This is a genomic window from Streptomyces sp. MUSC 14 (assembly GCF_001866675.1).
GTDB lineage: Bacteria > Actinomycetota > Actinomycetes > Streptomycetales > Streptomycetaceae > Streptomyces.
In genome coordinates this window covers 1-57,671 of sequence record NZ_MLYN01000053.1, presented here as the reverse complement: position 1 = coordinate 57,671, position 57,671 = coordinate 1, and the positions used below count along the sequence as shown (strand labels likewise).

Annotated in this window: 42 protein-coding genes and 5 pseudogenes (1 of these 47 running past the window's edge); 20 read left to right on the top strand and 27 right to left on the bottom strand. The window is 68.6% G+C overall.

The annotated features are described in order from the left end of the window. The 6 genes from BIV25_RS32165 to BIV25_RS32140 form a co-directional block, all read right to left on the bottom strand. Positions 1-251, bottom strand: the 5' end (the start) of a protein-coding gene (locus tag BIV25_RS32165) for a glycoside hydrolase family 43 protein (RefSeq protein ID WP_071376008.1). Its footprint begins 1,249 nt before the window's first position; only the first 251 of its 1,500 coding nucleotides appear in the window; it begins with the start codon at positions 249-251; its stop codon lies off the left edge, out of view. A 36-nt stretch (positions 252-287) separates the two neighbouring features. Continuing rightward, complete coding sequence (locus BIV25_RS32160; RefSeq protein ID WP_071376007.1) at positions 288-2,435, bottom strand: alpha-galactosidase; 2,148 nt, start codon at positions 2,433-2,435, stop codon at positions 288-290. 15 nt (positions 2,436-2,450) lie between these two features. Continuing rightward, on the bottom strand, positions 2,451-4,436 hold the full coding sequence (locus BIV25_RS32155) for a beta-galactosidase (RefSeq protein ID WP_071376006.1): 1,986 nt from the start codon (positions 4,434-4,436) through the stop codon (positions 2,451-2,453). Between the two features lie 123 nt (positions 4,437-4,559). Continuing rightward, entirely contained in the window at positions 4,560-5,534 is a 975-nt protein-coding gene (locus tag BIV25_RS32150; RefSeq protein WP_071376005.1) for a carbohydrate ABC transporter permease, read from the bottom strand. Beyond that, positions 5,531-6,478, bottom strand: coding sequence for a sugar ABC transporter permease (locus tag BIV25_RS32145; protein WP_071376004.1), 948 nt, complete (start codon positions 6,476-6,478; stop codon positions 5,531-5,533). The genes BIV25_RS32150 and BIV25_RS32145 overlap by 4 nt, the downstream gene beginning before the upstream one ends. Beyond that, the gene (locus tag BIV25_RS32140; RefSeq protein ID WP_079177017.1) at positions 6,475-8,151 is read right to left on the bottom strand and encodes an ABC transporter substrate-binding protein; all 1,677 of its coding nucleotides are present in this window, start codon (positions 8,149-8,151) and stop codon (positions 6,475-6,477) included. The genes BIV25_RS32145 and BIV25_RS32140 overlap by 4 nt, the downstream gene beginning before the upstream one ends. A 213-nt stretch (positions 8,152-8,364) precedes the next feature. On the opposite strand from BIV25_RS32140, the pseudogene BIV25_RS54640 reads away from it, so the two are divergent. Together BIV25_RS54640 and yicI are read left to right on the top strand one after the other, a co-directional pair. Next, a pseudogene (locus tag BIV25_RS54640) lies at positions 8,365-10,232 on the top strand (family 1 glycosylhydrolase). Further along, complete coding sequence (yicI, locus tag BIV25_RS32125) at positions 10,229-12,511, top strand: alpha-xylosidase (RefSeq protein ID WP_071376002.1); 2,283 nt, start codon at positions 10,229-10,231, stop codon at positions 12,509-12,511. The pseudogene BIV25_RS54640 and the gene yicI overlap by 4 nt, the downstream one beginning before the upstream one ends. A gap of 11 nt (positions 12,512-12,522) precedes the next feature. On the opposite strand, the pseudogene BIV25_RS32120 reads toward yicI, so the two are convergent. The 4 genes and pseudogenes from BIV25_RS32120 to BIV25_RS32105 all read right to left on the bottom strand — a co-directional run. Then, positions 12,523-13,605 (bottom strand): annotated as a pseudogene (locus BIV25_RS32120) (arabinofuranosidase catalytic domain-containing protein); the annotation flags it as partial. Positions 13,606-13,659: 54 nt separating this feature from the next. Next, entirely contained in the window at positions 13,660-13,974 is a 315-nt protein-coding gene (locus BIV25_RS54635; protein ID WP_071376001.1) for a hypothetical protein, read from the bottom strand. A gap of 607 nt (positions 13,975-14,581) precedes the next feature. Then, complete coding sequence (locus BIV25_RS32110; protein WP_079177016.1) at positions 14,582-16,345, bottom strand: cellulose binding domain-containing protein; 1,764 nt, start codon at positions 16,343-16,345, stop codon at positions 14,582-14,584. 394 nt (positions 16,346-16,739) lie between these two features. Next, on the bottom strand, positions 16,740-17,531 hold the full coding sequence (locus BIV25_RS32105) for an AraC family transcriptional regulator (RefSeq protein WP_071376000.1): 792 nt from the start codon (positions 17,529-17,531) through the stop codon (positions 16,740-16,742). Between the two features lie 71 nt (positions 17,532-17,602). Here BIV25_RS32105 and BIV25_RS32100 point away from each other — a divergent pair, with 71 nt between their 5' ends. Together BIV25_RS32100 and BIV25_RS32095 are read left to right on the top strand one after the other, a co-directional pair. After that, positions 17,603-18,421, top strand: coding sequence for a phytanoyl-CoA dioxygenase family protein (locus BIV25_RS32100; protein ID WP_177235487.1), 819 nt, complete (start codon positions 17,603-17,605; stop codon positions 18,419-18,421). Further along, positions 18,418-18,735, top strand: a complete 318-nt coding sequence (locus BIV25_RS32095; protein WP_071375999.1) for a hypothetical protein — start codon at positions 18,418-18,420, stop codon at positions 18,733-18,735. The genes BIV25_RS32100 and BIV25_RS32095 overlap by 4 nt, the downstream gene beginning before the upstream one ends. A gap of 122 nt (positions 18,736-18,857) precedes the next feature. Here the strand turns inward: BIV25_RS32095 and BIV25_RS32090 are convergent, their stop codons facing one another. From BIV25_RS32090 to BIV25_RS49700, 4 genes and pseudogenes are all read right to left on the bottom strand, one after another. Beyond that, a complete protein-coding gene (locus tag BIV25_RS32090; protein ID WP_071375998.1) occupies positions 18,858-19,160 on the bottom strand; it encodes a hypothetical protein in 303 nt (100 codons plus the stop codon). Between the two features lie 374 nt (positions 19,161-19,534). Beyond that, positions 19,535-20,260 carry a family 16 glycosylhydrolase gene (locus BIV25_RS32085; RefSeq protein ID WP_071375997.1) on the bottom strand — a complete coding sequence of 242 codons (726 nt, stop codon included), beginning with the start codon at positions 20,258-20,260 and terminating at the stop codon, positions 19,535-19,537. Between the two features lie 159 nt (positions 20,261-20,419). Further along, complete coding sequence (locus BIV25_RS53405; protein WP_256256382.1) at positions 20,420-21,013, bottom strand: hypothetical protein; 594 nt, start codon at positions 21,011-21,013, stop codon at positions 20,420-20,422. Positions 21,014-21,117: 104 nt separating this feature from the next. Next, positions 21,118-21,234, bottom strand: a pseudogene (locus BIV25_RS49700) (ribonuclease domain-containing protein); the annotation flags it as partial. 160 nt (positions 21,235-21,394) lie between these two features. Here BIV25_RS49700 and BIV25_RS47965 point away from each other — a divergent pair. Continuing rightward, complete coding sequence (locus BIV25_RS47965) at positions 21,395-21,760, top strand: hypothetical protein (protein WP_079177014.1); 366 nt, start codon at positions 21,395-21,397, stop codon at positions 21,758-21,760. 74 nt (positions 21,761-21,834) lie between these two features. Here BIV25_RS47965 and BIV25_RS32070 read toward each other — a convergent pair whose 3' ends face one another. Then, positions 21,835-22,497 (bottom strand): NucA/NucB deoxyribonuclease domain-containing protein, encoded by a 663-nt coding sequence (locus BIV25_RS32070; protein WP_071375994.1) that lies wholly within the window; start codon positions 22,495-22,497, stop codon positions 21,835-21,837. Positions 22,498-23,019: 522 nt separating this feature from the next. On the opposite strand from BIV25_RS32070, the gene BIV25_RS32060 reads away from it, so the two are divergent. Continuing rightward, complete coding sequence (locus tag BIV25_RS32060) at positions 23,020-23,784, top strand: hypothetical protein (protein WP_143076732.1); 765 nt, start codon at positions 23,020-23,022, stop codon at positions 23,782-23,784. A 699-nt stretch (positions 23,785-24,483) separates the two neighbouring features. On the opposite strand, the gene BIV25_RS32055 is transcribed toward BIV25_RS32060, so the two are convergent. Then, on the bottom strand, positions 24,484-24,756 hold the full coding sequence (locus BIV25_RS32055; RefSeq protein WP_071375991.1) for a hypothetical protein: 273 nt from the start codon (positions 24,754-24,756) through the stop codon (positions 24,484-24,486). A 676-nt stretch (positions 24,757-25,432) separates the two neighbouring features. Here BIV25_RS32055 and BIV25_RS32050 point away from each other — a divergent pair. Next, positions 25,433-26,362: a hypothetical protein gene (locus tag BIV25_RS32050; protein ID WP_071375990.1), complete on the top strand. Its 930-nt coding sequence runs from the start codon at positions 25,433-25,435 to the stop codon at positions 26,360-26,362. A gap of 419 nt (positions 26,363-26,781) precedes the next feature. Here the strand turns inward: BIV25_RS32050 and BIV25_RS32045 are convergent, their stop codons facing one another. Both BIV25_RS32045 and BIV25_RS32040 read right to left on the bottom strand, forming a co-directional pair. After that, positions 26,782-27,321, bottom strand: a complete 540-nt coding sequence (locus BIV25_RS32045) for an ester cyclase (protein WP_071375989.1) — start codon at positions 27,319-27,321, stop codon at positions 26,782-26,784. A 78-nt stretch (positions 27,322-27,399) separates the two neighbouring features. Next, positions 27,400-30,264: a BTAD domain-containing putative transcriptional regulator gene (locus BIV25_RS32040; RefSeq protein ID WP_071375988.1), complete on the bottom strand. Its 2,865-nt coding sequence runs from the start codon at positions 30,262-30,264 to the stop codon at positions 27,400-27,402. A gap of 229 nt (positions 30,265-30,493) precedes the next feature. Between BIV25_RS32040 and BIV25_RS32035 the strand changes: the two genes are divergently transcribed. After that, complete coding sequence (locus tag BIV25_RS32035; protein ID WP_071375987.1) at positions 30,494-30,994, top strand: hypothetical protein; 501 nt, start codon at positions 30,494-30,496, stop codon at positions 30,992-30,994. Between the two features lie 876 nt (positions 30,995-31,870). Here the strand turns inward: BIV25_RS32035 and BIV25_RS32025 are convergent. Continuing rightward, positions 31,871-32,209, bottom strand: coding sequence for a hypothetical protein (locus tag BIV25_RS32025; protein ID WP_071375985.1), 339 nt, complete (start codon positions 32,207-32,209; stop codon positions 31,871-31,873). A gap of 125 nt (positions 32,210-32,334) precedes the next feature. Then, a complete protein-coding gene (locus tag BIV25_RS32020) occupies positions 32,335-32,931 on the bottom strand; it encodes a TetR/AcrR family transcriptional regulator (RefSeq protein WP_071375984.1) in 597 nt (198 codons plus the stop codon). 585 nt (positions 32,932-33,516) lie between these two features. On the opposite strand from BIV25_RS32020, the gene panD reads away from it, so the two are divergent. The 9 genes and pseudogenes from panD to BIV25_RS31975 all read left to right on the top strand — a co-directional run bounded on the left by panD (position 33,517) and on the right by BIV25_RS31975 (position 42,855). Beyond that, positions 33,517-33,936 (top strand): aspartate 1-decarboxylase, encoded by a 420-nt coding sequence (gene panD / locus BIV25_RS32015; protein WP_071375983.1) that lies wholly within the window; start codon positions 33,517-33,519, stop codon positions 33,934-33,936. Between the two features lie 129 nt (positions 33,937-34,065). Then, the gene (locus BIV25_RS32010; RefSeq protein ID WP_143076731.1) at positions 34,066-35,451 is read left to right on the top strand and encodes a DUF6002 family protein; all 1,386 of its coding nucleotides are present in this window, start codon (positions 34,066-34,068) and stop codon (positions 35,449-35,451) included. Between the two features lie 48 nt (positions 35,452-35,499). Next, the gene (locus tag BIV25_RS32005) at positions 35,500-36,252 is read left to right on the top strand and encodes a TauD/TfdA family dioxygenase (protein WP_071375981.1); all 753 of its coding nucleotides are present in this window, start codon (positions 35,500-35,502) and stop codon (positions 36,250-36,252) included. Beyond that, positions 36,249-37,337 (top strand): hypothetical protein, encoded by a 1,089-nt coding sequence (locus BIV25_RS32000; RefSeq protein WP_071375980.1) that lies wholly within the window; start codon positions 36,249-36,251, stop codon positions 37,335-37,337. Before BIV25_RS32005 ends, BIV25_RS32000 begins: the two co-directional genes overlap by 4 nt. 194 nt (positions 37,338-37,531) lie before the next feature. Then, positions 37,532-38,401: a DMT family transporter gene (locus BIV25_RS31995; RefSeq protein WP_079177011.1), complete on the top strand. Its 870-nt coding sequence runs from the start codon at positions 37,532-37,534 to the stop codon at positions 38,399-38,401. 131 nt (positions 38,402-38,532) lie between these two features. Next, positions 38,533-40,037, top strand: a pseudogene (locus tag BIV25_RS31990) (ISL3 family transposase). Between the two features lie 257 nt (positions 40,038-40,294). Beyond that, entirely contained in the window at positions 40,295-41,443 is a 1,149-nt protein-coding gene (locus BIV25_RS31985) for a serine hydrolase (RefSeq protein WP_071375979.1), read from the top strand. A gap of 657 nt (positions 41,444-42,100) precedes the next feature. After that, complete coding sequence (locus BIV25_RS31980) at positions 42,101-42,661, top strand: transcriptional regulator (protein WP_071375978.1); 561 nt, start codon at positions 42,101-42,103, stop codon at positions 42,659-42,661. A gap of 11 nt (positions 42,662-42,672) precedes the next feature. Further along, positions 42,673-42,855: a hypothetical protein gene (locus BIV25_RS31975; RefSeq protein WP_071375977.1), complete on the top strand. Its 183-nt coding sequence runs from the start codon at positions 42,673-42,675 to the stop codon at positions 42,853-42,855. 352 nt (positions 42,856-43,207) lie between these two features. Here the strand turns inward: BIV25_RS31975 and BIV25_RS51475 are convergent, their stop codons facing one another. Beyond that, positions 43,208-43,927: a hypothetical protein gene (locus tag BIV25_RS51475; protein ID WP_071375976.1), complete on the bottom strand. Its 720-nt coding sequence runs from the start codon at positions 43,925-43,927 to the stop codon at positions 43,208-43,210. A 1,234-nt stretch (positions 43,928-45,161) separates the two neighbouring features. On the opposite strand from BIV25_RS51475, the gene BIV25_RS54630 reads away from it, so the two are divergent. After that, positions 45,162-45,290, top strand: a complete 129-nt coding sequence (locus tag BIV25_RS54630) for a hypothetical protein (RefSeq protein ID WP_371273085.1) — start codon at positions 45,162-45,164, stop codon at positions 45,288-45,290. Positions 45,291-45,474: 184 nt separating this feature from the next. On the opposite strand, the gene BIV25_RS31965 is transcribed toward BIV25_RS54630, so the two are convergent. The 3 genes from BIV25_RS31965 to BIV25_RS31955 all read right to left on the bottom strand — a co-directional run bounded on the left by BIV25_RS31965 (position 45,475) and on the right by BIV25_RS31955 (position 50,275). Then, complete coding sequence (locus BIV25_RS31965) at positions 45,475-46,740, bottom strand: alpha/beta fold hydrolase (RefSeq protein ID WP_071375975.1); 1,266 nt, start codon at positions 46,738-46,740, stop codon at positions 45,475-45,477. Between the two features lie 82 nt (positions 46,741-46,822). Further along, a complete protein-coding gene (locus tag BIV25_RS31960; protein ID WP_256256381.1) occupies positions 46,823-48,790 on the bottom strand; it encodes a M9 family metallopeptidase in 1,968 nt (655 codons plus the stop codon). Between the two features lie 525 nt (positions 48,791-49,315). Then, the gene (locus BIV25_RS31955) at positions 49,316-50,275 is read right to left on the bottom strand and encodes a LysR family transcriptional regulator (protein WP_071375973.1); all 960 of its coding nucleotides are present in this window, start codon (positions 50,273-50,275) and stop codon (positions 49,316-49,318) included. 350 nt (positions 50,276-50,625) lie between these two features. Here BIV25_RS31955 and BIV25_RS53395 point away from each other — a divergent pair, with 350 nt between their 5' ends. Then, complete coding sequence (locus BIV25_RS53395; RefSeq protein ID WP_071375972.1) at positions 50,626-50,916, top strand: transposase; 291 nt, start codon at positions 50,626-50,628, stop codon at positions 50,914-50,916. Between the two features lie 1,300 nt (positions 50,917-52,216). Here the strand turns inward: BIV25_RS53395 and BIV25_RS31940 are convergent. Both BIV25_RS31940 and BIV25_RS31935 read right to left on the bottom strand, forming a co-directional pair. Then, entirely contained in the window at positions 52,217-53,083 is an 867-nt protein-coding gene (locus BIV25_RS31940) for a polysaccharide deacetylase family protein (protein ID WP_071375970.1), read from the bottom strand. A 1,201-nt stretch (positions 53,084-54,284) separates the two neighbouring features. Continuing rightward, on the bottom strand, positions 54,285-55,874 hold the full coding sequence (locus BIV25_RS31935; protein WP_071375969.1) for a class I adenylate-forming enzyme family protein: 1,590 nt from the start codon (positions 55,872-55,874) through the stop codon (positions 54,285-54,287). A gap of 100 nt (positions 55,875-55,974) precedes the next feature. Here BIV25_RS31935 and BIV25_RS47945 point away from each other — a divergent pair. Beyond that, positions 55,975-56,163: pseudogene (locus BIV25_RS47945) on the top strand (short-chain dehydrogenase); the annotation flags it as partial. Positions 56,164-56,384: 221 nt separating this feature from the next. Here the strand turns inward: BIV25_RS47945 and BIV25_RS31930 are convergent. Continuing rightward, positions 56,385-57,662 carry an IS701 family transposase gene (locus BIV25_RS31930; protein ID WP_079177020.1) on the bottom strand — a complete coding sequence of 426 codons (1,278 nt, stop codon included), beginning with the start codon at positions 57,660-57,662 and terminating at the stop codon, positions 56,385-56,387. Between the last annotated feature and the right edge of the window lie 9 nt (positions 57,663-57,671).

Sequence of the window (57,671 nt, the reverse complement as noted above, 5' to 3'; positions counted from 1 at the left end):
TGGTGGCGCAGGGTGGGGGCGTAGATCCCGGCGGATGACGGCACGTCGGCCGCCAGAGACAGCTGGCTCGGCCGGTCCAGGGCGTTGCCGATCTGCGTCCAGTGCACCAGGTCACGGCTGTGGAAGAGGGGTACGCCGGGGAAGTACTCGAAGCTGGAGCAGGCGAGGTAGTAGTCGTCGCCGACCCGGCAGATGCTGGGATCGGGGTGGAAGCCGGGGATGACGGGGTTGGCGGGGCCGGTGTCTGACAAGCCACCAGGTCCTTTCGGTTACGGGATGCACGTGTCTCAGCCGGATGTTCCGTCCGGGGAGGGCACCTTGGGGCGGCTGAGCCGGAGCAGCACGGCGGAGGGCGCGGTCGGCAGGGTCACGGTGAGCTGGCCGGTGTCCGGGTGCCAGGCGGTGGTGGCCCGGCTGGTGGAGGGGTAGAGCAGGTCCGCGCGGACGTGTGAGCCGCGCAGGTGCGGCAGGCGGAGAGTCGCGGAGGTCTCGCTGCCGGGGCGGCGCCAGGCCGTGAGACAGGTGGTGTCGCGGGTGCGCAGGGCCAGCGCGAGCCAGGGGTCGTCCCAGGCGGGAAGGCCGAGCGGCCAGCAGGGCACGGCTTGCGCCAGGTCGGCGCGGATGGCCTTGTACGCCGTCACCGCCTCGTGGACGAGGGCGCGTGCCTCGGGTTGTAGTTCGGCCAGTCGGCCGGAGAGATGGATACGGCCCAGGAGAGCGTTGGCCATCGTGAACGCGACCTCGTCGAGGGAGTCCTCCGGCTGCGGGTAGGCCCAGACGGCGCCCTGCTCGGGGGTGACGGCGGTGGGCGCCGAGGCCGCGATGGGTGCGTAGAGCCGGAGGTTCTGCTGGTCGCTGGTGGACTGCACGTGCAACCGGGACAGCAGGGCGTGGTCCCACCTCATGCCGCCGGAGGAGCAGTTCTCCAGCACCAGGTGGCGGTGCCGGTCGAGGATGCCGTCGAGCCAGTCGAGGTGGGCGCGGTTGTGGCCGAGCAGCCCGGCGCCGGGTGACTCGCCGGGACGGCTACTGGTCCCGGAACCGGGGTCGATGTTGTGGTCGAGCTTGAGATACCCGACGCGCCACTCGCCGACCAGTCGGTCCACCACCCGGTCCAGGTGGGCACGTGCCGCGGGGTGACGGAGGTCCAGGTGGTACCGGCCGCCCTCCACGACGCGGACGCCGTCGCGGCGGAAGAAGGCCTCGTCGGGCAGGGTCCCGGCCACGGGGCTGTGCACGCCGACCACTTCCGGCTCCAGCCACAGTCCAGGGACCATGCCGCGTGCGCGGATCCGGTCCAGCACCTCGTGGATCCCGTTCTCGCCGGGGAAGAGTGAGGCGGCTGGTTCCCATGCGCCGACGGAGGTCCACCAGCCGCCGTCACCGTCGTCGTACCAGCCGGCGTCGATGACGAAGTACTCGGCGCCGGCCTCGGCCGCCGCGTCGACCAACGGCAGGAGTTTGTCGGTGGTGGGGTCTCCCATCAGGCAGTTCATGTAGTCGTTGAAGATGACGGGCAGCCGCCGGTGGTCGGGATGCGGGCGGCGCAGGGCGCGCCGGTAGCGGGTCAGCGCGGCGAACGCGGCGTCCGGGCCGCCGTCGGCGCTGAACGCCACAGCGGCGGCTACGGTGCTGAAGGCGGCCCCGGGTGCCAGGGCGTGCCGCCAGCCGTGGTGCGTGTCGGTCGGCCCGGACAGTGCCGTGTACGCCGTGCCGTGGCGCTCGCCGCACTCCCAGTGCCAGCCGCCGTTGTGCTCGATCTGCCACACCCAGGTGTGGCCGGAGTGACGGTCCGTCAGGCCGCCCATGGGCAGATGCCCGCAGCTGGACCAACTGCCCTGCCCGGTCAGGGCGAACCCTCCCCTGCCGTTGCCGAAGTGCACGCGTCCGCTCAGGACGGGCGAGGTCACGCGCATCGGACGGCGCTGCCACCGGCATTCCGCGAGCCAGTCGTTGTCCGCCCACAGCAGGTCCGCGGCGTCGATGGCCGCCGGACCTGCCGCTGTCAGGCCGCCCACGACGAGAGAGCTGACCGACTCCAGGAACACCGTCTCCCGGCCCTCGTTGCGCAGGGTCACCTCGCCGCGCACGACGGGCACACCGTCGGGCGAACGGTAGGTGACGTCCGCGGCCAACCCGCTCTCCGGATCGTGGAGTTGGACGGTCAGTGTGTGCCAGGTGCCCTCGCGTGCCGTGTGGTGGGCCCGGTGGTGCAGCCGCCCGCCGATCGTGGTGTCGACGAGGCGGTTGCCCGACCAGCCGCGGCCGTGCCCCGCGGCCGTCACCTCCACCAGGGGCAGGGAGGCATGGGGGTTCGCGTCACTGCCGGCGGGCGGCCCGAGGTACGTCAGGAGGGGGCTGCCGTTCTCGTCAAGGGTGATCTGGAGCCGAAGGGCGTCGTGACCCCAGCGGATCGTGTGCTGTTCCTCGGTCATGGTGGCCTCTCGGAGTCAGGTCCTGCGCAGCACCGCGCAACCACCGGGGGGCAGTTCGTGGACCGTGGCGCCGGTGAGCAGGTCGTGAGCGGGATCCGGCAGCGGCACGGTGTCCGCGCGGTGGTTGAGCAGGAACTGCCAGCGACGGCCGTCGGACGCGTGCCGGGTGACGGCTTCGACACCGCCCGGCAGACCCGGCGACTCCGGCTCGGCACCGGCCTCCTGGAGCAGCCCGCGGACCAGGGCGCCGTAGTCGGCGTCGTCGAGGCGGGTGGAGACGTACCAGCCCTGTCCGGTTCCGTAGCGGTGCCGGGTCAGTGCCGGGCTGTCGGCGAGCATGCCGTGGGTGTAGGCGGCGCGAGTCTCGGCGCCCTCGCTGCGCAGGGACTCGCTCCATACCGTGCCGTAGGAGCCGTCCGACAGGGCGATCCGCTCGCCCGTCCGCAGCGGGCGGTGCTCCTCGACACGGATGCCCAGGGCCTCGCGCAGCGGCTCGGCGGGATAGCCGCCGAGCCGGGCGTGCATGCGGTCGTCGACGCATCCGTTCGCGTGCTGGACGAGGAGCGTCCCGCCGCCTGCGACGTAGCGGCGCAGGTTCTCGGCGCTCGCGTCGGACAGGAGGAACAAGGACGGCGCGACGACGAGCGCATAGCGGCTCAACTCGTGCTCGGGATGGGCGAGGTCGACCGTCACGCCGGCGTCCCACAACGCCCGGTGTGCCCGGCTCAGCTCCCCGTGGTAACCGAGGTCGGCGGAGGGCAGGCCGTCGACGCCCAGAGCCCACCAGGCGTCCGCGTCGTGCAGGACGGCCACGGACGTGTCGACCGTCGAACCCGCCAGCTCGCCGAGCCGGGCGACCGCCTCCCCGACCTGTGTGACCTCGCGGAAGATCCGGCTGTTCGGGCCCGCGTGCGGGACCATCGCCGAGTGCCATGTCTCGGCACCGGCCCGGGACTGCCGCCACTGGAAGAACAGGGCCCCGTCCGAACCGCGCGCGATGTGGCCGAGGGTGTGGCGCAGGATCTCCCCGGGTTCCTTGCCGAGCACCCGGTCGCTGTCGTAGACGGTGTTGGTGCCCTGTTCCATCAGCAGCCAGGGGCTACCGCCGCCCAGGGAGCGGACGCGGTCGGCGTGGAATGCGGCGTCGGCGGCGGCGTCCAGACCCGGCGACCCCGGGTAGTGATCGGAGGTGACCACGTCGAGTTCGCGGGCCAGCGCCCACAGGTCCAGGTTCTGGTAGGCGGGCAGCATCAGGTTGGTCGTCACCGGCCGGTCGCTGTGCGCGCGGATCGCGTCGCGCTGTTCGCGGTAGGCGGCGACGGTCTCGTCGGACCAGAAGCGGCGGAAGTCCAAACTCTGGCCCGGGTTCTTGTGCCACTGCGTCGCGCGTGGCGGCAGCACCTGTTCCCAAGTGGTGTAGCGCTGGCTCCAGAAGGACGTTCCCCAGGCCTCGTTGAGGGCGTCCAGTGAGCCGTGGCGGCCGCGCAGCCACACCCGGAAGGCCGCCGCCGCGTGCTCGCAGTGGCAGAGGGTGGCGTACTCGTTGTGCACGTGCCACAGCGCGAGGGCCGGGTGGTCGCCGTACCGTTCGGCGAGGGCCGAGGCGATCCTGCGAGCCGCGTTCCGGTAGGCGGGTGCGGCCAGGCAGTAGGTGTCGCGGCTGCCGTGGGTGAGGCGGGTGCCGTCGGGTGTGACCGGCAGGGCGTCGGGGTGGGCGAGGCTGAACCAGGGCGGCGGGGAGGCCGTCGGTGTGGCGAGGTCGACGGCCACGCCGTTCGCGTGCAGGCGCTCCAGGTGGGCGTCGAGCCAGGCGAAGTCGTAGCGTCCCTCCTCCGGTTCGAGCAGGGCCCAGGAGAAGACGCCCACGGTGACCAGGTTGACCCCGGCCCGGCGCATGAGCGCGTCGTCCTCCTTCCAGACCGGCTCGTCCCACTGCTCGGGGTTGTAGTCCCCGCCGAAGGCGAGCCCGCCCAGACGGCCGGTGATGGTGCGAGTCGTCATGACGGTTCCTCAGGTACGCGGAGTCGTGTCGTGCTCTGGCGGGGGAGCGGTCCCTGTCACGCGGCGGGGAGGAGCGAGCGGGACCGTTCCCGGTCCGGGGTGTGCCTTTGGCGCGGTACCGGTTCAGCCCTTGATGGCGCCGGTGAGCACGCCGGTGCGGAAGTGCTTCTGGACGAACGGGTAGACGATCAGCAGCGGTACCAGAGTCAGCACGACCACCGCCATCTGGAGGGACAGTGGGGCCGTCTGCGCCTGGGTGGTGCCGAAGCCGGCGTTGATCGAGCCGGGCAGTCCGACACCGCGGTTGACGTAGGTCAGCAGGACGTACTGCAGGGGCCACTTCTCGCTCTCGGTCGGCATGTAGAGCATCACGTTGAAGAAGGAGTTCCAGTAGCCGACGCCGTAGAAGAGGGCGATCACCGCGGTCACGGCGCGGGAGGTGGGCAGGACGATGGACCACAGGATCCGCCAGTCCCCGGCACCGTCCACGCGTGCCGCGTCGACCAGTTCGGAGGAGGTTTCGGCGTAGAAGGAGCGCAGCACGAGGATGTTGAAGACCGAGACCGCGCTGGGCAGGATCAGCGCCCACCACTGGCCGTAGCCGCCCAGCCCGGAGACGACCAGGAAGGTGGGGATGAGGCCGCCGCTGACGAACATCGTGATGATCAGCAGGACGAGCAGCCAGCGGTGGCCGAAGGAACGGGGCCGCGACAGTCCGTAGGCGCACAGCACGGACACGGCCATGGACACGGCCGTGCCGACGGCGGTGATGCCGAGGCTCACCAGCAGGGCGGTGCGCACGGTCGGGTCGCCCAGCATCTCCCGGTACGCCTGTGTGGTCAGACCGTCCGGCCAGATCACCAGGCCGCCCGCCCGGTTGATGGCACCCGCGGTGGACAGGCTGGTCAGGACGATGATCCACAGGGGGACGAGGACGATGGCCACGACCACGCCGAGGGTCAGTCCCTTGGCGGCCTGTCCCACCGGGGTCGGGGGTTCCTCCCAGGGCGAGCGCCCCGCACGCGTCGTGCGCCCGGCGGTCGGCTTCGTGGTGCTCGTCTTGCCGTGTGGGCGGCTGAGTGTGGGTGCGTTGGTCATTTCCGGTACAACCCGTCCTCGCCGAAGGCGTGCGCGAGCCTGTTGGCGCCCCAGATGAGCAGCAGCGAGATCACGCTCTTGAAGAGCCCGGCCGCCGCGCCGTAGCTGTAGTTGCCCGTGGCGATGCCGTAGTAGAAGGAGAAGGTGTCCAGGACGTCCGCCGCCTCGTGGCCGACGGCGTCACGCTGGACCAGGAACTGCTCGAAGCCCACCGACAGGGCGTTGCCGAGGCGCAGCACCAGCATCAGCACGATCACGCCGCGCAGGCCCGGCAGCGTCACGTGCCACATCCGCCGCCAGCGTCCCGCGCCGTCCGCGGCTGCCGCCTCGTACAGCTCGGTGTTGATGGCGCTGAGCGCGGCGAGGAAGACGACGATCCCCCAGCCGGCCTCCTTCCACACGGCCTGGGAGGTCACCAGCAGCGCGAAGGTGTGCGGGTTGCTCATGATGTCCCACGTGCCGATGTCGTGCACGCGCAGGAAGTGGTTGAGCGCACCCGCGCCGCCGAGCATCTGCTGGAAGATCGTGATCGTCAGCACCCAGGAGAAGAAGTGCGGCAGGTACACGATCGCCTGGATGGTGTTGCGCACCCGCTCGCTGAGGACGGTGTTGAGCAGCAGTGCCAGCGCGATCGGTACAGGGAAGAACAGGATCAGCTGGACGAAACTGAGGTACAGCGTGTTCTTCAGCGACTGCCAGAACTGCGGGTCGCCGAAGAGCTGGCGGAACTGGTCGAAGCCGGCCCAGTCGCTGTGCCACACACCGGTCAGGGGGTCGTAGTACTGGAACGCGGTCACCAGGCCGAACAGCGGCGCGTAGTTGAAGACCAGCAGCAGGACGACCGCCGGCACGGTCATGATCAGCAAGCTCTTGTCGCGCCGCAGTCTGCGGCGCCAGGTCAGGCGCGCGGGCCGGTCCGCCTCCTGGGCGGCTGCCGTGCTCACTGGCCGGTCCCGTACTTGTCGAGGACGTTCTCGGTCATCCAGCGCTTGAGCCGGTCCCCGCTGGACTTCCAGGCGGCGATGGCCTCCTGGACGTCCTTCACCTTCTTCTTGCCGTGGTAGCAGTCCTTGATGACGTCCTCGACGGACTGCGCGGCGGCGGCCTGGGCGATCGGCTGCGGCATGCTGATGTTCATGTTCCAGAACACCGGCTTGTACAGGCGCTTGACGTTGGCGGCCTGCCAGGCGGCGTAGTCCTTGGTGACGATGTCGGCGCCCTGGTTGCTGAGCACGGCGGACGGTGCGGCGAGGAAGGGATAGACCACCGGCTGCACGAACTTCTTGCCGTCGTCGGTCGCCGTCGGGACCCCGTCCTTCATCGTGTAGTGGACGCCCTCGACACCGAAGTTGACCATCGTGTACTCGCGCGATCCGTACGGCGCGGCCAGGTAGTCGGCGACGGCCAGCAGTTCCCCGATCTGCTGGGGCTTCAGCCGTGCGTTGAGGTAGCTGTAGACGCTGGTGGACGCGCCCATGAAGGTGCGAGGTGTGCTCTTGCCGTCGGCGGCGAAGATGTTGAGGGCGCCGCGCCGGTAGTTCCTGTCGGCGGCCCTGCCGTTCTGGTAGTCGGACACGGACCAGGCGCCCATGCCCCCGCCCGAGAACAGCACCTTGCCGGAGTAGAAGCGGGTGGGGCCGGTGGCCATGATGCCGGCGATGGCGTCGGGATGCACATAGCCGGCGGTGGCCAGCCGGTAGTGCCAGTCGAGTGCGTCAAGGAACTGCGGCATCTCGTACTTGTGGACCAGCTTGCCGCCTTGGAGGTTCCACTGCGAGGGCACGTCCCAGCAGGGGAAGAGGTACGTCCACACGTCGTCGAAGGCCCACACGCCGCGCTTGGCGTCGGTCAGTTCCTTGCCCAGCTTCATCAGGTCGTCCGCGGAGGTGACCTGGTCGGCCGTGATGCCCTTCGGCTCCAGGATGTCCTGCCGGTAGAACACGGTGCCGGCGACGACGAACCTGCTGGCGGAGCAGGGTATGCCGTACAGCTTGTCGCCCCATGTCCCGGCCTGCCAGGCGCCGGTCGGGAGGGCGGCGAGGTTGGGGTACTTCTTGATCCTGTCGCCGGACAGATACGGCGTCAGGTCGGTGAGCTGCGTCCCGGCCAGTTCACCGACGTTGAAATTGGAGCTCCACCAGCTCGGGAGCTGGATCCAGTCGGGCAGGCGCCGCGCCGCCGTCATCGTCGGGACGATGGTGTCGTAGTGGTTGCCGTCCGCGGGCCTGACGGTGAGCTCGACGCCCAGGGCCTTGTTCATCGCCCGGTAGAAGGAGTTGCCGGGTGTCGGCACGGTGCCCCACAACGGGGTGACGGCACTGTAGCTGCCGCCTTTCCCCGGTGTGCCGGAGACCGTGGTGATCTGGTCGGACGGGTAGTGCAGGAAGGCGGGGTCGGTGACCGCGCCGTCGCTGCCCGCCACCGAGGCGATGTCAGGCTTCACGGGCGTACGCGGCACATAGGCCGGCAGCGCCGCCTTCAGGCCCGCCTTCGTGTTCGTGCCCGTGTGTTGCTGTCCGCCACCCCCGCAGGCGGACAGCAACGGAGCCAGTGCGGCCGCTCCCGCGACCGAGGCGGCTGAGCCGACGAAGCTTCTGCGGTTCAACTCGTGTGGCATGGTGGCGGCCCCTTCCCCTGAGAAAGCGTCGAAGCGCTTCACTTGGCAGGCGAAGTTAACGGACATGTTTCGTACGAAACAAGAGTACGAACACAAAGAAACTTTCTTTTCGCAGGTCCATTGACAGTCCGTCATGACGATGGCAGCGTCGATGCGCTTCGACGTTCGCCTTTCAACCCGACGTCCACTTCCGCCTGTTGAGGGGTCTGACTCGTGGGTTCTCCGTCCCTTTCCGTCACCGCCCGGCTGCCGTTCCGCGATCCCGCGCTTCCACTGCAGAAGCGCGTCGACGACCTGCTGGACCGGCTCACACTGGACGAACGGCTCGCCATGCTGCATCAGTTCGTCCCGGCCGTCCCGCGCCTGGGCGTCGACTCGTTCCGCACCGGGACGGAGGCATTGCACGGTGTGGCCTGGTTGGGCGCGGCGACCGTCTTTCCCCAAGCCGTGGGGCTGGGAGCCTCGTGGGACGAGGAGTTGGTGCGCCTCGTCGCCGAGGCGGTCTCGGTCGAACTACGCGCCTTCCGCCGGCACCGCCCACCCGTGACCGGATCCGGCGTCAACAGCCTGCAGGCCTGGGCGCCCGTGGTGAACCTGCTGCGCGATCCGAGATGGGGCCGGGGCGAAGAGGGATACTCCGAGGACCCGTTGCACACCGCGCGCCTCGGCACCGCGTACTGCCGGGGCCTGGCCGGCGACCATCCCGACTGCCTGCGCGCCGCTCCGGTGCTCAAGCACTTCCTCGCCTGCAACAACGAGAACGACCGCTGCGTCACCTCCTCCGGCCTCCGCCCTCGTGTGCTGCACGAGTACGACCTGGCCGCCTTCCGCCCGATCGTCGCCTCCGGCGCGGCCACCGGCGCGATGGCCGCCTGCAACCTGGTCAACGGCCGCCCCTGTCACGTCAGTCCGCTCATCGAGAACGAACTGCGGCGCTGGGCGCGGCGGACCGGCCACGAACTGTTCGTGGTCAGCGACGCGGAAGCGCCCTCCAACCTGGTGGAACAGGAGCACTACTTCGAGGACCACGTCACGTCCCACGCCGCCGCGCTGAAAGGCGGCATCGACAGTTTCACCGACCACGGCGAGGACAGCGCGACCGTGGTCGACCGATTGCGTGAGGCGCTGGAGCGTGGCCTGATCGAGGAAGAGGACGTCAACCGGGCGGTGCGCCGCCAGCTGCAACTCCGCTTCCGGCTGGCGAGTTCGACCCCGATCTCGATCCGTACAGCGGCATCGGCCCGGAGGTGATCGACAGCCGCGAGCACCGCGCTCTCGCCCTGCGCGCCGCGACCGAGTCGGTCGTGCTGCTCAAGAACGACGGCCTGCTGCCCCTGACCCCGGAACGTGCACAGCGGATCGCCGTCATCGGGCCGCACGCCAACGCCCTGATCGCCGCCCGCCGTCGCGCCGAGACCCTGCACAACCACATCTGGACGGAACCGCTCTTCGCCCGGCGCCATCCCGCGCACGAGGCCGAGACCTGGGCCGGAGCCGCCGACGGCCCGTGGCGGTTGCCGGGCGACCTGGACCTGATCGGGACGCCGCTGGACTTCCTCGGGGTCAACTTCTACCGGCCCCTCACCGTGGCCGCCGCACCGCACCGCGTGGCCGACCCCGACCAGCGCACCGCCGTGGACATCGGCGTGGCCGAGCTGGACCCGTACGGCACGCGGCACACCACGATGGGCTGGCCGGTCGTCCCGTCCGCGTTCACCGAGCTGCTCTGCGACCTCCACGTACGCTACCCGCGGTCGCCGCCGATCTGGATCACGGAGAACGGCTCGGCGGAGGCCGACACCGTCGCACCCGACGGCCGGATCCACGACCCCGACCGCATCGGCTACCTCGCCGACCACCTCACCGCCGTGGCCGACGCCATGGCCGCCGGTGTGGACGTACGCGGCTACTACGCCTGGTCGCTGCTGGACAACTTCGAGTGGGCACGTGGCTACGGCCAGCGCTTCGGCCTGGTCCACGTCGACTACGACACTCTGACCCGCACCCCCAAGGACAGCTACCACTGGTACCGGGGCCTGATCACCGCGCACCGTGCGCGTACGGAGGAACCTGCCCGATGAAGTTCACGGACGGCTACTGGCTCATGCGCCCCGGCTGCACGGCCCGCCATGCCACCGAGGTCGCCGACGTCCGCGCCGACGACCACCGGATGACCCTGTACGCGCCCGTGAAGCACGTGAGCCGGCGCGGTGACACCCTCAACAGCCCGCTGCTGACCGTGGAGTGCTGGTCCCCGGCCGAGGGGGTCATCGGCGTGCGCACGACCCACCATGCCGGATCGGCGCGCCGGGGACCGGAGTTCGCGTTGCCCGGCGCCGGTGCGGACGCCGGCAAGGTGCGCCGGGACGGGGCGGTGCTGGAGCTGGTCTCCGGCGACCTGACACTGCGCGTGGACACGGAACAGCCCTGGCAGCTGGAGTTCATGGCCGGCGGTCATGTGCTGACCTCCGCGGGCGAGCGCGGCAACGGGTTCGTCACCGACGCCGAGGGCCGCCATCACATGCTCGCCCAGCTGTCGTTGGGAGTCGGAGAGCTTGTCTACGGCCTGGGGGAGCGATTCACACCGCTGGCGAAGAACGGGCAGACGGTGGACATCTGGCAGGCCGACGGCGGCACCAGCAGCGAACAGGCCTACAAGAACATCCCGTTCCACCTGACCAACCGCGGATACGGCGTCTTCGTGAACCACCCCGGCAGGGTCAGCTACGAGGTCGGCTCGGAAGCCGTCGGCCAGGTCCAGTTCAGCGTCGAGGACCAGTCGCTGGAGTACTTCGTCGTCCACGGCCCGACCCCGAAGCAGGTCCTGGAGCGCTACACCGCGCTCACCGGCCGCCCGGCCCTCCCGCCTGCCTGGGCCCTGGGCCTGTGGCTGACCACGTCCTTCACCACCGACTACGACGAGGCCACGGTCGGCCGTTTCATCGACGGCATGGCCGAACGCGGTATCCCGCTGAGCGTGTTCCACTTCGACTGCTTCTGGATGCGCGCCTACCAGTGGTGCGACTTCGCGTGGGACGCCGAGACCTTCCCCGACCCGGAGGGCGTGCTGGCCCGGCTCAAGCAGCGGGGACTGCGCGTCTGCGTCTGGATCAACCCGTACATCGCCCAGAAGTCACCGCTGTTCGCGGAGGGCATGCGCGAGGGCTACCTTGTTCGCCGTCCGGACGGCAGCGTGTGGCAGTGGGACCTGTGGCAGGCAGGCATGGCCCTGGTGGACTTCACCAACCCGGCCGCGCGCGACTGGTACACCGGCAAACTGAAGACACTGCTCGACCAGGGCGTGGACTGCTTCAAGACCGACTTCGGCGAGCGCATCCCCACCGACGTCGTCTGGCACGACGGTTCCGACCCGGAGCGGATGCACAACTACTACACCCACCTCTACAACCAGGCCGTCTTCGACCTGCTGCGCGAGGAGCGCGGCGAGGGCGAGGCGATGCTGTTCGCCCGCTCGGCCACCGCCGGAGGCCAGCAGTACCCCGTGCACTGGGGCGGCGACTGCGACTCGCACTTCAACGCCATGGCCGAGTCGCTGCGTGGCGGACTCTCCCTCGGCCTGTCCGGGTTCGGTTTCTGGAGCCACGACATCGGCGGCTTCGAGGGCACTCCCACGCCGACCGTGTTCAAGCGCTGGGTGCAGTTCGGTCTGCTCTCCTCGCACAGCCGCCTGCACGGCAGCAGGTCGTACCGCGTCCCGTGGGACTACGGCGAGGAGGCCGTCGAGGTCACCCGTGCGTTCACCCTCCTCAAACATCGCCTCGCCCCGTACCTCCAGCGCGCTGCCCAGCAGGCCCACACCACCGGCGTCCCGGTGATGCGGGCCATGGTCCTGGAGTTCCCCGGCGACCCCACCACCGGTCATCTCGACCGGCAGTACATGCTCGGCGACGACCTGCTCGTCGCTCCCGTCTTCACCGACGACGGTACGGTCGAGTACTACGTGCCCGAGGGCACCTGGACCAACATCCTGACCGGCGTCCGGGTCACCGGCCCGCGCTGGGTGCGCGAACAGCACGGCTTCCACACCCTGCCGTTGCTGGCTCGCCCCGACTCGGTCATCCCCTTCGCCGCCGACGACCAGCGCCCGGTCTCGGCCTGGGCGGACGATGTCGAGCTGAGGGTGCACGCCTTCGCGGACGGCGCTCGCCGCACGGTCGTGATCCCGTCTGCGAACGGCCCCGGCGAGGCGGCCCGCTTCGAGGTCCGCCGCGAGGGCGACCGCCTCAGCGTCACGACCGACAGCCCGCACCCCTGGCGGCTGCGGACGGGCGGCCCCGACGGCACCCTCCACACCGTCGCCGCGGGGCTCGCGACCACCGAGTTCCGATACGAGGAGTGAACCTACTTTCCGTAGCCGGCGGCCGCGATGCCGGCCTGTACGGCGCCCTCGGTGGCGTCCGAGGGGTAGCCGGTGGTCATGACGCCTTCGTAGAAGGTGCCGGCGGAGCCGTGGCTGTTGTCGCCGCCGATGCCGAGGATGATGGCGCCTTCCTTCTTCATCGGGTTGTAGCCCGCGACATTGGGGCGGGTTCCGCTGTAGAAGGTCGACAGGCCGCCGGACTGGGCGTTGCCGCCGCGGATCGCCCAGTGGTTGGGCCCGCCCTTGACGACAGCGGTGAGATAGCGGTGGCTGATGGAGGGGTCGTTCGCGTTGTAGTGCTGGTTCACCCCGGAGAACAGGCCGTTTTCGAGGTCGGCCATGATCCAGGGCCCGTTGCCCGATCCGTAGCCCCAGACCTCGATGTTCCCGAAGTAGACAGCCTCCATGGTGCCGTTGCCGTTGTCCCGGCTGTTGGTCTCGGCGTTGCCGTAGTCGAAGCAGCAGCCGCCGTTGTAGTGGGTGCCGTCGAGGACGGCGTACATGCCCTCGGGCTGGTCGCCCTTGGCGACACCGTTGGTGTTGTTGTTGCGGTACCCGGTCCCCGGGGCGACGTAGACGCCGTAGGCCTTGTGGCCGCCGATGGTGGTCGGTGCGGCGGTGGCGTCGGCGAGGTTGTCGTAGCCGCCGGCGGCCGGGCCGGAGAACCCGCCGGGAGGTGCCTGGGTGAGGCGGTTGCCGCGGCCGGACTGGTCGTAGATGACGGTGATGACGCAGGTCGTGCCGGCACAGAACGAGTCCTGGGCGGCGGCGTTGGCGTATCCGCCACGGCTCAGGACGCCGATGTCGCGGGTGGCGTTGTCGGAGGCGCGGCGGACCTGGTACAGCGGGCCGTTGTAGGAGCCGTACAGCGCACGGGTCGTACTGTGCGCCGCCACGCAGGGGGTGCCGCCGGCGGCGTAGAGGTCGCACGGCAGCGAGGCGGCGGCCGGAGCGGCGGAGGCCGCCGGTGCGGCGGGTGCGGTGCCGGTGAGCACGCCGAGGCTGAGCGCGGCGACCGCTCCGGTGGCGAGCAGTGCACGGTGCAGGTGCCGTATCTGCGGGCGGACGGTCATGAGTGAGCTCCTTCGATGGTGGGGGGTGTCTCACGTGCCGGCGGTGTGCCGGGCTCAGAACGGCGTGAAGAACTTCCAGACCTCGGCCGGCACCCAGGTCCGGGAGCCGCTGTCGCCGCCGGCGCCGTCCTGGGACGCGGGGATGTGGCCCTCGTCGAAGGCGGCCCACTCGACCGGGTGTTTGGTGGAGCATCCCGAGTAGGTGGTGATGCGGTGTGTGAGGGTGCCCTGCGCGGGCTCGGGCGGGTTCTGGGGAGTGCAGCCGTTGTTCCTGACGAACGTGTCGCGCAGGGCACGTCCTCCGGAGATGCCGAGGACGTTGTCCCGGATGCCGTGTTCGCCAGCCGTCGGAGGCCGTAGCAGGCCCATGTTCCGTTCTCGGCGGTGCGGCCCGTGGTCACGTCGTTGGCGGTGCCGCCCAGCCAGTGGAAGCCGAACACCAGCCGACAGGCGTGGCGCTGGTCCTGGGCGACCGCCACCTTCAGGATGCAGCTGCGGCTCCTCCTTGTGATCTGAAGTGGATGGGTGCCGCTCGTCAACGTGGGGCCTTGCCGCAACCGGCGGTCGAGGTTGTGGCCTTGCCTGCTGCGAGGGAGGCGTCCTGTAGGACCATAACGGGGGCTTGGGCATCACACCGCTCCGTCTTCTGTCGGATCCGGCTTGCTGCTTCTCCATGGGGAACAGTCGGTTCGATATATCGAACTCTGATCGGAACTCCGGACTCTTCAGGATGATAGGAACCCAGCCGCAGACGTCAATGCCCGTCACTTGATTCACCGGAAGTCGATGGTCGCCGAAGCGGTGGGCGGTCCTGGCCCGGAACCTCTCGCCCGATGGCGTCAGGCAGGCGACTCATGCCGGAAGGGCATTCCTGGTCGGTTCCATCGGGCGAGATGCTCCTCGGGTCGGTCGGGCCGTCATACCGACCTCGGCGACTCCGCGGCAGGCGGTTTCGCGCCGCCGGCGGCGGCGTGGCTCAACCGATCGAGCAGCTTGCGCCGTTGAGCCAGAACTCCGGTGGATCGGCGTCACTGCTGGACCAAGTGCCCTGGAAGCCCCAATAGACGCTCTCACCCTGCGCGACGGAGGCGTTGGAGGAGGTGTTCCCGGCGTTGACGCTCGGGCCGCTCTGCTTCACCGTGGCGTTCCACTGGGTGGTGATCTGGGTGTCGCCGCCGAAGTTGAAGCCGAGGTCCCAGCCGTTCATCTGGCCAAGGCTGTTGTTGGTGAAGGTGACGGAGCCGATCAGGCCGCCCGGCCACTCGATCTTGTTGTAGACGACCCGGCAGGCGGCGTCGGCCGGGTGCATCTGAACGACCACGACCGAGTAGGCGGGCACGGTCTGCCGGGTCGCGCTGCCGGCGTTGGCCGACGTGACCGAATGAGCGTTCTTGAGATACGAGTAGACCGTCGGGGCGGCGGAGGACGGGGTGAATCCGCTGTAGTCGAGGCTGACGGTCGCGTCGTTGCTCGGATCCTTGTTGATGAGCATGACGTCCACGTCACCGTTGGCGCGGCGGACGGTGTGCGCGGACAGCAGCGAGTCGGAGCTCGTGGCCTTGACCATCGTGTCGCCCGCGGCGCCCAGCTTGGTGATCATCTGTGTGCCGTAGTACGCCGGGAACGGGGCGTTCAGCGGGGGCTCGCACGAGGCGCCGCTGGAGAGCATGCCGTAGTCGTTGTAGTCGGTGGCGCCTTCGACGGTGGTCAGCCCGGTGCAGTCGGTGCCGTTGTGCATGTCCCACCAGTCCACGCTGAACGCGCCGTTCTCCAGCCAGGTCAGGTATTCGTCCGGGGCGAACAGGCCGTTGGGGGAGGTGTCCCGGTAGGAGGTGGCGTTGGCCTCCGTCACCGCGATGCCGACGTTGTCGGCGTTGGTGCCCGCGTACTGTTTGATCAGCGAGCGCACCGTGCCGGTGATCCTGGGGATGTCGGCCTGTGGCTTGGTGAGCAGGTCGGCCTCGCTCGTGCTGCTCGGGTAGTGGTGCACGATGACGAAGTCGATCTTCGACCCGACGATCGACAGGACCGTGTGGTTCCAGTCCGCGGTGTCACCGGGCCCGGTGATGCCGTCCGGCCAGCCTCCTGGGGTGGTGAGCACCGCACCGATCTTGATGGAGGGATCGACCGCCTTCATCGCCGATATGTACTGCAGCACGTTGTTCGCGTAGGTCGTGGCGCTGTGGCTTGAGTGGTGGTCGGTCTCCCATGCGGAGCCGTACTCGCCGTTGCCGTACTGCTCGTTGCCGACCTCCCAGTACTTCACACCGTAGTGCTTGGTGACGTTCGCGTACTGCACCCAGGAGGCCGCCTCCTGTGGCGTCCCGGTGCCGTAGTCCACCGTGATGGTCGGCTGCGCGCCTGCCGCACGCGTCGTTCCCATGAAGGTGTCGAAGTCGGTGTTCGGGGCGACATAACCGCCGTCCTCCTCGGTGTTGGTCTGCCAGTGGTAGAAGTCGGCGACGCTGCCACCGGGGTAGCGGACGCTCCCCACACCTTCCGCGCTGAGCAGACCCGGGATGTCGGAGCGGGTCATGTTGGGGTCGTAGACCGCGACGTTGGTGCCGACCCCGGTGGACGGGATCGTCGCGAGCTGCTGTGCCGCGTCGACCGAAACGGACACGGCGGTCGAGGCGGAGGCGGTCGGCGCGGCCGCGGTCACCGTGCCGGCGGCTGCGAGCAGCAGTGTCGCGGCCAGCGTGACCGTCCGACCATGGAACCTACTGATGGACCATCTCATGTGTCCCTCCAGAGATACGGATCATGGTGCTCGGCAGGACGGAAGTGCCGGGTCCGGGCGAGTGGAGCCTGATGCCTGACGCGACGTCAAAACATCACGCCTCGTGGGACATTCGGGCCACCGTGCGATCGACGGCGGTATGCCACAGGCTGCCCTGCCCCCTGATTGATGAGGGCCTGCGGGCGACAGCCGAAGGATGGGCGCGTGTCGAAGCGCTTCACATTGTCTCAATGTAACGGGGGCGCTTCGCGCGAAACAAGTAGCGTGAATTCAAGAAAACTTCTCGGATGCGGCGTCATGACAGCGGGCTGGGCGAGGGGTTGGGTGCGTCGGGAGGTGGCGTCGATGCGCTTCGACAGATCGGGTCGGTTCACTCTACGGGCCGCCCGGATGATCACCCGTGAGCAAGCCTCGCCGTCTCGCGGACGGCTCGTGGTGAGGCTCCCAGCTCCCGGCGGCAAGCCTTGTTGAAGGCCTGGAGGTCGGGGATTCCCACCGCGGCGGCGATCGCGGAGATGGAGAGGGTGGATTCGCGCAGCAGGTGACGGGCGCGTGCCAGGCGGCGCTGACGGATGTAAGCGACAACGGTCTCGCCGGTGGTGGTGCGGAAGAGCCGGGTGAGGTGGTTGTGGGAGATCCCGGCGGCGCGGGCCACCTCCGGGACGGTGAGGGGGTCGGTCAGCCGGGACTCGATGTAGGAGATCGCGGCGGTGACGGCCTGGTGCGGTCCGTCCAGAGAGCCCTGCGGGGCCGGCGGGGTGAGGTGGCCGACGCGCCACAGGGCGGCCCAGACCTCGGCCGCGGCCCGGACCGGTGCGCTCGGCCAGGCCGCGACGGCCTGGAGCATCAGGGCGGACAGCATGGCCAGCTCCGGGCCCGCATCCTGCATGACGGGCACCGTGCGGGGCGCGCCGCCGGAGGACAGGCGCAGGTGGGCGTACAGGTGCTCGGAGCGGCCCCGGTAGCGGTACCGGACGGTCGTGGCGGGCGGTATGAGGCTGACCCGGCCGGGTCGGATGACATGCGGCGTTCCGTCGACCGTGAGGTCGGCCTCGTACCGGTACAGGTGCAGCTGCCACAGGTCGGGCAGGTGGAAGACGTCGGTGTGCCCAGCCGGGCCGTGGACGCCGACGCCGACGTTTGCCACGACCGGCGGCTCGTCCAGGCACACCACCGCCTCAAGCATGGTGAAAACCTACCAGCGGTGGTGAGCCGGACCCACGCGCCGGACGCGATGCCTTCCCTAGCGTGGTGCACATGACCACAACCAGAGTGCATCTGCTCAGCTCGGTGCGGATGGCGCACTTCGTCGCCCACGGATCGCTGCGCCTGGACGCCGTGGTGCCCGCGGAGACGAACGCCGAGGCCATGGAGGTCTTCGGCGCCGGCGTTCCTCCGGTGCCGTACGGCACGCCGGTCGCCGAGGCCTATCCCGAGGGTTCCTTCATGCGCCGGCTCGTCGACCTGCCCGAGGTCGCGGGCGCGTTGCACAGTCTCGTCGGCCCCGATCCGAACATCGACCACCACTTCGTCCACGTCCGGGAGCCGCACGAGGGCCGGGCGCAGCCGCTGCACGCGGACGCCATCATCGACGCACGGACCGACGCGTTCGACGTGCAGCTCATGTACTACCCGCAGGACGTGACCCTGGAGATGGGCGGCACGCTGAGTGTGCCCGGCAGCCATCTGCGGCGCACGAACGAGAGCGACACCGGCCGGTACCAGAACCTTCGTGGCCAGCACCGACTGGTCTGTCCGGCGGGCACCGTGGTGTTTCTGCACCACGGACTCTGGCACGGCGGCCGACGCAACGACAGTGACATCCTGCGCTACATGTTCAAGATCCGCTTCAACCCGACGGTACGGCAGCGGCGGCTGTGGGACACCTCGGACCTGGCGGACCCGGGCGTGGCGTCGGAACTGAACACCGGCTTCCCCTGGTACGAAGGGGCGACCGGTCGCCTGGAGCTCTACAACCGCGTCCTGCTGTGGCGCGCGCTGACCGGCGACGCGGACTTCGACCTGGACCACTGGGTCACCCGCGTCTCGAACCGACCGCAGGAGATGCCCGCATGACCGCGATCAACCCCGCCCCCGCCCCGACCTCCCCGACCGTCCGCCAACAACTTCTGGTGCTGTACCTGGGCACGTCCGCACTGGACTCCGACGTCATCGGCTGGGCACTCTACGACGGTACCGGCCGCACATGCCCTACCACGGGCGACAGCGACGAGCCTCCCTACGCGACGGGCGTGGCCGCCCTGTGCGACGGCTGGCGCCTGATCCAGGCGTCCCAGCTGATCCCGCCGTATCCGGGGCACGAGTACGACGTGTCGTTTCTGAAACACGAGTTCTTCTTCGAGAAACTCACGGACCTTCGCGACGTCTGACGGCCCCCGCGCCGGACGATGTGCGGCCGGACCGGCGGGTTCCCGGGAGTGCCTCGCCGACTGGTCGCCGTGCCTGCGGCAGGCGACCAGTCGGACTGTTCGGCTAGGTGACGACGGTGCGATCAGTGCCGTGAGAACTGGACCCCGGTCGGTTGCGCGATGTTCGACCGTAGCGCGATCCCGGTGATGGTCAGCCGTTCACCGTGGATGTCCGTGACTCTGATCGCGCCGCCGCACCCGCTGCCGTCGGCGGAGAGGAAGTAGTCGTAGTCGGTACACGGCAGTTGCCGTGAGCCATCCGCGCCGCGGACCTCGGGCGCGGCCAACGGACTGCGGGGGCCGACCGCCGGGATGCCGCACCAGCAGGGGCTGGAGCCGGTCTGGCCCCGGATGGAGAGGGTGCCGGCCGGCGCATGACGGTGCATCGGTTCCCTGGCAGGTATGCGCCGCAGGCTCAATGTCGAGCGTGCGACGCGCTGGGGAAACGCGGTGGTACGACGCCCTCATGTGCCGACGGCGCTTCGGCCAGGACGCACACCGGGAGGGCGGGACACTGACGTCGGGAGCGTCCCATTGGACCGAGTCGCCGTAGTGAAACTCTGCGACTCGGCCACGGCTGCCATCGGCCTGGTGCAGTTGCCCTGTCCGGTGGGGCTGCACGATCTCGGTGAAGGTACGGCCCTTGTCCTGGCCGTGTAGATTGAAGGGGGTTATGACGTTGCCACGACGGCGCCCCGCCAGGCCGGCCGGCACGTTCTCCGCAATCCTCCGAGTTCGGGTCCTGAAGCGGACCCACCCCTTACGGCTGGTACGGGGTGTACGTGATCGAGGAGACCTTCAGGTACCTCGCGCCGTCTGATGTTGCCCATGTCGAGTCGTTGGGATTGCCCGGCCAGTCGCCGCCGACGGCGGTGTTGACGATGAAGTGCATCCCGGCACCCGGTGCCGTGGTGTACCACTTGGTGCCGGTGATGGTGCCGTCCACGGCGAAGTCGATGTGGTCCGGCCACCAGGTGAACGAGTACGTGTGGTACGCGTTGGTCCAGCCCGCGGAATCTGTCTTCGAGAACTGGGTCTGGGCGTTGTTGGAGTCGTGGGAGGTCTGGTAGACGGAGTTCGGGTTCTGGCCGACGATCTCGGCGGCGTCGAACTCGGGCAGCCACGGATTCAGGTAGGCCGCCCATACCGCGGGCAGGAGGCCCTGGCCGTTGGGCATGTTCGCGGTGAAGCTGTAAGTGCCGTAGCCGTAGAGCGCCTTGGACTCCACGCGGCCGGAGTAGTACGTGCTGCCCGACTTGTAGGTCTTGACGACGAGGGTGCTGCCCTCGTACCAGACGCAGTCGGGGGTGTAGGTCTCCAACTCGTTGTTGGCGGTCCACCGTCCGTTGATGGTGTTCCACGAGTTGATGGTCTGTGGGGTTCCCCAGGTCGCCGCGTGGGCTTGCGGCTGTCCCAGGAGAAGCAGTGAGAGCGTCGCCAGGGCGGCAACCATCAGGCGTTCCGGCCTGAGATGTGCAGATGACATCGCGGTTCCATTGCTCGGATGACATGAGGCGGGGGAGCGGTCCCACGCTCCCTTCAACGCCGGACTCTAGGAGTCCGTTCAACGTTTGACAAGATGTGTGGGGTGGATCGTTTTCTGACTTCTGGAGTTGAAGACACAAGGTGTCGCACCCCGGCTTGATCACAACTGGATACAGGGCCTGCCCCTCACCAGCGCGCTTCGCGGTGACGGCCCTTCGGCGTGAGTGGGGTGCGGATGAGTCGGGTTCAGTCCTCGTCCGTTCTCGGGGCCGGTGCGCTGGATGCGCAGCTGGGTGTCGCTGAACTTGGTGGTGTGGTTCTGGTCCGAGATCGAGGTGTCACGGCTTGCGGGATGGCCGGTGATCTTGACCTTGTTGTCGATGCCGCGGTTCATGCCGAGGGCGTTGCCGCTGAGGAGATCCTGGATGTCCTTGCCGTGCTTGTGGTCGAGGACGAGGAAGGCGCGGTCGGGCTGTCCGGAGTCGGCGTCGAAGGTGCAGATGGCCACGGCGATCAGAATGTGCCAGCTCGGGCTCTGCGCCACGCTCGCCGTGCAGAAGTGGGCGCCCTGGTCGCCCTTCTCGAAGACCGCGCCGATCCGGGCGCGCTCTGCGGTCCAGTGCGGGATGTACGCGTTGCCGTGGGGGCATTGCCATCTCAGCTCGTCGATCCCCCGGCAGGCTGTGGCTACTTGAGGTCCCGGCGGCGCCAGGCGCTCGCGGGCTCCCCCCGCTTTGCAAGGCCTGGCCAGCACCGGCAGGGAAGGCTGTCAGGGGCGGCGGGATGTGATGCGGCGGCCGGGGTGCGGGTGCGTCCCGGCCGCCGTGCGGACGGTTCGTCAGCTCGTGCTGGTGGAGATCAGCAGGCGCGGTCGACGAGGTTGAAGGTCTTGTAGTGGTCGGCGGTGTAGTAGTCCTCCTGGGGCTGCTGGCCGGTCACGATGCGTCGTGCGCCACGGGTCGGCGCAGAACCAGGACGGGACCTGCCCCTTGGGCTCGGCACCCTCGCTCCGCAACGATGCTCCGAACCGGCTCGCCGCCTTGTGGGTGACGGGGCCGGCAAGGGGCGCCGGCCACAGCTGGAGCAGATAGGTCTCCACCGGGTCACCCTCGTCGCGCACGTCACCGTCGTCGCGGTGGCGGCCGTGGACCAGGAGGCGGTAGGTGCCGGGGCCGGGCAGGGCCAGCTGATGAGTGTCCTCGGGGTCTTCCTCGCCAGGGCCGATGCAGATGCCAGTGGTGGTCCAGGTGAAGGAGATTTCGGCGGCGTCCTGCCAGTCGTCCAGGTGGAGGGCGGGAGGGGCGTCCCAGAGTTCGGCGGTGACGTCGATGTCACCGCCCTCGGTGGCACAGACGACGGCGGCGTAGTTTTCCCGCGCAGAAACAAGCCCGTTGGCGGCGTAGTAGTCGAGGGGGACGTCTTCGAAGGTGTCGAGGTCGATGAGGTCGAGGGTGGCGTGGGCGACGAACAGACGCGGGTCGTGGACGCGGTCGATGAGTGAGGCCATGACAGGGCTCCTAACAGAGGGAGGGGACAGCGTTTTCGCTGCCCCAGGGTTTTACTACGCGGCCGGCGTTACGGGCACTGCACCAACGGGCGCACCGGAGAAGCGGCGGCCGACGCTGGGGCGTCGGTGACGAAGACCCAGAATTTGTCGTTCTCCAGCAGACGGTTCGCGTTGTACCAGGACTTGCGCGCACCGCCCTCCAGACGGTTCTGCGCCTCCGGCACCATGTGACACGCGAAGTCCGGGTTGACGCTGGCGCCCTGGTGGGTGGACGCGAACGGGTACTCGTCACAGCTCTTGCCGGACGGGCGCGGGATCGAGGACGGGCAGGCGGTACGCCGGTTGGCGCGGATCAGGGACTGGTCCATCGTCCGCGTCAGCTCCGGGCCGTGGCCCTGCCAGCCCCATTGGTGCGCGAGATTGCGCTGCGCCCACAGGATGTGCCACGCGACCTGGTCGTAGGAGCCGGTGACGGAGATGTCGTAGGTAGGGGTGTAGTCGGGGTAGACACAGCCGCAGTCGGCGGCCGGGCTCATACGCGGGGTGTCATCACAGCGCACGTTCAGCTTCAAACCCAGGTCGACGCTGACCGGGGAGTAGGAGGCGGCCTCGTAGTCCAGGTGAGGAGCCTGGGCGTCGGTGGTGGTGAGGGCCCCGGAGGACTCTATGACCAGGGCCCAGTTCCGCGTCGTGCCCCAGGGCGGTGATCTGCGGGCACTTGGCGCGGCCATTCGAAGCGCTTCGATAGTGAACCGCTTCGAAAGCGATGTCCGCAAGTGAAGGAAATGTGTCTTCCTGTGGAGAGCCTTGCCGTTCAGGCATCTCATCATTACTGTCCAGAGACGCAAGCGCTTCGATACTTCGCACCTGCGTCTGGCAAGCCCGGTGCTTGAAGGCAGGGGGACCGAGCACCGTTCCCGCAGTTCCTGAGCGCGTCACCTCGACGACACGAGCCACCCGCCATCGCGAGCAGCACCGCATGCGAACGGAGTGAAGGTGTCAACACGTGAGCTGATCGACCGTCTCGGCCGCCTCGCTTTCGGCGGGGACTCCCACTGCGAGCAGTGGGAGGAACCACTTCGCCCAGGGCCGGCCATCAAGCCGATCAGTCGGCCAACCGCGCGAGCACCTCGGACGGGCTGAGTCGCGCAGTCCCGAGCCCGGACTCGCCGGCGAGCGACACCTCGCGGCGCCAGAGTCCGCCACCAGACCGGGGGGTCCGGAACAACCCATCGCCGTCCTTGGAGGGACACATGAGATGGCAAGCCCTTAAATCCATCAGCAGCAAGTCGGCCGGGTTCGGTCGGCCGGCCCTGATAGCCGCCGTGATCGCCGGGTTCCTGAGCATCGCGTCTCCGGCGCAGGCCCAGGCCTACTCCACCTGCGACCAGTGGGGTCAGTACAGCCAGGGCAACTGGACGGTCTACAACAACATCTGGGGCCAAAACCACGGCCCGCAGTGCCTGACCGTCAACAGCATCAAGTCCTGGTACGTCGACGCCAACCACTCCGGCGGCGGGATCAAGTCCTACCCGAACACGGCGGTCCGACCCCAGACGCCGTTGTCGCAGTTGAACTCGGCGGGGTTCTGGTACAACACGTCGTCGACTCCCGTCTCCGGCAGTGACTACTGGGACTGGACGAGCGACTTCTGGTCGACCGGCAACCAGGACGAGATCATGGTCTTCACCAGCTGGTCCGGGACGGCAGGCGGCTGGGGAAGGCAGATCGCGTCCAACGTGACCATCGGCGGCGTGCTGTACGCGTCGGTCTGGCAGGCCGATCCCGGCTGGAACGTCCTGCAGCTCATCCCCGCCCAGCAGACCAACACCGGCACCATCGACGCCTCGGCGGTCTGGCGATGGGCCGCGTCGCAGAACCTCCTGCGCAACACCACCTTCGACACGATGCAGTACGGCATCGAAATCACCTCGACCAGCGGCGTGCAGAAGCAGTACTCGCTGAACTCCTACAGTGCCTGGTGGAACAACACCTCCGGTGGCGGATCAAACATTTAGCCGTAATACGCGCGACACGACGGTACGCTCCGTCCGCGCATGGAGGCGAACGTCGGAGCGATTCCCACACGCATGCCTTGCCGCCGGGCCTCGAACGACAAATTCCGGCGGCAAGGTGTGCGGAGCCTTCGAATCGGTGCGCTGTCCCTGGTGATGAAGGGCGAACACCTGCCTCCCGGCACCTCGTGGCAAAGCCTGCCGGCGGAGGGGCTCACAGTGGTACGCCAGAACTGACCGTGCGGCGGCCTTGGGCTACGAGGGCTGTCGTGGACGTGAATCCGGCGACAGACCGGGTTTGGCGGCCCCTGAGGCCCACGGCTGCCCCGGCGTGCAGGCATACGTCGAGGCGGCTCTCGGCATGGCGCACGGTGTCGCGATGCCGTCGTCCTGCCCGTCGCTGCGCGGGCGTCGATGACGATTACCCTGTCACGTGCTTGAGCTGAGATGACTTCTTTAATTCGGGTTCAATTCGGGCCTGGTGGAAGGCAGCCAGGATGTCGGTCATGGAGATGTGTGTCATCTGCCGGTACCAGGGAGCCCGGGCGCGGCGGACCGTAGGGTCGGTGGCGGCTCGTCCTGCGTGTGCCTACCACGGGACGGCGATGGTCTGGCAGGCCATGACGAGCGGCACATTGCGCTCCACTGCCCGCTTCAGACGGCTCTGCGTCTGGCCGGCGCTCCGCGGACATCTGCTCGTACTCAGGCGCCGCGGACCCGGACGGACTCTGCGGATGCGGAGGCGAGGCACGGGATGCCTGTGAGGTTCGCGTGCCGAAGCGGGCTGGCCCCTCCCGCGCCGGACCGCAGGTCCCCGCGGCGGGTGCGGGGCATCGGCAACGCTCCGGTGCGGACGTCGGCGGCCAGGTCGGCGAGCGCGCGGGCCAGCTGGAGCCGGGAGGCCTGAATTTGCCGGTCGGCGCAGCGCAGCAGCCGCATGAAGACGATGTCCCCGGGGTCCTCGTCGTCCGGCATCAGCGGGACGTGTGGGGGAGCCTGTCCACTGGAGCGCCTGGTGGTAGGCGCACGTGGGTAGTTCCTGGGCGACGCCCGCCCATAGCCGGGCGCCCGCCGGCGACAGCAGGTCTGCTCGCGGCCCGCGCCGGCGGTCCTGTTCCCACTCGTTCGGCGCCGCCCCCCGGGGGCGCCCTCCACCGGGGTCGGCGGGATGGGCACCTCGGCGGCGGGCTGGTACCGGGCAGACTGGACTCTTGGCCGAAAAGGAAGGAAGCCGTAGTGGTAGGACCAGCCGTCCGCCGAAGTGGTGGGCGAGGGGGACGGTCCTCCGGCGGGACTCAACGCGACGCCGCCGCGGTGGTGTACGACGGGACCGGTCAGGCTTGGGGACCTGCGTGCCACGGCTACCAGTCAAGGCTTGCCGAGAACGCTGTGCACCGTGGTCCGTGACAGTCGACTCAGCGCGCTGTCGCCGCCTCCGAGACCCCCGCGCGTTGAGTCATGTCGTCTGTACCGGCTCGCTGGCGTGGTCAACACACCTCGTTCATGACCTACCTCCGGCCTGGTGGCGACCGACTGCAACAGAACGTGGCAGGTAACTCACTCGCGGGAAAGCAACTTCCGCGCCGAAACCCCCGTCTGCCAGTGGGAACGCGACCAATCCCCACCGACCCATACATGAACGGAGCTTTCGGTGCTCATAGGAGTGCTCACCGCCGTGGCAGCATCGATCTGTTACGGCACGGGCTCCGTCCTGCAGGCCGTCGGATCACGGCAGTCAGCCCGCCGGGAGGCCGCCGCTGGCAGCGTGACCCAGCACGGCGGCCCGAGCCTGTCGTCCACTGCGAAGGCGGCGATGACCTGGGAATTCATTGTCGGGACCGTCCTGGACTTCGTCGGCTTCGGGCTCGGCGCACTGGCGGCGCGCCTCCTGCCACTGTTCCTGTCGCAGACCGTGATCAGTGCCAACCTGGTGATCACGGCGGTGCTGAGCATCAAGCTGCTCGGCGTCCGGCTCAACCGCGCCGAATGGGCCTCGATCGCCGTGGTCTGCTCCGCGCTGGTGCTGCTGGCGACGGCGGCGGGGCCGGAAGGCAGCGGCGACACCCCGATCTCCACGCACTGGTGGCTTCTGGGGATCTCGCTGTTCCTGATCGTAGGCGGGACCGTGGCCGTACGCCTTCTGGGGGCGCGCGCCGCGATCCTGGCCGGCCTGCTGTCCGGACTGTGCTTCGGCGCCCTCGGTGTCGGGGTCCGGGTGCTGAACGGCATTGCCCCGTTCGACCTGGGAGCGCTGCTCTGCGATCCGGCGTTCTACGCGATCCTGGTGGCCGGCATCGGCGGCATGTACCTGCACACGGTCGCCCTGCAGATCGGCTCGGTCAACGGCGCCACCGCCGCGCTGGTCGTCGGCGAGACCGTTTTGCCAGGCATGATCGGCGTGCTGTGGCTCGGCGATGTCTCCCGTCCCGGCTTCGCCTGGGCGGCGATCACCGGGTTCGTGCTCGCTGTGTCGGGCGCGGTGGCGGTGGCCTGGTTCGGGTCCCCGGAGGGGCACGGCAGCGGCCCTGCGGCGGCGCCCGTGGCACCTGCCGAGGACGCCCGGACGTCCGCAGGGGTCTGAATCCCTGGTCGTCGGGCCTATCCGCTCGCACCTCCCCGCCAGCGTCGCGAGCCCGGAGGAGCAAGCCCGGGGCCGGTCAGGACCCGGCGGCCGAGCACTGGCTGCGCGTCGTGCGTATGGTGCGATGGAGGCCCGTGGACCAGTGGCGCGTGGGCGGAGCGGGATGCCGGGGATGGTGTCCGAGGCGTAGGCGGTGCCGTCGAAGTTCGGTAGTCCCTCGGAGCGGAAGGTGATCGTTTTCTGTCCCTGAGCCGACAAACGCACCGCGCCGGGGGACGGCTCCCTGCGCGGACGTCGCCCTTTGACGGCACGGGTGAGCACACCGGTCCTGAAGTGCTTCTGCTCATCCTCATGCCCGGTCGCGCACTCTTGGCAGACCGGGTCGCGCTCTTTGGCGATCGGGAAACCGCTGGTGTGCCTCAGCGGGAGGTGGTGACAAGCCGGTGTTCGCGGCGGGCGAGGCGCAGCGCCCGCTGCATGCGCAGGATGTACAAGGGTGTCGGCGGTACCCAGCCCAGTTGCAGGGACTGGCCGAGGTCGTCGCGGTTGGCCCAGTGCTCGATGAGCTGCCCGTCGTCCATGCGGCACCAGTGTGTGTGGGTGACAGAGAAGGTCTTCCCGGTCGCGGGGAACGCCCCGGACGGGCGGGCGTTCTCGTCGTACGTCACGAATGTGCCGGTGTGCCGCCCCGACATGGTGGTGTGCAGGACGACCAGATCACCCTCGGCCACCGTCTCCTCGATCCTCCACTCCATGTCGGAGTAGGCGGCGCGCAGCCAGAGCGCGCTGGCGTGGTAGGCCCGCGGTCCACGGAGGCGAGCCGCCTGTGGCTCCGCCCGGCTCTCGCGGTTGACCGCGTCGGGGTGGACGAACTTCTCGAAGTCGGCGAGGCTGCCCTCGGCCATCATCTGCACACAGCGGATGGCGATGTCGCGTGTGGTGAGCGGGGAATCGGTCATGCTCTCCTCCTGTTCATGGCGTGCCCGTCCACCACTCTGGCCGGTCGGCATTGCAAGCGGCTTACAGACAACGCCGGGTCAGGGCTTCGTCGACAGCGTGCCGGCCGCACCGGTGAACAGGGCGACCATCTCCGCCCAGGCCATGGGGCCATCGCGCCCCAGGAGCGGGAGTGACGCGAGCAGCCGTTGTACCCGGTCCTCCAAGCTCCGACCGGCGAACCGCATATAGCGGCCCGGATCCGTGCCGCCACGTTCGGCGTGGTCGGCGACTGCTGCGTGCAGCCTTGCTGCGGTCTCGGGGGCGCCGAGCAGGGCGAGGGCGAAGACGCCCGCGTACAGGGCTCCCAGTTCGTCGGAGGCGTTGGGCTGCTGCTCGAATGTGTTCACCGCGCGCACCAGCAGCTCCAGGGCCCGGTGTGCCCCCGCTTCGACTCCCCGCTCATCGCGTTGCCCATCGGCCAGCACATGCCAGGCAAGTTGCAGATCGGTGATGGCTTGCCCCGAGGTGAATCCACACGCTCCGGCGAAATCGTGCGCCCTGGTCAGGGTCTCGGTCACGGCCGCCATGCTCCCGTCCTGGAAGTGGACCATGGCGAGGGCCCACAGTGCCGCCACGCGCAGGAAGCCGGGCGGGTCCCGGCGGTCACAGGCCGCCTGGAATGCGAGGGCCGCGACGCGCATGCGTTCGCCGGCCTCCGTGTCGGCCAGGGCGTTGCAGCGGCGCATGTGCGCGTCGAGCAGCAGCTCGTCGTGCGCCGGGTTCTCGTCGTCGAGCAGCGCTAGCGCGGCATCGGCGGCGCCGAGCGCGGCGTCGGTGTCGCCGGCGTGGTTGGAGGCGACGGAGACCCCGATCCAGGCGGCGGCGCGATCGGTGACGGACGCGTCAGGACACGCGTCGAGGGCTTGTCGCAGCAGTCGTCTTCCCTCGAGCACCGGCCCGACGGCCACCCACAGATACCGCAACTTTGCTGTCGTACGCAGGGCTTGGGCGGGTGCGTGTCCCAGGTCGTGGGCAATACCGGCCCGGATGTTGCTCAGCTCGCCCGCCAGCGCGTGGACGGCCTCCCTGTACCGGGGTCCGGTCAGCAGCGAAGCCTGCTCGGCGGCGAAGGACCGCGCCCACTCGGCATGTGCCCGGAGTGTGGCGGCACGGTCGGGGTCGATGGCACGGCAGTACCGGCGGACGGTCTCCAGCAGGCGGTAGCGGACCTGCCCGGAGGACACGTCTGCCGTGAGCACTGACCGGTCGACCAGCGCCGCGAGCCCCGCGAACACCGCACCGTCCGCACCGGCAGGCCGCACCGCTGCCGCCGCCTGCCAGGAGAAGCCGCCGTCGAACGGCCACAGACGCAGCAGCAACGCGCGCTCCCCGTCCGGCAGTTGGTCGACGCTCCAGGCGATGGCGGTCGCCAGCGAGTCGTGCGGCGACACCGTGCCGCGGGCCGGGTTACCGAGGGCGTCGAACCCTTCGTGCACAAGCGCGGCCATGTCGACCAGGCCGAACGACCGCGCCCGGGCGGCGGCCAGTTCGATCGCAAGGGGAAGTCCGTCGAGCACGGTGCAGATGGTGGCGGCCGCGTCGATGTCGCGTGCGGTGGGTGTCCAGCCCGTACGGTGAGCCCGCACTCGATCGAACAGCAGCTCCACCGCCGTACCGCCCTGGCCGTGGACCGGCAACGGTGCCAGCGTGAGCACGTACTCGCCGTCCAGGCCCAGCGCGCCACGGCTGGTCGCCAGGATCCGCAACTTGGGACACCGCGCCAGCAGTGACAGGACGACACCGGCGAGTGCGTCGGTGAGGTGCTCGCAGTTGTCCAGGACCAGTAACTCCTGCCGATCGGCGAGCACCCGGGCGATCGCAGCGAGGGGATCGCCGGCGGTGTGTGTCATGCCTGCGGCCGCGGCGATCGCGGGGGTGATCACCTCCGGGCTGCGGATATCGGCCAGTCGTACGAGCCGGGCGTCGGCGCGGTCGGCGGCGTGCTCGACGGCGAGGCGGGTCTTGCCGACCCCGGCCGGGCCGGTGATCGTCACCAGGCGGGATGCGGCGAGTTCCATGCCCAGTTGTGCCAGTTCCCGGGTCCGGCCGATCAGCCGGGTCAGGGGACGGGGGATCGCAGGAGGCGGTGATTCCGGATCGGCGGACGGCGGTTCGTCGGACCGTGTGGGTGCCGACGCCGGGGTCGGTAGGATCAGCAGGCTCGGGTCGTGCACGAGCATTCGCTGCTCCAACTGTCGTAAAGCCGGGCCGGGTTCGGTGCCCAGCTCCTCGCACAGCAGACCGCGCACCCGGCGTAACTCTGCCAGGGCGTGCGCTTGTCGGCCGCTGCGGTACAGCCCCAGGGCGAGCAGTTCCCAGCGCCTCTCGCGGTACGGCGCCTCGATCACCGACTGGCTCAGGGCCGCGACCGCGCGGGCGGTGTCACCCCGGGCCAGCCGCGCGGCCTGCAACTCCTCCACCGCGACATCCCGCAGCTCCACGATCCGCGCCCGCCGTCCGGACACATGCAGCGACTCGCCCAACTCCGCCCATGGACGGCCGCGCCACAGGGCCAGGGCCGATTCCAACGTCCGTACGGCACCGGACGGATCGGCGGCGGCCAGTTCCCCCGTGCCGCGCTCCACTCCTTGCTCGAAGAGGCCCCCGTCGGTCGCTTCCGTCGGCAGCGCGAGGCGATAGCCCTGTGGGGTCGATTCCAGGCGCCCCCGTTCCTGTGGGCCCAGCGCGCTGCGCAGCCGGTGGACCGTGACCCGGATCGCGTTCGTGACCCCGGCGGTCAGCTCGGCGTCCCAGACCTCCTCGGCCAGCGTCGACAGCGACACCGGGGCCCCAACGCCGGCCGCGAGCGCCGCCAGCAGCCTGCGGGGAACCGGACCGCCGAGTTCCGCCACAACGCCGTCGATCTCGACCTCGATCGGGCCGAGGACCCGGCAGAAGATCAACGGTTCACCCGCCTCGTGAGCCGCAGCATCAGCGGATCGGTCCGTGAGGCTCGCAGCCCCGACGCTACAAGCTCCGCGTGCCGGTTGAAATCCGGAATAGCTGTAAGCCGGTTGAAATGCACCCCGTCCACAGTGTGGAACGCACTGCACAGCACCACTGAGACGCACATCCCCTCAGCCTGGGCACGGCCTCCGCGCCCTGTCCCACCGTCCAAAGGAGAACGCAGAGATGAGCATGGCACACAGACTCGCGCTGGCCACGGCGGCGCTCGGACTCACCGCGGGTCTGGCGGCGACCGCCGCTCCCGCCCAGGCCAGTACCGCCGCCGCGGCGGCCCAGACCTCCATCAGCTCGGTCTCCTTCAGCGGGCCCCACGGCCCCGGGGTGGCCTCGCCGACGATAACCGTCAACGGCTCCGGCTTCGGGACCGCTCCCCCCGCGGGGACCAACAACGACGTCACGAGCTGCGGGACGTACAGAAACAACGGCAACTCCTACGGCAACCAGCTCTACTTCCTCGACGACAGCAACTTCGAGGCCGGTTACAGCGACGGCAACGGCGCCAACTGCATCGGCATCACCGTCGTATCCTGGTCCGCCAACCAGGTCGTGCTGCGCTTCGGCAGCTCATACGGTTCCTTCGCCCACTGGTACCTCAGCAACGGCGACGGCTTCGCCCTGTCCGTGAACAACGGGCTCTTCGGCGGCACAGCCAGCGGACTGAGCTGACACCGGCGGCAGTCGGGGTCGACGGCAGCCACCGTCGGCCCCGAGTCGTCACCGCTCCCGGACCGGGAGGCCATCGTGCTTTCCGGTGTTCCCGGTCGCCCATCGCAGCAGGAAGCCGACTGCCTCGTACAAGGGTGAGTCGGGCTGGGCGGTGCAGGCGACCAGGAGCTGGTCGGGGCGGTCGGCGCCGGGTTGTGCGGGTCGGCCTCCATTTGAAGGACGCGACACATTCGCGGGCGTCGCGCCGACAGTTGGCGCACAGGGCCCGGGCGGGGGCGCCGGGAAAGGTGAGCCGGCTCGTCCGGGGGAGTGTGCCGAAGCCGGTCGGGAGCGTCATGGCGGCCCAGGTTCGAGGTCAGGATGTCCATGCCGCGATGGAGCACCAGGGCAGAGACGCCGTGCATCGTATCGAGCAACTGCCGTAGCCGCGAGGCTGTTTCGGACTGGCCGTGCTGCCGCAACCGCGCTTCGGCCGGAGTGATGTCCGCCAGGATGAAGAGGTAGTCGCCCTCGTCCGGGGCGAGTTGGAGGGTTCCGTTCCCTGATGCGGCGGTAGAAACAGACTGGTTGCGACCGCGGATCATTTCCGACGGAGTGAGATCACTGGGCGAGCCGTTACTACCGGAACAGGGCCGGAACCTGGTGGAGGGCCGGGCGCGAGTGCCGGACAGGCAGGTACTGTGCCGTGCGTTTCGACGGACGAGCAGGTGCCGGGTTCCACGTTCACGGGCCCCTCCTGTTCGGGCGGGGCGTCACCGACTGCATGTGGGCCGTCCTGTGGCGGATCGGGCAGTACGGCTCTTTCCTCGTCCAGGTCGGCGCTTGTCGTCGGCGCCGGGTGTCGCACGGTGTTGCCAGCCGGTAGAGGCGGCCACGCTACCGAGGGCGGACGAGCACCGCACCAACCTTCCCAGGCCGGACCGTGTGCTCCACCCCGTCGGCCAGCTCGTCGAGGCCGCATGTGGCGGCTACGTCGAACTGGCCATCGAGCGCCGACGCGATCAATATCGCGGCGGCGACATCGGAAGCCCGCCTCTCGGTGGAAACCTCCGATGACCAGCGGCTGATGTTCTTGCCCCGCAGCGTCGGTGACCTGTGCAGCAGCGTCGAGGCATGTACCGAGATCGGTTCCTCGGCGCTCTGTCCATGGCTGACCGACTTCCCGCCCGGCGCCAGTAGGTCCAGCAGGTTTTCCGCGAGCCTTCCGCCGATCATCGCTGATGCATAGTGGCGACGCGGGCAGCGCTCGTGGCGGTCATGCCGCCCCCTCTCGATATTAGACCGATCGGTTCATTATTTGGGCATGCGGAAGGGAACCCGGTGGATTCCACGGATGTTAGTCAGTCCAACAGGGCTAGGGCCTGTTCGGTCGCGTCCCGCACCCGGGCGGGATCGTTCGACGCCTTGCCGACGATGCGTACCCCCTGCAGCAGTACGAGCAGCATGCGGGCCAGCGCAAGCGGATCGCCGCCCTCGGGCAGCTCGCTCTGAGCCTGGGCCCGGACGAGCGCGGAGTGCAGCAGGGTCTCGACGTGCTCCCAGCTGATCTCGACCCGGCGGGCCGCCGCAGGGTCGTGCGGCGCCAGCTCAGCCGCGGTATTGGTGACGAAACAGCCGTTCAGCCGGCCTTCGGGAGAGACGGCCTCTGCGGCGAAGCGGCGCACTACCGCCCGCACCGCAGGCAGTGCGGGGCCCGGCTGGGACAGCTCGGCAAGGAGGGCCGGGTCGCGCGTCTCGGTGTACCGGTCCATGGCTTTCAGGTACAGCTCGCGCTTGTTGCCAAAGGTCGCGTAGATGCTGGCGCGGCCGATGCCGAGGTGCTCGACCAGATCCGTCAACGACGTCGCTTCGTAGCCGCGCCGCCAGAACAGCTCAAGGGCCGACTGCAGCGCGGCGTCCGGATCGAATTCCTTGGTCCTGGCCGCGTTGAAGACCATAAGCGTATTAAGAACGATCGGTCAAATAAATGGGCATCGCCACGGGACCGGGCGGTACACGGTCGAACGAGAGACGGGGAATCGTTCGGCGAGGTCAGCGGTGGTGTGCTGCTCGACGAGGTAAGCCCGCTGACGGGCGGGCAGTTCAGAGCGACCGGCAGTAGGCGGCACTGGAGACGGCGGGTGTCCCAGCGGTGGAGCGTGGTCGCACGGCCGGCTCGCGGGCTCGTGAAGGTGATCCATGCCGAACTTCGTCAGGACGTCCTCGGCCCGGAGCCAGGGGAGACACGGCTGCTGTCCAAGCTCCGCTCCGCACTGGTTCCGCCAGGTCGATGCCCCTCTCGTCAGGCTGCAAAGAGCCAGCAAAGACGTGACCCCGGAGCTCACGCGGTGCCACGGAAACCCAACACCTCGAAGACGGCCACAGATCGGAACCTGCCTGCGTTTTGCAAGGCCAACACCGCTCCACTGCTTCGGATTTCGTTGATTGTCGGGGGTTGTGGGCGTGTTTTCGTCATGTCACGCTCCATCACGTCGCGACACCGGGATCCATCACCTGACTAGACGCAACCGCAAAGGGCCATCGTGTATTTCGAGACGCTCAAAGCCAAGATCCACCGCGCCACCGTCACCCAGTCCCACCTCAACTACGTCGGATCCATCACGATCGACCTCGATCTGATGGAGGCGGCGGGCCTCCGCCGGCACGAGAAGGTGGACCTGGTCAACGTCACCAACGGCGCCCGTCTGTCGACCTACGTGATCGAAGGGCCCAGGGGCTCCGGCATCATCGGTGTCAACGGCCCGTCGGCGCGTCAGGCCCAGGTGGGCGACCTGGTCCTGATCGTGTCCTACGCCGCTGTCACGCCACAGGAAGCCGACGAGTTCGAGCCGAGGGTCGTCTTCGTCGACGGCAAGAACAAGATCACAGGATTCGGTGGGGATGCGGCCGAAGTGCCGCCCGGGAGCGGCCTCGTCCGCGGAGACCAGATAGCCGGCGCCTGACCGGACGGGCCCCGGGACCGCCCCCGCACCGGGGCCCGTGCCGTACTCCCTCTCCCCTCACGTAGATCTACCCAACTCCCTGCTCCTCTTCGGCTGCATCTCGATCTGAACGGGAATGAATTGACCACCGTGCGCTCCGCATCCACGGTCCTGACGAACGCCCTCACGCACTACCACGAGGAACTGCAGCACGCCCTGTCCGCTCTCGAACGCGACCGTGCCGGCAGTGGAGAAGCGTTCTCACCCGCTTTTCGCCTGCCCGAGCCCAGCCTCGCCCTTGAGCAGTTCTTCTCGGTGTCGGACATCGGCATCGCCGAACTGGCCGCCTACCGTGGTCACTCCCTGCGCCTGCTCGACCTGATGCGGAACCCTGGGACGCGTACCACCAAGACGCTCGCCTCGCTGACCATCGTCGCCCGGGCGGTGCGGCACATCACCGAGACCGGCGAGCGCATCCTGATCGTCACGCCCTCGTCCGCGAACAAAGCCACGGCTCTGCGTGACGCAGTGCATCGGGCCATCGTCGCCGGACTAGTGACGGCGGACCAGCTGCAGATCACCTGCGTTGTTCCCGATGTGTCCACCGCCAAGTTGTGGTCATCACCGTTGAGCGAGGATGCCCTGCTGAGGCGCCGCAACCCGCTGGTGGTGCACGTCTCCGAGGAGCCGGCCTCGGTCAAGGAGCTGGCCGCCGCGTTCACCGCCGAGCATGCCGAACGCCTGTGGCGGCAATACAGAGTCCGTGTCTGGTACACCCTCGGACTGGACAACTACCGCGCCGCGGACATGATCCGCGCATTTGTCGAACGGGACCTGTTGCCCGAGGCGGACAGTGACACCGGCACCCGGACCCATGTGCACTCCGTCTCCAGTGCCTTCGGGCTGCTCGGTCACGACCTCGGGCACCGCAGGGTCACAGAGAGCGGTGGACGAACACTGCCGCAGGCCCGCTACTTCCTTGTCCAGCACCTCGGCACCCCGGACATGGTGCTCAGCCTCCGCCATGGCACACACGACCGCGGAAATCTGCCCGCCTACCGCTTCGAAGCCTCCGAGGGACTATACCGGCAGGATGGCGACCCGCACTTCCCGGCGACGACCTTCGATCCCGCGGAACAGCTCGATCCCACCTTCTACACCCGCCGCCCTGTCACCTCCGCACACATGGACCCCCTCATCGCGAGGCAGGGCGGCGGCGGTCTCGTCGTCTCGCTGCACGAGTGCCTGAGCCGATACGCCGAAGTGCGCGGCCTACTGGCTGCGGCCGGCGTCTCGCTGCCCGCCGATCCTCGGCGTCTGCGCGAGTGGTCGCTCGTCATGGCCGTCACCGGCACCCTCAACGCCGCCGATCGCGGGCTGCTTCCGGACAGCGAGGACGTGCTGATCCACGCCTCCGGCAGTTACGGCGACCAGGACTACCTGCCTGTGCCGGACCATCACCGTCTTTCCGCGGCAGACGTGACCACCCTCGCCGGCCACGTGGAGGACGCGGTCCGCGCAGCGACCAGCCACTGACATCGCCGCGCCTGCCGGAACCAGGAACTCGTACGAACAGGAGCAGTCATGCCCAGGCACCCGGACAGTCTGCTGTCCCTCACTGACTTCAACGGAGCGCCGCTGGCCGACGACATGGTGTGGAAGAGCTTCCACGGCCTGATGGAGCGTCACGGCTACGTCTTCATGAGCAGCGTGCCCGAAGCCTTCGACCCCGTGGCCTTCTGCAAGCGGCTCGGTGATTTCGTGCCCCAGTACACCGGGGTCCTGGTCGGCGACGTCCGGCCGGAGCCGGGAATGGAGGAGTTCTACCACGCGGGCAACACCAAACCCCTCTATCCGCACTCCGAAGGCTACGACTTCGAGGGGCTGCCCCCGCGCTACCTCGCCCTGTGGTGCGAAACCCCCAACACCGGCGCGGGGGGCGAGACCACGATCGCCGATGCCCGTGCCTGGGCCGAGACGCTGGCCGAGGCCGACCGTGCGTACCTGCGCGACCGCATCTGGGACTGGGAGACCACCGACGCGATGCGGCACCTGGGCCTCGACCTGCACCCCGAGCATCCGGTCATTGAGGACCACCTCGACGGCACCATCGTCCGCTACTCCTTCAACAATCTGGTGCGCGGTGACGACGACCGAATCGGACCACTGCTCGAAGATGCCAAGAACTACTTCGAGCGCGAGCACGTGGGCATCCAGTACGAGCGGCGGGACATGCTCGTCTTCGACAACTGGCGCATGTTGCACGCCCGCAATGCGTTCACCGACACCGGCCGCCACCTCCGCCGCATCCAGATCGCCCATAGGGTGACGGAGTGACCGCCACCGCACCTGCGGGCATCGCCGTGGTGGGCGGCGGCTCACTCGCCCGCAGCATCTGCTACTCGCTGGCGGTCGCTGGCCAACCGCTGCCCGGCACCGTGACGGTGCTCGCCCGCTCTGCCCGGGCGGCGCACGAGATCGCCTGCATCGCGAGCGCACGAGCCGCGACCGCCGGATCCGCCACCCGGTTCACGGCCGAGGCCCTCGACGCCTCGGACCGAGGCGCCATCGCGGGCGTACTGCTGCGCATACGGCCACGTGTCGTCATCAACTGCGCCTCGCTGCAATCGCCGTGGGAGAGCGCACGCGCTCCCTCGGCCTGGACCGCGCTGCTCGCCGCCGGCGGGTTCGGTATCGGTCTGCCGTTGCACGCGGTACTTGCCCGGGAAGCGGCCCGTGCGATCCAGGACAGCGGCAGCACGGCGCTGTTCGTCAACGCCTGCTATCCGGACGCGGTCAACCCCCTGCTGCATGCCGAGGGTCTGCCCGTGTTCTGCGGCGTGGGGAACTCCGCCACGCTGGCCGCCTCGCTCCACGCCGCCGTGCGACCACAGCCCGGTGAGCGACTCCGGGTCCTCGCCCACCACGCCCACCTGCACGCTCCCGCCCACCCGTCGGACGAGGCTCGGGTATGGCTCGACGACCGGCCGATGGAGGGCGTGGGCGAACTGCTCGCCGGTCACCGCGCGTGCTCCCGCGAGGAATTGAATGCGGTGACCGGCCATACCGCGGCCGTGCTCGCCGCACGTCTGGCGGCCGGTGACGAGGTACGCGCCGACCTTCCCGGGCCTCTGGGGCTGCCGGGCGGCTACCCCGTCCACATCCACGGTGACCGGATCACACTCGATCTGCCCGACGGCCTTACCACCGAGGACGCGGTGGCGTGGCAGATGCGGATGGCCGAGCGCGACGGCGTCGTGGTCACGCCCTCCGGCAACGTCCGCTTCGGCGCGCGGGCCCGTCACGTCCTCTCCGCACAACGTGCCGGCATACCGCAAGTGCACGAAGCGCCGGACATGGAGCCCCTGGCGCGGCAACTGCTTGTCCTTCGCGAGAAGCTGCGGGCAGAACCGGACGCTTGAGACAGCCGGGCTGTGCGCCGGACGGGGGCGCGCAGCCCCGCGCCACACCCATAGCCCCGAACGGAAAACCCGCGCGCTGTGCGACGTACCGACGCTCAAGGAGGCCACCCATCAGTCAGCTTCACATCCGCCGTGAGCACGCTGTCGCAGCGATCAGCCGAGGACTGGGCGCTGCGCCCGCCCCCGGGCTGGTCATGGGCGGCGTGATCGGCCTGCAGTGCGGGGCCGCCCTCACCACCCGTCTCTACCCGACCGTGGGGCCGGCGGGAGTGGTGACCTTGCGCCTGTGCATCGCCGCAGTCGTCCTCACCGCCCTGTGGCGGCCGGGACTGCGGTGGGACCGGGCCACCCTCGGCACCGCGGCCGGTGCCGGCACTCTGCTCGCCGTCCATCACCTCAGCTACTACGAAGCGGTCGACCGCCTCCCGCTGGGTGCCGCCACGACCATGGAGTTCCTCGGTCCCTTCGCCATCGCGCTGTTCGGCTCACGCCGTGCCACCGATCTGCTCTGGGCCTGCCTGGCCGCCGGCGGTGTCGTGCTGCTCAGCCACTCCGGCATTCCGCTCGATGCCTCGGGACTCGCCTTCGGCTCTCTCGCCGGGTGCTGCTGGGGCGGCTACATCCTCGTCGCCAAACGCCTGGCTGAACGCGTCCCCGACGGTCGCGGACTGGCCCTCGCCGTCATCTGGGGATCTCTACTGAGCCTGCCCTACGGCATCGCACAGGCCGGCACCCGGCTCCTGGCCCCTGGCAACCTCGCCCTGGCCACCGCCGTCGCCATACTCTCCAGCGTCCTCCCCTACACCTTCCACCTCGAAGCTCTCCGCCGCCTGCCATCTCGTACCTTCGGCATCCTTACCAGCCTCGAACCCGCCGTCGGAGCACTTATCGGCCTGCTCCTGCTCGGTCAACACCTCGCCACCCCGCAATGGGCCGGGGTGCTCGCCGTAGCCCTCGCCTCCATCGGCACCACCCGCACCCCGGACCGCCTCCGCAGGCCAACCACGCCCGGGACGCCAAGCGACGCTTCACACGAGCCGACGCCCCGAGCACCTGCTGACTAGTGCCGCATCAAGCTACGTTCGCCCTGTTCGGGAGTGCAAATCTAACGGCCCTGTCTCACATTCGGTGGTGACGGAGCGTGTTGGTTCGTCGGTGACGTGATGCGCGGGATGTCAACGAGCTTGTAGATGTGGTGTTTTCGGGCCTGTCGCCGCTGGTCATCGAGGTGGTGACCGACGATGGCGAGCGGATTGCGGTGCGGGCTCGGACGCCGGAGGAACCGGTGCCGTGTCCGGGTTGCGGAGCGCCGTCCGGGCGGGTGCACGGCTTTCACCTGCGGACGGTGGCCGATGTGTCAGTGGACGGGCGGCGGGTGGTGGTCCGTGTGCGGGTGCGGCGCCTGGTGTGTCCCACGCACGGCTGTCGCCACACCTTCCGCGAACAGGTGCCCGGGGTGCTGGAGCGTACCAGCGACGCACCACCCGTCTGGCCAGGCAAGTCATGGCCGTGGTCAAGGAGTTAGCAGGCCGGGCGGGGGCACGCTTGCTGGCGATACTCGCGACGGGTGTCTCGCGTCACACGGCTCTGCGCGCCCTGCTGCGTATCCCTCTGCCCACCGGGCGGGTGCCCCGCGTGATCGGCGTCGACGACTTCGCTCTGCGCCGGCGCCACCGCTACGCCACCGTGGTGATCGAGGCCGAGACCCACGAGCGGATCGACGTGCTGCCCGACCGCACGGCTGACACCCTGGAAGCATGGCTGCGCGCCCATCCGGGCGTCGAAGTCGTGTGTCGGGACGGCTCGGCCACCTACGCCGAGGCCATCCGCCGTGCCCTGCCCGACGCGGTGCAGGTTGGTGATCGCTGGCACCTATGGCACAACCTGTGCGAGACCGTCCTGAGCGAAGTGAAGGCACACAGCAGCTGCTGGGCCACCGTGCTGGACGCGCCGATCTACGACGGGCCCCGCGCCCAGACCACCCTGGAACGCTGGCACCAGGTCCACAGCCTCCTCGACCAGGGCGTGGGCTTGCTCGAATGCGCCCGCCGTCTACACCTGGCCCTGAACACCGTCAGACGCTACGCCCGCGCCGAGCAGCCCGAACGGATGCTCCGCGTCCCCAAGTACCGTGCCGGCCTCGTCGACCCCTACCGCGAACACCTGCGCAAACGCCGGGCCGAAGACCCCGCCATCCCCGTCCTGCACCTCTTCGAAGAGATCAAAGCCCTCGACTTCACGGGCTGCCTCAACCTCCTGCACAAGTACATCAACCAGGGGCGCGCTGATGCTGAGCGCAGTCACATCTCTGCGCGCCGGCTCACGCGGATGCTGCTCAGCAGGCCCGACAGCCTCAAGGCCGAGCGGCGAGACCTCCTGGCCAGACTCACCGCCGCCTGCCCCGAGATGACTCAACTGACCGCCTGTGTCGGAACCTTCACCCAGCTCCTGAACCCTCAGCCAGGAAACGCCGACGCGCTCGAACTCTGGATCGCCCAGGTCCGCGCAGCCGAGCTGCCGCATCTGCACGCGTTCACCCGGGGCCTGGAGCGAGACCGCGACGCTGTGATCGCCGCGTTCACACTCCCGTACAGCAACGGACCCACCGAGGGCGTCAACACCAAGACCAGGTTGATCGCGCGCCAGATGCACGGCAGAGCAGGCTTCACTCTCCTCCGCCACCGCATCCTCCTCGGATAGCGTCACCCTCCGTCACCACCGAATGTGAGACAGGGCCCAGCCAACGGCGGATCCGACGATCACGGGACGGCTGGCCGCACTGCTCGACGAGTCGCCATACCTCTTCGGGTGTTTGGCGGGTCAGGGCCACGGCGGCGAGGGAGGTGCAGGTGTTGTGGCGGAGCCGGCGGATGCGGCCGCGGACCTCGTCGACGCCGATGATTCCCGGCCCGTGCGGGAGTCTGTCTTTCGACAGGAATCTTCTGGAAGGTGGCCTCATGACGACCCTGCACGATTTGCTCGGAGCCCACGTCGGTGCCGGTACCCTGCCGGGAGCGGTTGGCCTCGTGGCCAGGGGTGCCCAGGTCGAGGTGGTGGCCGTCGGCACGCAGGACGCTGGCGATGGCGCCCCGATGGCGAGGGACTCCATCTTCCGGGTCGCCTCGATCACCAAGTCCGTCACCGCCGCCGCACTGCTGATCCTCGTGGAGGAGGGCAGGATCGCACTGGACGAGCCGATCGGGATTTGGCTGCCGGAGTTGGGGAAGCCGATGGTCGTACGCACGCCGGCGAGCCCGGTGGACGACGTGGTGCCGGCCGACCGGCCCATCACCGTATTCGACGTGCTGGCCTCCCAGGCCGGGTACGGATTCCCCTCTGACTTCACGCTACCGGCGGTGCAGGAGTTGTTCACGGTACAAAAGGACGGCCGGGTGCCGAGCAACTTCCCGCCGCCCGACGAGTGGATGGCGGCGCTCGGCGGCATCCCGGCTCTGTACCAGCCGGGCGTTGCCTGGCTGTACGACACCTGCTCCGTCCTGCAGGGGGTGCTGATTTCGCGGGTCACCGGCCAGCCGCTGCCGGAGTTCCTGGCGGAGCGGCTCTTCGGGCCGCTGGGCATGGTGGACACCGGTTTCGAGGTGCCGGCCGCCAAGCGGGGCCGGTTCACCAGCTACTACAGGCCAAGCGACGACGGCAGCCTGGAGCTCGCCGACGGCTCGGACGGCGAGTGGAGCAGCTTGCCCGCGCTGCCGCTCGGCAACGGCGGGCTGGCCTCGACCGCCGACGACTGGCTGGCCTTCTGCCGGATGCTGCTGGCTGGCGGGGTGTCGGCCGACGGCCGCCGGGTGGTGTCGGCCGACTCCGTACGCATGATGACCACCGACCATACGAATCCGGCGCAGCGCGACATCGGCCGGCTGTTTCTGGAGGGCCAGGGCTGGGGCTTCGGAGGTTCGGTTGATATCGACCGAACCAACCCGTGGAATGAGCCCGGCCGTTACGGCTGGGTGGGCGGCACGGGCACAGCGGCGCACGTCATCCCGGCCACGGGTGCGGTCACCATCCTGCTGACTCAGGTGGCAGCGACGGGTCCGGCACCGGCACCGGTGATCAGGGAGTTCTGGCGGTACGCGGCGGACACCTGAGACACACATCGCACACCCGTAGCCTCACGGGGCCCAGCTGGCAGGGTGGCGAAATCGGAACATTGCGCATGGCTACGTAAGCTCGCAAAGAGATCTCGCTGAGGCGCCCCAGGCCGAGCGTGACTGTTGTGACGATCTGATCGTTCGGCGGGTGTGACGACTCGGCCGTGGATCGTGGACGGTGACTTGTGGGCGCTGATCGAACCGCTGCTGGCGCCCTGGCCGACGCCTTCGCCGGGGCCTAGGCCAGTGGATGATCGGCTCTGTCTGCAGGGCATCGGTACGTCCTGTGCCAGGACATCGCCTTGCCGATCCTGGAGCTGGAGCTGGAGCTGGAGCTGGAGCTGGAGCTGGAGCTGGAGCTGGAGCTGGGCAGACCTGCTGGCGGCGCCTGGACCGCTGGCAGCGGGCCGGAGTCTTCGAACGATTGCACCGGATCCTGCTTGCCGAGCTCAGTGCGGCCGGCGAGCTCGACTGAAACCGCGCGTGCGTGGACGGCTCCCACGTGCGCGCAAGAAGAGGGGGAGCCGCGGCGGTCCGTCGCCGGTCGACCGGCGGAAGACGGGCAGCAGCATCACCTGATCTGCGACGGCAAGGGCACCCCGCTGCACGTCATCACGACCGCCAGCAACGTCAACGACGTGACCCAGACCCTCGATCTCGTCGACGGCATCCCGCCTGCCGCGCGGACTGGCCCACCCGCTGCGTATGGAACTGCTGAAGGCGTTGCGACACGGGGGGCCCGCCACCGCGTCCCAACTCGCCGAGAGACTGGGCGAGTCCAGCGGGGCGACCAGCTACCACCTGCGCCAGCTCGCCGCCCACGGCTTCGTCGAGGATGCCGCGGAGCGCGGCAAGGGCAGGGAGCGCTGGTGGAAGGCGGCCGATCAGGGGCTGGTCTTCGACAGCGACGAGTTCCAGGACGCCGACCCGCAGGTGCGCGGCGCGATGAACACGTTCCTGCACGAGGTCGCGAACACCCACACGCGCGAGCTGTCGACCTGGCTGGCCACCCGGAACGAGTGGTCACACAGCTGGGCCCGCTCCACCGACGTGAGCGACATGACGCTACGGCTGACACCGGAGCTGGCCCAGGACCTGGTCGGCAGAATGCACGCCCTGATCGACGAGTTCCGAACCATGGCCCCCGCCAGGGACACCCCGGAGGCCGAGACGGTCCGCATCCACACCCGCCTGTTCCCGACCAAGACCGATTGACAGGTGGCAGCATGCACACCCAGAACCAGCTCGCCCGGCTCCGCGCCACCGATCTGCGCGCCAAGGCCGCCGCCCACCGACTCGCCGTCGAGGCGAAACCCCCTGTCGACCTGCGCACCCGGCTCGGCTGGACCCTCGTGGAGGTGGGCCTGCGGCTCGCCTCCCCTCCCAGGCAGACTCCTGCGCCGGCCTAGGGGCGGGGTGCGGGGCCTGTGCCGGGGTGGCTGCACGTGTCCTGGATCGCGGGTCGGCCTCGTGGCGGGTGGGTTCGGCTCTTTCTTACCCGTTCGGGGCGGTGGAAACGCCGGGAGGGAAGCGGGTGGCGTGGGCGCGGTCAGGTGTGCCCGCGGGAAGCGTTCGGGGCGGAAATCCCCAGGTGGATCGACCAACAGGGGAAGGAGCGTCGGCCCGGGAACCAGGGGCGAACGCCTGGCCCCCGGGCCGGTGGTGCACGCGTAGCACGTAGGTTGTCGGACAATGGGATGGGAGTACCCCGGCCCGATTGCGGCGGGCCTGGGCCCCGTATTGGGCTGCTCGGCTTCGGGGTCAGTCCCAGCCGCCCTCGCCGCCTTCGCCGCCCCGGCCGCCTTCGCCGCCCTCACCGCGGTCGTCGTGGTCGCAGACCACGCGGAAGCTGGCGATGACTCCGTTCTTGACCATCACGCCGTCTTCCATCTTCTCGTGGTGCTCGCCCTTCTCGTCCTGCTTGCCGTTCTCGTCGTGCTTGCCGTTCTCGTGGTGCTCGCGCTCCTCGCAGTTCTCGTTCTCGTTCCCGTTCTTCTTCTCGTCCTCGTCCTTGATCCTCGGGCATACGCCGTCGGCGGAGCTCCAGGCGCCGACGGTGGCGATGGGGGCGCCGTTGTCGCAGACGGCTCCGCGGAAGACCTCGACGCGCTTGTGGCTCTCGTTGCGGATGTTGAGGGTCCTGGCGCCCAGGCCGCTGACGACAGTGATGCAGTCGCCGGGGTGGGCGGAGTAGGACCGCTCGTTGATCTCGATCCGGCCTCTGTCCTCGTGGCGGCGGCCTTCCTCGCGCCGCTCGCCCCGGCCTTCGTTGCCCTTTCCTTCGTTGCCCTTGCCCTGTCCTTCGTTGTTGTTGGCCTTATTCTGTCCGGAGTCGCCGCCGAAGGGCGCTGCCGAGGCGGCGGCCGGGACCGCTTGGGGCGCCGGGGCGGAGGCTGCCGAGGCGTAGGTGATGCCGGTCACGGCGAGCGCCGCGGCGGCCGAGACACCTGCGGTCACCATGGTGGAACGAGCGAGCTTCATATCACCTCTCCTGTCTGTATATCTCCGAGACGTCGGCTCGTGAGCCGACTGCGACCAAAAGTACTCACAGCTGTCATATCGGGTCATCTTGAAAGCTGTGCGACAGGGGCCGACCGGGGTATATACGGCCTTGCCTGGTGCTCCATCAGAATGTGAAGCGACTCGAAGACCAGGCAGATTGAATGACCATTAGCCCTCCCGGATGAACTGGTGACGTCTGCTCACCCTCTGTCGGCTGCGTGTCGCTACGCACGCCGTGACTGATCTGTGTTAGGCGGACGGCTGCGCCAAAGCCTGCTCGTCGTACAGCCCGGCACGAGACCGCAGCATCGCGGTGAGCCGGCTGGCCACGTACGTCATAAGCGGCTGGGGCGCCGGCCGGTCATGGAGACTGCCGGGGTGCCGCACGAGCTGATCCGCTGGCCCCCTGGCGCAGCGATCAGATCGCGGCCTGCCTGGAGGACCTGGAGCACGAGTACGTCACCGCCGTCGACGACGGCGAGCCGCGGTTCCTGGTCTCCGAGCGAGCCCGGGTGGGCTTCCTGGCGGGTCCGCAGGGGCGCTGGGTGACGGGCCAGATCATCGATGTCTCCGGCGCGGTACCTACCTCGGCCCGATCATGGGCGGGTGATTCGCCGGCCGGGCGGGTGCCAGGGTGTTGGCGTCGCGAACACGACGTACACCTACGACGCGACCACGGACAACAAGCCCCGCACACACCGGACAAGACGACCGGCGCCCGCACGGCCGCCTACTCCTACGACACAAGCCCAGTGCCGCCCGCCGCCGAGAAGGTGGAAGGCCACCGAGTCGCCCCACCGCGGGTATCCCAGGGAACCTACGCCATCAGCCCCCATACACAAGTGATCATCCTGCATCCCGACGACTTGCCAGGCACGGCCCCGCACCCTGACCGCGAGCGGCGTAACGGCTGCTGCGGACCCGACGGCCCTAAACGGACCGAACCTTGTATGCCGCAGTTGCGGAGCTGAAGCGGCGACCAAGCAGTCCGACTGCTGGACCGATCATCGCGCGACAGCGGCACCAGACGTCCTGACTATCAATATCCAAAACCCGCGCTCAACCTGTCGTGCTTCGGCACGACCCAGGACATTTTCGCCGGAACATCTGCGCTTTGCCGTAGGACTCGTCGGAGGTGATGACGATGCTGTTCTTCTCGTCATGTTCGGTCAGGGCCAGGAAGAGGTGTTCGGCGCGGTGACGGTGGTTCCGTGTGGCCGAGTTCGTCGATGTACAAGAGATCAGCCCGGCGGCAGCGGGCGTTGGTCTTGTTCAGCTGCTTCTTGTCGGCGGCTTCGACCAGCTCGCTGACCGGCTTGGTGGCGACTGGCGGACGCGGTAGGCCTTCGTGGCCGTCCCGATGTTCAGGGCGATGAAGGTGTTAGGCCGCGTCCGCTCGTACCGGTGGCCGATGCTCTTCTGGTCTGTCTCAGCGGTACTGCTCGCATGGACGCGTGGCGAATCGCTGAGCCTGATCAACTGCTTGGCTGCCAGCCGTCCCGTTCTCCAGGGGCTGAGAATGCCGGTCAGCGTCTACCGGCCGTCATGGCCATCAGGCGTGACAGCACGACGTCCCCCGATGCGTTCACACCGTCGTGCTCCCACTCGTCGGTCACCCACGCGCGAGCCGACCCCACTTCTCGAACGGTGCGCAGGGACAGTTCGGCGTCGACGTACATGTCGTCGTGGTAGATGGCCGCTGCCAGCGGCACTTGGTTGGCGGCGAGCCTGGCCGGGTCGTACAACGGGGGCCACTCGGGCCACGCGGCGAGGGTCTCGGCGGCCTCGGCGAAGGGGCGCAGGGCTCTGATGTCCTCAAACATCCAGGGGTAGATCATCTCGCCGGTGAACAGCAGCGGATCAGCGTCTTCCGCGAACCGCGGATGCTCGATCGCGATGCGTTGCGCGGCCCAGTTCGTCGGCGTCGAGTCCTGGGCGAAGCACGGCTCCTGGAGGATCGTGAAGAGTGGGTTGTCCACGAACCCGGTCTGCTGCATGACCTGGAGCAGGAAGGTGTCGCTCAGTCGGCCGGCCGAGTCGAACGCCTCGTCGAGGATCCAGTGGACTCGTTCGTAACCGTCGCTCATGCCGAACGCCAGCCCGAGGGTCCGCAGTCGCCGTGATGTCAGCCTGTCACCGTCGGGAAGCAGAACGCGGCCGGTTTCGGCGAGGTCGGCGATCTGGCGGGCCTTCTCGACGTCCCCCGGGTAGCGGTCGTAGTACTCGCCGTTCTTGGCCTCGACACGGGGATAGGTGAGGCGGTAGACGTCCTCGGCCCTGGTGTTGAGGCCTGGGAGGCCGCCGGTGACATGGCAGGCGTGCAGCCCCTCGGGCGCCAGGGACAGATAGGTCAGGGTGGTGAAACCGCCGTAGCTCTGGCCGAGAGTCTCCCATGGTTCGTCGGCGCACAACTGCCGCCGGATCAGCTCGGCGTCGCGGACGATGGCGTCGGCCCGGTGCAGCGAGAGGTAGCGGGCAAGGTCCTTGCCCGAGCCGAACGTCGCGGCGAAGGCAGGTGTCACCGGAGTGCTGCGTCCGGTGCCGCGCTGGTCGAGCAGCAGTACCCGATGGGTCTGCAGCGCCCGTGCCAGCCAGCCGGGGGCGTGGCCGCTCGGCCGAGGGGATTTGCCGCCCGGTCCGCCTTGTAGGAACACCAGCCACGGCAGCCTCTCCGAGGCGCGGGGCGGGTCGACGATCTCGCGGGCGAACACTTCGATGGTCGCCCTGGCGGGATCGTCGTGGTCCAGTGGGACGGTGAAGACGTGGCCGGTCATTGCCATGCGTGGATTCATGGAGACGGTTCACCTCAGGTGGATTGGCCGAAGGCCGTGCCCGGTCGGCTTGTGATCGACCGGGCACGTCTCGCAGCGGGGGTCAGTAGGTGGTGGTGACGGTGACTCCGCTGAAGCTGGTCGCGGCGTACAGGCTGATGTACCGGTAGCCGGCCGAGGTGTTGGTGACGCTGATGCTCTCGGCGTTGCCGGAGCTGATGGACTTGGCGGTGTAGGCGGATGGGCCCGCCCACGTGGTCGGGTCGTAGTAGAGGTCCGCGTTGCCCGTGCCGCCGCTGGTGGCGACCTTCAGCGTGGTCGTTCCCGCGGGCAGGTAGATCCACAGGTAGTCGGTGTCACCGGCAGCCGCGGACTGGTTGGCTCGGTAGCAGTTCTGGCCCATGGCCTGGGCGTTGGAGTCCGTGCAGGCGGTGGCCGAGCTGCCACCGCCGCCTCGCGCGAGGTCGGTGAGCCAAGCGTCGAAGTCGGCGTCGTAGCGGGTGCCTATGGTGGTGTTGTAGATGGCGTACGCCCCGTTGTAGTCACCGGTGCGGAACTTGGCGAGTATGGCCTGCACGTCGTCCGGGTGCTTCTCGGTCATGTAGCGAACGGCCAGGTAGCCCCACGGGTAGGTGCGGGTCTCGTCGTCGATGGTGTAGTTGTTCTGCCACAGGTCGCTGAGCTTGTACGTGTGCTTCGCGGCCTCGGCGATCGCGTCGTCGTCGGTGATACCGCGGTAGCTGTAGGAGACGTACTCGGCCTGGCCCTCGATCCACCAGACGTCCGGGACGGATATCTGGGTGCCGAAGTCGCCCTTCATGTCGTAGATGGACTGCAGAACGTGCGTGAACTCGTGGTTGAGGTTCCAGGCGTTGGCGGGGAACCCGTCGTCGGATGGCTTCTGGTAGAGGATGGAATAGGCGACGTTGTTCGGGTCCGTCGGGTTGCCGGTCAGCGTCTCGCCGCCGTTGTCGGTCGAGTTGCCGAAGATCGCCCATGAGTAGGTCGCGTAGTCGGCCTTGCTTCCGTAGATGACCATCTTCACGTTGAAGTACTCGCCCGGGATCGGCCCGTTGTCCTTCACCAGGCTGTGGTAGTAAGGCAGTTCGCCTTTGAGGCTGTTGCACACGTCACTCTGCTGCGTCGCGGTCAGCGACTGCGCCATGATGGTGAAGTTGCTGCAGCCGTACGAGATCGGCAGCGAGGCCCTCATGAGCTGCGCGGTCAGATCGCAGACGCCGTAGTACGAGCACTGCGCCGCGTCGTCGTTGTCGGCCCGGTAGGCGACGTGGACCCACAGGTTGGCGGTGGGCCCGGTGATGGACGAGGCGTCCATGAGCCCCTTGATCAGCGGGCGTATCCTGCCCTGCAGCGCCGGGATCTGGACCAGGTGCGCCAGGTCGTTGCCCGCGTTGGAGTCCAGGACGTCGTTGTCCCCGCCCAGCAGGTCGCGGTGGTTGAGCGTGAACGTGTACAGCGTGTCGGCGATACTGGGGTCGGCGGTGACCGCGGTCACGAAGTCCGGGATGCCGGGGCCGCGCCACAGCGGTGTGTAGATCGCGTTGAGTGCCCGGTCCATCGCCGGGTACGCGTCCCACGCACTGCTGTAGGCAGTGAGGTACCGCTTGTAGACGTCGAGGAGGCCGCCCTGTGTTTGCGCGCTGTCGGAGGTGACGAACGCCTGCTCCAGGATGTCGCCGTTGCCCGCGCTGACGTCGTTGGAGTGGGAGCTGTCGAAGAGCGTGGTGAACCCGGACTCGACGGCGCTGGTGAGCGTGGAGTCGTACGTGCCGACGTCGGCGGGGTGCAGCGACTGCACGTAGTAGCCGGCGCGCAGGAAGTACAGCATTTCGTGCAGGCCGCCGGAGTCGTCGCCGGTGTACGAAGCGGCCGTATCGGCGATGCCGTTGGCCACCGCGAGCATCTGCGACTCCTTGAACACCGCGTTCGCGTTCACGCCGGTCAAGTCGAACAGCGGGTTGATGCAGGTGTACCAGTCCACTGTCTTGATGTATGCCACCAGCGCGGCGCCGGTCCGGCCTGCGAAGTCCGCCGTCGTACAGGACGTCACGGCTGCTGGGGCCCTCTTGGGTTCGGTACGGCTGGTGGTCGCGGGCTTGCTGCGGGGCGACCGTGCCGGCGAAGCGACAGGCGCCACTTCGGCGGGCGCGCCCCGCAACGAGGCCGGCAGTGGCTTGGACCGCGCGGCGGGGAGTTCGGTGCTCGGGCCGGTGTCGGCACCGGATGGCTTGGCGGCCGCGGTGGTCGCCGGGGCGTGGGCCGCCGGACTCTGCCCTGGATGTGGTGCCGCGCTCGCCTGAGTGGTCAACAGGCCCAAGGCCAGGCTTCCGGCCGCCAGGCCTACGGCCAGGAATCTGGGCAGGGGTGGTCTGAGGAGCATTGCATCTCCCTCGGTGGGGGGTGGGGAGCCGCCCGAGCCCTACGGGGCGGTGCAATGCAACCTGGCACTGGAGTTGACGGGTGAGCAACGCTCTGGGGTACTGCGTTTTCACTGAAGGGTCCACAACATCAGAGATGTTGGTAAAACTTTGTCGATTGGTTCGCATAGTGGACTGTTCAGCGCGAAGCCGGATTCTCACGATCGGCTTGGTCGATACACCCGCGACACCCACGCCTGCGCGTGTGGCGACGACGCGATCAGATCACCGTAGGCCGCCGAGGCAACACTCAGGATCAGGTCCACCAACTGCTCGGAGAGGCTCTCGGGCCGCCAGGCCAACAGGTAGCGGCACCACAACGGCGTTCCGGCCAAAGGTTTCACCAGCACGCCGGGACTCGGCCGAGTCGTCGCCTGAACCATGGACACCCCCAGCCCATTGGCGATCATCTCCTGGAGTTGTCTCCGATCGCCGAGGTATTCGTGAACCGTGGCCGGAGTGAATCCAGCGGTATGGCAGGCGGTGTAAAATACCTCGGGCCAGCCCGCACCGTCATTCGGCGTCAGAAACCATGCCTCATCTGCCAGGTCACCCAGGACGATCTCGCTTCGGTGCCCGAGTCGATGTCCTGTCGGCAGCGCGACAAATGTGGGTTCTGTGACGATTCCCCGATGCGCTACGGCGTCGGAGTGCTGCAATTCCATGCCTGGGTAGTCCACGCCGAGCGCGATGTCCAACTCGTCCCGCTCCAGCAGTTCCACGATCTCCGAGGACGAGTAGACACTGCTGACCTTGATCGCCACGCCCGGTAGTCGCGTCTGGAGCCGCGCCACCATGCCCGGAAGGATGGGTGTGTTGGTGGCGGCCAGTCGCAGAGCCGACGGCAGAGGGACGGCATCCTTCGGGCAGTGGCGCCCGAGCACCTCCATTCGGGCCAGCACGTCCCTTGCCTGGGACAGGACGTCGACACCGAACGAGGTCGGCTCCACACCCGACGACCCGCGCGCGAACACCGGCTGACCGAAGTGCCGCTCGATCCGTTGAAGCTGCGCGCTGACCGACTGTTGCGAGTAGCCGAGGACCGCGGCGGCGCGGCTGATACTTCCCACCTCGGCGACCGCGCGCAGCAAGCGAAGGTGACGCAGTTCCAGTTCCATCTGCACTCCTCGCGTATCACGGGCAATCGCTAGGTTCTGAAGCTGAGGTGTTGCGACAGCGCATCACGGAGGGGGGCTGGGCACACGGAGTCGCCGGATGCGAAGTTCCTCGCCCTTCGCGTGGACCGCCGCTTCCAAGCGTTCCAGTTCCTTACTCAACGACCCATCGCCATCACCTGGTTATCTACTTAAAAGATAAAAGACACGACGACCATCAGCCACACGCCCACGGCACAGCCACCGAAGCGATCACCAGACCGACGGCTCTCACCCGACCGAGACAGAGGCGAGGTTGCGTCCAACTCGCCGAGGACAACCTCGCCGCGGCGAGTCCCGGTCTGCTGCACGCGATGATCAAGGCATTCGCCGACGCGCTGATGTCCGCGAGGACCAACACCTTCTGCGGTGCCGAAGCCGAGCAGACTCTCGCCTCGGTGGCCGCGATCGCCTATCTGCTGGGTGTCTCCACTCGCCGGGTTGAGAAGCTCGCCGAGCCCCTCGACGTAACTCAGCTGTTGAAGTCCCAGGTCGGTGCGATGTCCCGGCACATGGACGAGCAGATCGCCGCGCTCCGCAACCGCCCCCTGGATGCCGGGACGTATGCGTTCGTCCGCGTGGACGCGCTGACCCGGAAGGTCTGAGAGGGCGGGCGTACCCACTAGGCCGGAAACTTGCTGAGTCAGGTCCCCAAGTCGGCCCAGCCATGGGCGGCCACCCTGCTGCGAGCCGCCTTCGGACAACCCGACGCCGACGCCGTTCAGGCCCGGATGCGACACGTCCTGGACGCGCTGGAAGCCAAGTTCCCAAGGTCGCAGGCCACACGGACGCCGCCCAGCACGACCTGCTGGCCTTGACCGCCTTCGCACGCGAGATCTGGTCCAACAACCTGTAGGTACGAAACCTACGAGACCGCTCTGCCTGCCGAACTCACCGCACAGCCTGAAAAGGAGACCGCCGAGTGGCCGTCAATACACGACTTCAGCGCACGGCCGCGCTCGGTGCCAGCGTCCAGCTGACCGGCTACACCCAAGACGATCAGCGCGAGACGCACGCCCATGCTCCCGAGGATCACGCCCAGGCTGAGCAGGTCCGAGAACGTGCCATAGACATTCCCCGGCACCGAGGTCGTGTCGGCTCGGAGCGAAGACGACCGTGACTTTGTCACCCACTGTCGGCGGGTCGAACTGGAACCATTGGTCCTTGAGGGTGAGCGGGCGTGGGCCGGAGCGGTAGGGTACCTCGACCTGGACGTCGGCTGCGTACGTCACCTTGTGGTTCCTACTGACCTCGACCTGTCGCGGTGTCCTGAGCACCTTTGAGATGGGAAGGTCGTGCTCGCCGCCACCGGCCCGCTGCATTCCGGCCCTCCAGCGGGCGTCGTCGCCGTGCGGTCCGAGAGCCGCCGCCGCGTCCGTGCACAGCAGGCCCAGGGCCAGCGCGAGTACCGCTCCGACGAGGCGGGCGTCGCGGCGCCGGGGCGGGCGAGGCTGATGGCGGTGGCCAGTGACGCCAGGATCCACAGCAGAGTGCAGCTGGCTGCTTCGGCGACGGCCCACGCCGGCCGGCCGTACCCCGTTGGGAAGCCGGCCACGGGCTCGGGCAAAAGCAGGAGGCAGGCTTGGAGTCCGGTGAGGACAGCGAGCCGGCCGAAGAGTGTGGTCAGGTGTCGGCCGCGCTCACCTCGCGGCCTTGGGAACCCAGCGAGTCACGAGACAAGTCTGCCATCCGCAACCACGTTGCAGACCCGCCCTGGCACGCTGTACGGCCATCGCGAATCCCCATCCCTCGTGGCTCATTGCAGATCTTGGAGGAGGCTATGCGCGCGAGGTCAGCGCGATTGCCTCGGCGGGTGATCCGCCTGGCTGCGGGCGGATGGCGCCCGTCCGCTGTGGTTCCGTTTCCTGCCTGGCCGGGCAGGCCAAGGGGGCTGAGTTGTCGGGATCATCCGACTGGTGACTGGATGTAGTCTTCCAGGCGCGCTACGGTGAATCCCTGCTCCTGGATGCGCCTGAGCAGGTTGGCGAACATCTGTGTCATCGTGGCACCTTTGAGTTCGCTGGGCCCGCGGAAGTGGGCCAGGATGATGTCACCGTCATGCAGCCTTTTGTCTCCTGCCTGGTACTGCATGTTGCGGATCTGCATGGATTCTCGCCACCACACGATCGCACGCGGTCCGCACTCACCCACCGCGATTTTGGTGTTGTTGTTGTACGCGCCGTACGGCGGGCGGAACAGCAGCGGTGCGGTGCCGTATTCCTTGGTGAGGATCTTCTGGTCACCGCACACCTCTTCCTTCTGGCGGGCCAGGGGGATGGTGCTCATGGCGGGGTGGTGCAAGGTGTGGTTCTGGATGTGGTTGCCGAGCGCCTGCAGGGGTCTGAAGTACGCGTAGTCCGGCTTGATGGCGTCGTTCATCAAGAACATGGTGATCGGGATCTTCAGATCCCGCATCATCTCGACGAACTTCGGATCCTTCTCCTGTCCGTCGTCCACGGTGATGAAGACGACCTTCTGCGAGGTCGGGAGGTGGGTGAGGACCGGAACGGCTCCGGTGGCGGAGAGTTTCACCGGCTTGTCGGCCGGCGGCTGCGGAGGGGCCGGCAGCGGGGTCAGGCCCCACTTGTGCCAGAGCGCGGTGTCACGAGCGCCGGCCGCGGTGCTGGCGGCGCCGCTCGGCGAGGCAGAGGTGGCAGCGGCATGGCTGGTTGCGCTGCCGCTGCTCGAGCTGCACCCGCCGACCGCCAGGACTGCTGCGACCGTTCCCGTCACCGGCCGGTACCACCGGCCCCGACCCGTATACCGCTTCATTGCGCCGACCCCAGTTGTCGTATGACCATGATCCACTGAGGATTTAACCTGATCACGTATAAAAGCCGACAATAGCCAGGTGTGAATTCAGTACGCAGTGCGGAGCTGGAGTCGGTGGGACGGTGAGCCTGACCGTCATGTGAACCGTCGGTTCTGCCCGGATGGCGTCGTGGCCGGGGACCGAGATCACGCCTTCTGCGGGAGGGCCAGGCGGTACGCATCCTGCCAATCCGCGGTGGCCGCCAGGAACAGCGGCGGCTGCTGCGGGCACACCTTCGCCACCCGCCGGTGCAGTTCGCCAGCCGCGTGGCAGCCGTGCTGCGCACCGAGGGACTCGCCATCCCCCCACCGCGCCTCCGTCGATCTCCTGGCGACCGAGCCGCATGAACCGACGACACCGTCGGCGCGGGGCCGGGGTCACGCCGGGCACCGCCTCACCCGGAGGGAACCACAGGCCACGACGGTCGGCGTGGACCGTCATGTGCAGGTCGGCGCGGTCGAGGCTGGCCCAGTGTCCGATCCGGTCAGCGGACACGACGAGGCTCTGTTGCAGATGAGGCGCCGGACGTTTCCGGTGATCAAAGGTGACAGTGACGGCTCGAGGCTGAGTTCTTGTGGAGATCAGCGTGGGTCGCAGTCGCACTCACCGTCTCGCTCCGGACCATCACTTGTCCGGGGCAACCCGCCGTCGCGTGCCCTACCACCGCAACCTGGCATCCGGTACGCGGGATCAATCGACCTTGACCGCCTCAATCTCCAGTGCAGGCAAGGCAGTGTCGCCGATGAGCACACATCCCCCGGGCAGTTGCACCTTGCCCGCCATCCCGACCGGGACGGTCTGCCGAGTTTTGCCGGGCCGCTGAGGTGCGGCATGCCACCGCGTGCCTGAACGTCGCGACGATTGCGTCATGTGCCGGCGCACGGAGTACACGGCACCGGCCGTGGACGGGTTACGCGAGGCGGACGCGGGGGTTCTCGTCCCCGGCACGCACCTCGGCGGTTGGCTACTACGGTCCGATCACCGTCGACCTCGACAGCGACCGCGACTCGCCCGGCTCGACGAGCAAGGGCGCCGGTCTCTGCGGACGGTGGCCGTCGACGATACGGTGCGTCGCGGTGGGCACCCAGAGGGCCAGCTGCGCCACAAGGGTCCTGTCCTCCCGGCGTGCTTGACGCCGCATCGGCCGAAGTGTTTCCACAACTACGGCGTCTGCGGTGTGTCCGAGGCCCCGCTCGTCCACGCGGCGCGCAGCGCCTTCTTGTCCACCTTGCCGACCTTGGTCGTCGGCAGGTGGTGCAGCAGCACCGTCTTGCGGGGCGTGTACAACTCTCCCAACTCGGCGGTCACCGCTGCGCCGACCGCCTGCGGGTCGACGTCGGCGCCCTCGGCCGTGGCCAGGAAGACCTGTACGGCCTCCCCGTACTCCTCGTCGGGCACGCCCAGCGCCGCGGCGTTGCGTACACCGGGCAGTGTGAGCAGGAAATCCTCCAGGACCCTGGAGTAGACGTTGTCGCTGGTGCTGCCGGTGACGATGATGTCCTTGGCCCGGTCGACGAGATAGAGGTACCCCTCGGCGTCGAGGTAGCCTATGTCCCCGGTGCGCAGCCAGCCGTCGTGCAGCGCGGCCGTGGTGCGCTCCGGGTCCTCGTAGTAGCCGAGCATCACCGTCTCGCCGCGGACACACACCTCGCCGACCTGCCTGACGGGCAGCGCCGCGGTGCTGTCTTCACCACGGATCTCGATCTCGACGTCGGATATCGCGCGACCGCAACTGCGCCAGAGCTCGGGGCGGCGGGCTCCCTCCGAAGCGAGATCCTCCGCGCCGAACGCGGTGATACCGAGCGCCTCGGACTGCCCGTAGCCCTGGCTGAGCACGGGCCCGAACACCTCGACCGCCTGCTGCAACCGGCTGGGCGACGTGGCCGCGCCGCCGACAACGATCCGCCGCAGCGCGGGCAGGGCGTCCGGCTTGCAATCCGGGTGGTCGAGAACCGCGTACAGCATGGGCGGTACGAACATCGTGGCGGTGATCCGCTCCTCGCGCAGTACCGTCAGCGCCGCGCCCGCTTCGAACTCGGGCAGCACGACGAGGGCGGACCCTGTCACCAGAGCCTGGATCGAGGTGAGGTGGCCGCTGCCGTGCGTGAGCAGCGTGGAGGCGAGCACCCTGTCCGTGCCCTGGTTCATGGTCGGGAAGAACCCAGGGCGGGAGTTCGGGGCGTCCTCCGCCAGGTCCACCAGCGCGTCGTAAAGCCGGTGGCTGTGCGCGGCGAGCTTGGGGCGGCCCAGCGTTCCGCCGGTGTAGAGGACGGTGACGGCTTCGTCCGCTCCCGGGGCGGGCACGCCGGCGGGGCGCACGGCCGGGCAATCGGCCGCCAGGGCCAGCAGGTCCGTGCACCGTTGTTCACAGGGACCGAGGCTGAGCAGTACGGGGGCATGGACGCTGCGGCCGGCCGCGTCGGCGGCCCGTTGGGCGAAGAGCGGGTCGGTGACCACGGCGCGTGCCCGGGACTGCTCGACCAGGGCGGCGAGCTCGCCGGGCCCCGGCTCGGGCGGCAGGAACACGACGCGGCAGCCGATGAGATGGACGGCGAGCTGCATCAGGACGGAGTCCACGCGGTTGGCCAGGAACAGCCCCACTCCGTCGCCGGGCGCGAGCCCCTGCTCGCGCAGCGCATGCCCCAACCTGAACAGCCGCCGCCGAGCCTCCCCCCTGGTCAGCCGCTGCGTCCCCTGGACGAGCGCCTCAGCGTCCTCGTCCTTGGACCAGTGCTCCAGAATGCGGTCCATGTACGTCCGCGGCTCGGATGTTTCCCGTGCGTTAACGATCACCAACACATCAAAACACGCTGCTCACCAGCCGTGGCTTCACAGGGGCTACCTTCGGCCACAGTTCGCCAAGGCGTTCCCGCTGATGCGGATCAACGCCGTGGAGCCCGGCGACACCGCAACGGACCTGAACCGGCACGCGGGCATGCAGACCGTCGAGAAGGGCGCCGAGGTCATCGTTCGGATGGCTCAGCTGGGGCCGGACGGCCCGACCGGCGGCTACTTCGACGCAGCGGGCCGTCTGCCCTGGCAGGCGGCGAAGTCGACGACGCGGTCCACGATGCCGCTCGATGAGGGCCGCGACCTGACAACGGTTGGACAGGTTCTTCAAAACCTGGCATTTCGCGTTCCACGTCATGCCCGACCTGCCCGAGACTCTGCTAGTAGGACTCCGTTAGGTCTGTCTTGATCTTGGTGTGGTCCTGCGGGGCAGGGGTCGGTGGCAGGTGGTGCAGATGCCGGTCCAGCAGTTCAGCAGGTCCTGGAGGGTGTCGAGGATCTGGTAGAGGGTGAGTCCGCTGTGTCGGCTTTTGGGGCCAGCCGCTGCTCGGTGAGGAAGGCGTGGGCGGCGGTGACCAGGGTCGCGTGGTGGTGCCAGCCGTTCCAGGAGCGGCCTTCGAAGTGGTCCAGGCCCAGGCCGTGCTTGAGTTCTCGGTAATCGTGCTCGATGCGCCAGCGGATCTTCGCCAGGCGGACCAGTTGCGGGATCGGGGTTTCGTCGGGCAGGTCGGACAGCCAGAAGCGGGTCGGCTTGTCCTCGCCGTCGGGCCATTCGGCCAGCAACCACACCTCGGGCAAGACGCCGTCCCACCGGCCGTGCTCGGCCACCGCGGCTGCCTGGGCCAGCCGACGCGGGCGTACCCCGGCCGGCCGGACCTGCACCGCGAGGAATCGGGAGGTCATCGGACCGCGGGAGCCTTCCCGCCAGGTCACCTCCTGGAAGGCTTCCCGTCCGGCGGCCGCGGCCAGTTCCGCCACCGTCAGTGGTGGCTGCCGGTAGCGGGGAACCGGTCGGCGGCCGTTGCCGGACCAGGCTGGGGTATCAGGGACTGCGTCGTGCGGCTGGACGGTCAGATCGCCGCGGATGCCGACCACGTAGGCGTGTCCCCGCTCGGTCAGTGCGGCACGGAAGTCTGCGTTCTGGCCGTAGCCCGCATCGGCCACCACCACTGGCGGCACCAGTCCCCATCCGTCCAGTTCGTCCAGGGCGTCCAGTGCGAGGCGCCACTTCTCCCGGTGTCCGACGTCTTCCGGCACGCCGGTCTGCCGGCGCCGGACGGTGTCCTTGGCCCATTCTCGTGGCAGGAACAGGCGCCAGTTCAGCGGGCACGACGCCGTCTCGGAGACCGCGTGGACGCTGACGGCGACCTGGCAGTTGGCCTGTTTGCCCAGCGCACCGCAGTACTGGTGGGCGACGCCGACCGACATCCTGCCGTCCTTGGGGAACGACACGTCGTCGACCGCCCAGGCGTCCGGGCCGACCTGCGGCACCATCCGCTCGGCGATCCGCCGGCGCACCGGCAGTGGATCCCACGTGGACTGGTTCACGAACTGCTGCAGGTTCTGCTCATTGCCGTCCGGCAGCCGCGAGGCCATGGCCTGGATGGACTTGCGGCGACCGTCCATCATCAGTCCCCGCAGATAGCAGTCGCCCTTGGCCCGCTGATCCTTGCGCGGCACCGAGGCGAACACATCCGCCACGAATAACGCCAACGACGCCCGAACACGGTTCACTTCATGTGCGTCCACACACTCACC

Coding starts and splice junctions, on each gene's coding strand:
- BIV25_RS31965 (WP_071375975.1), bottom strand. CDS start 46,740: ATGAATCCACGCATGGCAATGACCGGCCACGTCTTCACCGTCCCACTG.
- BIV25_RS32035 (WP_071375987.1), top strand. CDS start 30,494: ATGAGCATGGCACACAGACTCGCGCTGGCCACGGCGGCGCTCGGACTC.
- BIV25_RS32100 (WP_177235487.1), top strand. CDS start 17,603: ATGACCACAACCAGAGTGCATCTGCTCAGCTCGGTGCGGATGGCGCAC.
- BIV25_RS32070 (WP_071375994.1), bottom strand. CDS start 22,497: ATGGCCGCGCCAAGTGCCCGCAGATCACCGCCCTGGGGCACGACGCGG.
- BIV25_RS31985 (WP_071375979.1), top strand. CDS start 40,295: ATGACGACCCTGCACGATTTGCTCGGAGCCCACGTCGGTGCCGGTACC.
- BIV25_RS32090 (WP_071375998.1), bottom strand. CDS start 19,160: ATGCACCGTCATGCGCCGGCCGGCACCCTCTCCATCCGGGGCCAGACC.
- BIV25_RS31935 (WP_071375969.1), bottom strand. CDS start 55,874: ATGGACCGCATTCTGGAGCACTGGTCCAAGGACGAGGACGCTGAGGCG.
- yicI (WP_071376002.1), top strand. CDS start 10,229: ATGAAGTTCACGGACGGCTACTGGCTCATGCGCCCCGGCTGCACGGCC.
- BIV25_RS32085 (WP_071375997.1), bottom strand. CDS start 20,260: ATGTCATCTGCACATCTCAGGCCGGAACGCCTGATGGTTGCCGCCCTG.
- BIV25_RS32060 (WP_143076732.1), top strand. CDS start 23,020: ATGAGATGGCAAGCCCTTAAATCCATCAGCAGCAAGTCGGCCGGGTTC.
- BIV25_RS31975 (WP_071375977.1), top strand. CDS start 42,673: ATGCACACCCAGAACCAGCTCGCCCGGCTCCGCGCCACCGATCTGCGC.
- BIV25_RS32105 (WP_071376000.1), bottom strand. CDS start 17,531: ATGCTTGAGGCGGTGGTGTGCCTGGACGAGCCGCCGGTCGTGGCAAAC.
- BIV25_RS31995 (WP_079177011.1), top strand. CDS start 37,532: ATGGGCGGCGTGATCGGCCTGCAGTGCGGGGCCGCCCTCACCACCCGT.
- BIV25_RS32140 (WP_079177017.1), bottom strand. CDS start 8,151: ATGCCACACGAGTTGAACCGCAGAAGCTTCGTCGGCTCAGCCGCCTCG.
- BIV25_RS51475 (WP_071375976.1), bottom strand. CDS start 43,927: ATGAAGCTCGCTCGTTCCACCATGGTGACCGCAGGTGTCTCGGCCGCC.
- BIV25_RS32020 (WP_071375984.1), bottom strand. CDS start 32,931: ATGGTCTTCAACGCGGCCAGGACCAAGGAATTCGATCCGGACGCCGCG.
- BIV25_RS54635 (WP_071376001.1), bottom strand. CDS start 13,974: ATGGGCCTGCTACGGCCTCCGACGGCTGGCGAACACGGCATCCGGGAC.
- BIV25_RS32045 (WP_071375989.1), bottom strand. CDS start 27,321: ATGACCGATTCCCCGCTCACCACACGCGACATCGCCATCCGCTGTGTG.
- BIV25_RS32095 (WP_071375999.1), top strand. CDS start 18,418: ATGACCGCGATCAACCCCGCCCCCGCCCCGACCTCCCCGACCGTCCGC.
- BIV25_RS31940 (WP_071375970.1), bottom strand. CDS start 53,083: ATGAAGCGGTATACGGGTCGGGGCCGGTGGTACCGGCCGGTGACGGGA.
- BIV25_RS31955 (WP_071375973.1), bottom strand. CDS start 50,275: ATGGAACTGGAACTGCGTCACCTTCGCTTGCTGCGCGCGGTCGCCGAG.
- BIV25_RS53395 (WP_071375972.1), top strand. CDS start 50,626: ATGATCAAGGCATTCGCCGACGCGCTGATGTCCGCGAGGACCAACACC.
- BIV25_RS32005 (WP_071375981.1), top strand. CDS start 35,500: ATGCCCAGGCACCCGGACAGTCTGCTGTCCCTCACTGACTTCAACGGA.
- BIV25_RS32110 (WP_079177016.1), bottom strand. CDS start 16,345: ATGAGATGGTCCATCAGTAGGTTCCATGGTCGGACGGTCACGCTGGCC.
- BIV25_RS32150 (WP_071376005.1), bottom strand. CDS start 5,534: ATGACCAACGCACCCACACTCAGCCGCCCACACGGCAAGACGAGCACC.
- BIV25_RS32160 (WP_071376007.1), bottom strand. CDS start 2,435: ATGACCGAGGAACAGCACACGATCCGCTGGGGTCACGACGCCCTTCGG.
- BIV25_RS32025 (WP_071375985.1), bottom strand. CDS start 32,209: ATGATCGGCGGAAGGCTCGCGGAAAACCTGCTGGACCTACTGGCGCCG.
- BIV25_RS32155 (WP_071376006.1), bottom strand. CDS start 4,436: ATGACGACTCGCACCATCACCGGCCGTCTGGGCGGGCTCGCCTTCGGC.
- BIV25_RS32055 (WP_071375991.1), bottom strand. CDS start 24,756: ATGCCGGACGACGAGGACCCCGGGGACATCGTCTTCATGCGGCTGCTG.